This is a genomic window from Micromonospora sp. NPDC023633 (genome assembly GCF_040640035.1).
Lineage (GTDB): Bacteria > Actinomycetota > Actinomycetes > Mycobacteriales > Micromonosporaceae > Micromonospora.
Window position 1 is genome coordinate 1 of sequence record NZ_JBFABB010000039.1, and the last position, 56,132, is coordinate 56,132.

The following is a 56,132-nucleotide window of genomic DNA, read 5'->3' on the forward strand; positions in this document are numbered from 1 at the left end:
GCCAGCGCACGCCACCCTCCGCTTCGGCGAGCCAGATGACCCGACCGCCGTCGAACAGCACATTGATCTCTGAACGCCCGCCCTCATCAGGACAATGTTCTAGACCGAACGTCAATCATGTCCTGGGACGTATCCGTCAAGCATGTGGTGGGACTAGACACTCGCGCTGCTCTGCCGTCAAGCATGTGGTGGGACTAGACACTCGCGCTGCTCTGGTGTCCTGTCCCGGCTGAGGCTTTACACCCGCGTCCCACCTGATGCTTGACAGTGGCCGTGTTCGGCTTCTTGATCGCGTGATGTTTGCGGGCATCGCGAGGTCAGGGGGCCGGGATTGGCGCTGGTGCAGATGTCAGTGGTGGAGCAGCGATATCGGGCAGTTCTCGCGGTGAAGGCTGGGGACCGGGTTGGCGAGGTCGCAGGGCGGATGGGGGTGTCGCGGCAGAGCGTTCACGCGTGGCTGCGTCGCTATGACGAGGCGGGCCTGTCCGGGTTGCAGGACCAGTCGCACCGGCCGGACTCGTGTCCGCATCAGACGTCGCCGGAGGTGGAGGCTGCGGTGTGTGAGCTGCGGCGGGAACACCCGCGGTGGGGTGCGCGGCGGATCGCGTTCGAGCTGGGCCGCAACGGCTGTCCGGGTCCGGTGCCGTCGCGGATGACGGTCTATCGGATCCTGGCCAGGCACGGGTTGCACGTGGTGGTCAAACGTCGCCGTGGCCGGGGCGACTATGTGCGGTGGGAACGGTCGCGGCCGATGGAGCTGTGGCAGATGGACATCGTCGGCGGGATCATCCTCGCTGACGGCACCGAGGCCAAGGTGGTCACCGGGGTGGACGACCATTCCCGGTTCGCGGTGATCGCGAAGGTGGTCCGTCGGGCGACCGGCCGTGCGGTGTGTCTGGCCCTGGCCGAGGGGCTGGCCCGGTTCGGGGTGCCTGAGGAGTTGTTGACGGACAACGGCAAGCAGTTCACCGACCGGTTCGGCAAGGGCGGGGAGGTGCTGTTCGACCGGATCTGCCGAGAGAACGGGGTCGTGCACCGGCTGACCCAGCCCGCTTCCCCGACCACGACGGGGAAGGTGGAACGCTTCCACCAGACGCTGCGGCGAGAGCTGCTGGACGACGCCGGGTTGTTCGCCGACCTGGCGGCGGCGCAGGCCGCGGTGAATGCGTTCCGGCACGAATACAACACCGACCGGCCGCACCAATCCCTGGATATGGCGTTCCCGGCCGACCGGTTCCGCCCCGCAACCGGCCCGGATCAACGGCTGATGCCGGTGAAGCTGCCCGGCTTCCTCGCCGACGCAGTCGGCGAGGCCGCACCGACCGCCCCGCCCGTCGACCTGACCGCGATGGCGGCTGTCGACGACCATGAACCGCCGCCGCCGGCCGTCGACTACCGCGGGCCGGTCGAGTTCGATCGGGTCGTGCCGCCCTCGGGCAACCTGCAGGTCGCCGGCAAACAGTTCTGGCTCGGCTCAGCCCGATCCGGCGTGACAGTCAGGTTCTGGGCCGACACCGACGTCATCCACCTGCTCATCGCCGGCGCCCGGATCAAGTCCGTGCGCTCACACCTATCGGTGACCGACCTGGCCATGTTGGCCCGCAACGGCGGCCGTCCAGCCGGGCCATCACCGCTGCCCGTCGACACGGCGGGCCGCCCGGGCGTGGTGGAGGTCGAACGGACCGTCAGCCGCAGCGGCAGCGTCTCCCTCGGCCAGCACATCCTCCTTGCCGCCGAAATCCTCGGCGGCCGCCGCGTCGGCATCCGCATCGACGCCACCACCCTGACGTTTTTCCATTTGGAAACCCGCCAACTCCTACGCACCCGCCCCAACCCGCTCACCCCCGACGAGGTGATCCGGCTGCGCGGTGCCCGCCCGGCCGGACCACCCCCACAACCCGCCACCGGACCCACCAGGGTGCAGCGGCGGGCCTCCAACAGCGGAGTCGTCATGGTCGTCGGCCAAAAGATCGCCCTCGGCCGCGTCCATGCCGGCAAGACCGTCACCATCGACGTCACCGACACCACCCTCACCGTCGAATGCGACGACGGGCCGCGCACATTCCGGCGGACCAACGACCAACCGATCCGCAGCATCAAAGCCCATCGACCCCGCAAGACCGACCTGGCCGCCGGCGTCGGGGCTCAGGCCGATCGGGCGACCCAATAGGTCTGCTTGTGACCTCGTGCCACCATCACGGCGGCGGTTGCGTCCGCCTCCGCCCGGGTGTCATGTCGGGAGACCTCGTACCGATTGCCGTTGTCGTCCTGCCGCCACACCGTCCAACCCCTCGGACCGTCCTCGGCCAGGTGCCCAGGCATCGGCCAGATCGTGGTGAACGCATCCTCCGGCCAGCCCGGCAGCAACTTTCGGCTGACCGACATGAACACCGGACCATACGAGGTGTCGATACGCCAGTTCTCCCACTGGTCCAAATCGTGCGACGCGAACCGTGCCAGCAACCGCGTCAACTCCCGGATCTCCAGGTCACTCAGCGGCCCGCCCGGATCCACACTCTCCATACGGCCAGGATCCCAGACCGCCCCCAGCCGATCACCACCGTTACGATGCCCTCGATATCCCTAGGCCACCTGTCCGGCATCAGCTGGGACGGAAACGTCAAGCATCAACTGGGACTAGACACTCGCGCTGCTCTGGTGTCGTATCACGGCTGATGCTTTGCACCGGCGTCCCACCAGATGCGCGAGATGATCAGCGCAGCGGTCTTCGCCGGATGTGGGGACGGGATCCTTTGCCGATTGCGGCACCCCTTTTGCCCCGTCACATGATCATTCGGGCGGTAGTCTCCTTCGATGGCGATCTCCTCTCATCTCCGGAAACTGCGTGCCAAGGTCGGGCAACAGCTACTGATGCTGCCCTCGGTCAGCGGCGTCGTCTGCAACGACGACGACGAAGTCCTCCTCGTCCGGCGCTCTGACAACGGCTGTTGGTCGCTGCCAGCAGGAGCAGTCGAGCCGGGCGAGCAGCCCGCAGACGCCGTTATCCGTGAAGTAGAGGAAGAGACCGGCGTACAGGTTGTTGTCCAGAGCATCGCGGGCGTAGCACTCTACCCACGCACCTACCCCAACGGGGACTCCTGCCAGTACCTGAACGCGTGGTTCCGCTGCCGCCCCAAGAGCGGCCAAAAACGCGTCAACGACGACGAGACATCAGCCGTCGGATGGTTCCCCGCTCGGGCACTGCCAGAGATGGAAGCAACCGCCAAGCTCCGGATTAAGACCACCCTGAACAACCTCGATGGCGCCGCCTGGTTCGCCCGCCCCGGGGAGCAACATGACGCGCTGATCATGCCAGGCGACTGCTGAACCCTTCGTCCCCCGCTAGCGCTACCTCTCGCGTGCAACCTCCGCCAGTCAATTGGCCCCCCAAGCTGGCTGGCAGCACCGATCCTTGGTGGGCATGTCGTAGCTTCGATGGCATGACAGCTGTGGTGGTGGCTCTCACTGTGTTCGTGGTGTTGCTGATCGCGGCGTTCGTCTTTGTGGGCTGGCGAGACCGCAAGCGGCTCTCCTCACATGAGGATTCGGCTGCGGCGCGCGATGCCGCATCCGCCCAGGCGCGATACGCGGCCGAGCGTCATGGGGCGCAGGGTGAGGTATGGCGAAGCGGGCAAACCCCTAATAGCACGTAAGCGGCAACTTCCTGGGACCGCAGCGGCTCGGACGCGCCACGTGGTCACCTGATCCGCCAACGGACGGTTGGCTCCGACGAGGGTTGGAGTTCGCGGCCCTCAACCGTGGTGCTGGCCGGGCATGGAGGCACGGGCAACAACGCAGAGCTCTACGATGGACCTCCGCTGGCCGGTGTTGACCGCTGTATCGGGCACGGGCTCACGTGGGGCTGAGGCTTGAACCCCCACGGCGTGAAGCGGTCCGCGATCGGGTGAAATCGGGTGTATCGGCCGTGTGACTTGCGCTTCGACTCTCGGCGTCTCTTCACGCTTCGCACGCCTTCCCGCCCTCAGTTGTGCCGGATCTGTGCCCGATGATCTCGGCCTTGACATGCGCCACTGAGCACCGCCTCGGACCTCACCGGTAAAGTGCGCCTCTACCAGTGACGGCCACAGGTTCTTTCGCTGTCGGATACAGCCTCGCCTGGAGATGGTGGATGTCAGCTCAGCCCTGGGCTTTCGGCCCGGTGGGAGACCTCGCGTGGCAACACTTCCCGGAGGCCCGGGAGCACATCACGGACCTGGTCTGCACCGAGCTGCAACGCGCGATCGACGCCGACCGGATGCCGCAACCGGTGGACCAGTTCGAATACGCGCTGCACGCCGTCGGTCCGCTGGTCGAGGACCTCGGCCTGGTCGACCTCGACCGTGACCTGGTCCGGCGCTTCTGCCTGTTCTGCCGTGACCTCCTGGACTACTCCGGCCCTGACGGGTACGAGGTCTCCCACGTGCTCGGCATGTACGTGCTCGACGGGTTGGACGGCCCGCCCGTCGTCCGGGTCATCCGGCAGGTCGACCCGGGTCTGATCGAGCTGGTGCGGGCCCGCTTCCCCGGGTTCTGGGCCGAGGAGTAAGGCTTGCCGGCGTGGTCACCCTCGGCCGCCGGGGCGTCAAGCGCCTAGAGGGCAAACGGCTGGCTGGGCTCCTCGGCCAGGTCGCGGAGGTCGGGCCGTTCAAGTTCCGCGCGACCTGGACCGACCGCGACGGCATGGAATGGTCAGCGGAGTTCACCACCAAGCGGGAAGCGGTCGACTGCGTACCCCAGCGGACTTCCACGATTCGGTGCGCAGGGTCTTCGGTGGACCTGCTGACGATCCGCTGACTACCAAAGACGATCCTCGATCAGCGGGGCAGCCTACCGGAGGAGAAGACAGCCCGTGACCTGGCCGGATGATGTGGTGGAGCCCAGGGGACTCGAACCCCTAACCCCTGCCTTGCGAAGATCAAGACTGCTGTCAGCGGGCGTCGGCTCCCGCGGCTGACCTGCTCGTCCCGTCGGCCCGCGTCCACTCATGACCGGCTCGGTCTGCCGGCTTGGCTGTACGGATGGCTGTACAGCCGGCACATGCCGTCATCCGTGGCAGCTAAGGTTCTCCCCATCAGGCAGAAAGTTGACCTCGATCCCGAGCTCGCCATAGGTCTGAGGGCCTGGCATAGCCCGCCCATACCCGAGAAGCAGACGGACCTGCTGCTCGTTGATCACGCGGTCCGCGCAGAACAGGTTCGTCTTTCCCGGCTCCGGCGAGATTCTCCAATGGCCCGCTGTCAACAACCCGCGGTAGTGGCGAAGGACCGGGTCCATCGACGTGCCCGGCGGCAAGCCGATCTCCGCCCTAACACGCCGCCATGGGTTGCTCTCATCGCCGCACGGAAGCTGCCCGACGCGGTCGAGGGTGGTGCCGGGCGGAGGCGATGTCAGCAAAGGGTCTCGCGTCAACTGCTCCGCGAGCTGGTGATCGCTCTCTGTGCACTCGGCTTCATCAGCCAGGCTAACGGCCGTGCTGAGACCCTTCACGGTCAGGCCGCACAGCGCCAGAGCACCGACCAGCACCACCCCGACTACGGCAGAGCGGGCTAACACCTGCTGCGGCATGGGCTGAGGGTAGGACAAGTTTCTGCGTTGGGTAGTCCTAGCGGCCGGCCGGCGCGGCCCGCTTGCGGGCCGCCTTGACCACGACCAGGTGGCGATGCTCGCGGAGGCGTGCGGGCGGTACGGGCTGCTGGTGCGGTTCCTCGTCTCCACCGGGCTGCGGTGGGGTGAGGCATCGGCGCTGCGGGTGTCGCGGCTGGATCTGCTGCGGCGCCGGGTGACGGTGGCGGTGGCCTTCGCGGAGGTTGGCGGGGAGCTGGTCGAGGGCACGCCGAAGAATCATCAGCGCCGGTCGGTGCCGATTCCGCGGTTCCTCGTCGACGAGCTGGCCGCGCACGTCGCCGCAAAGCGTCGGGACGCGCTGGTGTTCACCGCCCCGAACGGCGAGCCGTTGGGCAACACCAACTTCCGGACGCGGGTATGCGGGCCGGCGGCGGCGTCGGTCGGGCTGGCCGGGCTCACTCCGCACGACCTGCGGCACACGGCGGCAAGTCTCGCCGTGGCGGCCGGCGCGAACGTCAAGGCCCGACAGTCGCTCACGCCGGCAGCGGCCTCTCGCCATTCGGTTATCCGACGAATCGGTGCCGATCCCGGCCCACTCCACATTCTGAGGCCACGCGCACTTCCGGCTCATGTGTCACGATCTTCGCTGTGCGTCTTACGTTCGGCCTGCTCGTTGCATCCGTCGCGGCTGGTCTGCTCTCGGTTGCGGCGGCGCTCCTCGCCATACCAGCGGCGTCGCTGCAGTTCGGCCTGATCATGCTGCTCGCACTGCTCGGCTACGTCCTGGTAGACCGAGGTGCACGCCGCGTGAGGTGGGTCTTCGCCGCCGGTATCGGGCTACTTGCCGTGGTGGCGGTGAGACTGCTCTGGTACCAGGAGCAGGTCGATGAAGCAGGCTGGCTGACATACGGCCAAGGGGTAGCGAAGACGTCCGTGTTGGCGCGTTGGCGGGTGATGATCGACCGGGAAAGGCTCGCCGCGCTGGGTCTGATGCTTGGCGTTCTCTGTCTCGCGGCCGGTGTGTTGGCGCTACCGTCACGTGGCAGGAGGCGGGGTGTGGCGACGACAGTCCTCGCGCTGCTGCTACTCGCCTGGTTCGGGCTGAGCGCCGCGCGGGAGTTTGGCCGTTATCCGCTGCTCGACCTACTCGGGACGGTGTGGCCGGCGCTGCTCGCTGCCCTCGTGACCATGGGGGCACTCGCACTGTCAGGGTGGCGGGCCGACCGGCGTTGGCTGCTCCCAGCGGGGTTGTTCCTGCTATCACTCGAAGCGGCTCACGCTTACGCGGATCTCGCTGCGGCGTGGTCAGCCTGGTGGGTTACAGCCAACCCTCCCAACGGCACCCTCCTGACCGTAGGGGTGGCGGTGCGCACGCCAACGGAGGGCTTCCCTCAGGTGTCGTCGGCCATAGAGGCGGCAATCGCGCTCGCCGGCGTGGGACTGGTGGCCGTCGGCGCATTGCGCAGTTCCCGCGAGGCTGCCGCTTCCTAGGTCGAGGCCTGGCAAGGTAAATCTCTCGGGGAGTGGATCTCCTCGTCGGGCAGTCGTAGACCGTCCAGCCTCCCCGGACGGGGACAAGGTGGAGCGCCCACCGGACGAGTTTCAATGGCGTTTGTCAAGCGGGCTGTGCGGTGGGCAGGGTCTCCTCGGTCGGGCAGGCATGTTCCTGCCCGGGGTTCTCGGTCGGGTCGAGGCTCGCCGTAGGCGACCGCGTAGCGGCTTGGCCTTGACCTGGCCGGGGTTCTCGGGCAGCCCCTTGGGGTGTGCCCGAGCGAGGAGACCCGTTGCGGTCTCTGAGGGAGGGTCGGGGCAGCGCCCCGCTTCTTCCGAGAGGCAGGGTTGTGGCGTCGACCGTGGTGCCTGTCTGGGTCAGGGCTGAGTACCGCGCCGTGCTACGAAATCCAGAAAGTCTGGTGCCTCCAGCGTCGGGTCGTCGGCGTCGTGGTAGTGGAACCACACCTCGTCGCTGCACCGGCCGTCGAGGACGGAAGCACCAGTAGTCGCCTGTGCCGACGGGTGCCACTGCAACGAAGGACCCATCCGGGAACTCGGCCTGACTGACGGAGAGGACGTCGTCGAAGTGGTGCGCGGACGCTGCTGTGGCTATGGGCAGCAGGTCGAGGGATCCGAACTGCCCGCTGCCGTAGCGCATCATGAATGCCTTGTACTGCTTGGGCAGGGTCGCGCCCAGCGGTGCCAGTGGTCGCCTCCGTCCAGCTCGCAGCCTGCGGCGACCCCGAAACGGAATCGCTTATGACAACCGTTATCGTTACCGCGTTGCCCTGCCTCCCGACGAAAGTTTTTGGTTGTGACACGACTACGTCTCGCCCTGGCCTCCCTGCTCGCCGCCGGTGTCACCCTGACCGGCTGCGCCGGTCCCTCCGCACCGTCACAACCCGCTGCCGCCCCCGCGCCCTCCGCGCCGCCGGTGCAGGCGGTGACCCATGCGTTGAGCCTGACTGACGCACGCGGGCAGACGGTCAGCCTGAAGTCGAAGCCGGACCGGATCGTCTGCCTGACCGGGCTGTGCGACGACGCGCTGGTGGAACTGGGTCTGACGCCGGCGGCGACCACCACGCCGAAGCTCGTCGCCCGTCCCGACTACCTCGGGGAGGCCGGCAGGGCCGTGCCCACCCTGCCAGGCATGTTCGGCAACGAGGACGTGGCGGCGATCGCCGCCGCGAAGCCGGACCTCGTCATGGGTCTCGCTGGAGCGCACGACCAGCTTCGCCCGGCGATCGAGAAGTTCGCGCCGCTATGGCTGGTCGAGGTGAAGACGTACGAGGACTCGGTGCGCTACCTACGCGACGTGGCGACGCTCACCGACCGCGGCGCCCAGCAGGTGCTGGCCGAGCGGGCGTTCCGCGACCGGCTCGCCGCCGCCCGAGCCACCTCGACCGAGCGGGGGCTGAACAGGACGACCGCGCTGGCGATGTACGGCGGCACGTCGATCGGGGTCAACACCTCCGACGACCTGCTCGGCCACCTGCTGTCGCAGGTGTTCGACTACCCGTGGCCGAGCAAGGGCGGCGGCTTCGACACCGCGCAGGCGTACAACGTGGAGGAGATTCTCACGCGCGACCCGGACATCGTGTTCATCCAGTCGTTCACCTTCGGCCCGGACGCCAAGACGGTGTCGGCCCAGTACGCCGCCAACCCCGTGTGGAAGCGGATCACGGCAGTGCGGGAGGGCCGGGCGCACGAGGTGCCGGCGGAGCTGTGGGCCTCGGGCCGGGGCACCCGCGCGTTGGGGTTGATTCTCGACGAGGCGGTCGCCAAGGCGACCGCATGACGGCGCTCGACGTCGCCGTGCCCCGGCCGGTGCCGCGCTGGTCGGCGGCGTTGACGCTGGTGGCCGCCCTCGCCGTCGCGGTCGGGTTGACCCTGGGCGTGAGCCTGCCAGCAGAGGCGGACGTCGCGCGGGTGGTGCTGTGGGAGCTGCGGATGCCACGGCTGCTGCTCGCCCTCCTGGGCGGCGCGGCGGTCGGGGCGGCGGGGCTGCTGATGCAGGCGGCACTGCGCAATCCGCTGGCTGTGCCGGAACTGTTGGGGGTGTCCACCGGCGGTGCCCTGGCAGCGGCGGTGACGGTGGTCTGGGCGTTGCCGGTCCCGGTGGCGCTACAGCCGGTGGTGGCGCTGGTCGGGGCGGTGTGTGGGGGTGCGGTGTGTCTGGCCGCTGCCGGCACGGGTCGCGGCCCGGGCGCGGTGCTGCTGATCGGCGCGGCGGTCTCCACCGCGTTGCAGGCGGTGCTGCTGGCCGTGATGGCGGCTGCCGACCGGCTGCAGTACGACACGCTGTTCCGGTATCTGGTCGGCAGCCTCACGGGGATCACCTGGGACCACGCCCGGCTGACGCTGCCGTGGTTGCTGGCGTGCGTGCCGCTGGCCGTGCTGGCGTTGCCCGCGCTCGGGGTGCTGCGCCTCGGTGACGAGGCGGCGGCGGCCGTCGGGCTGCACGTGGGCCGGGCCCGGATCGCCGTGCTGGGGCTCGCCGCCGTCCTGGTCGCCGTGGTGGTGGGACCGTGCGGACCGATCGCCTGGATCGGTTTCGTCGCGCCCCACGCTGCCCGCCGGCTGCGCCCGGCCGCCGACGCGCGCCTCCTGCTGCCCTGGGCGGCGGCGATCGGCGCGCTGTTCACCACGGTTGCCGACCTCGCCGCTCGACACGTCTTCGCCCCGGCGGAGACTCCGCTCGGCGCGTGGACGGCGGCCGTCGGCATCGTCGCCGGGTTGCTCATGCTGGCGCGACGGAGCACGTCGTGAGGTGGTGGTGGGCGGTCGGGGCGCTGCTCGCGGCGGCCCTCGCGGAACTGGCCGTGGGCCATGGTGTGAACTGGCCGCAGCTGGACCCGTTGGAGCAGCGGATACTCGTCGAGCTGCGGCTGCCTCGCCTGGCCACCGCGCTGCTCGCCGGTGCCGGGCTGGGTGCGGCCGGGTTGCTGTTGCAGGCCGTGCTGCGCAACCCGCTGGCCGCGCCGGAGCTGACGGGGGTGAGTCCGGGCGCGGTGCTCGGCGTGCTCACCGGCATCCAGATCGGGCTGGTGCCCGCGGATTCGGCCGCCGGCGCGCTCTTTGCCGCGCTGGCCGGTGGCGCCCTCGGTGGCGCGCTGATGTGGCTGCTGGCGCGGCGCGGCTCGACGACGGAGGTGGCGGCGTACGGGTTGCTCGGGTCGGCGGCGCTGGCCGGGGTCACCACGCTGTTGCTGGCGTACCAGCCGGGTCGGTTCGGCAACGCGATGCGCTGGCTGGTCGGCTCGACCGACGGCCGGGTCTGGGCGCACGTGCAGACCGCGTGGCCGTGGCTGGTCGCGTCGCTGGTGCTGGCCTGGCTGTGCTCGGCCCCGCTGGGCGTGCTGGCCGCCGGTGACGGGCACGCCGTCGCGCTCGGTGTACCGCCCCGCCCGGCCCGCGCGGTCGGCCTCGCGCTGGCGGTGGCGTTGGCTGCCGGGGCCGTCGCGCTGGCCGGCGCGCTGGCCTTCGTCGGGCTGGTCGTGCCCCACGTGGCCCGGGCGATGTGCGGGGCGGACCTGCGCCGGGCGTTGCCGGCCGGCGCGCTGCTCGGGGCGAGCGCGGTCGCGGGTGCGGACGCGCTCGCGCAGGTGTTGACGGTGGTGGTGCAGTCCGGATCGGCCGCACAGCGGCTGGGCGTGCCGGCGGGCGCGGTGACCGCGCTGCTCGGGGCGGTGGCCCTGGTCGTGGTGGCACGCAGGTCGTCTCACGTGGAGGTGTCATGACGCAACCGGTGTTCGCGGCGGAGGAGGTCCGGTATCGGTACCGGGACCGGGTCCAGCCGGTGCTCGACGGGGTGTCCCTGGTCATCCGTCCCGGTGAGTGCGTGGCGCTCGTGGGCCGCAACGGCTGCGGCAAGTCGACCCTGCTGCGGCTGCTCGCCGGCATCGACTCGCCGGAGAGCGGGCGGGTCCTGCTGCACGGCCGCCCGGCACACGAGATGCGCCGGCGGGACGTGGCGCGGCAGGTGGCCGTGCTGCACCAACAGCTACCGCCGATGCCGGGGATGACCGTTCGGCAACTCGTCGCGCAGGGCCGCTACCCGCACCGGGGGACGTTGGGGATGCTGTGGCGCCCGGAGGACGCCGAAGCGGTCGCCGCACTCGACGCGGCGGACGTGGCGCGGCTCGCCGCGCGGGAGGTGGACACGCTCAGCGGCGGGGAACGCCAGCGGGTCCGCCTCGCGCTCGCGCTCGCGCAGCAGACCCCGGTGCTGCTGCTGGACGAGCCGACCACCTTCCTCGACGTACGGCACCAGCTGGAGGTGCTGTCGCTGGTCCGCCGCCTGCATGCCGAGCGGGGCCTGACCGTGGTGGCGGTGCTGCACGAACTGGACCACGCCGCCCGGTTCACCGACCGGGTCGTGGCGCTGGCCGAGGGCAGGGTCGCCGCCGACGGGCCGCCTGTCGAGGTGGTCACCCCGGACCTGCTCGCCACGGTGTTCGGCGTACGCGGGCGGGTGGTCACCGACGCGCACACCGGCACCGTCCGGGCGCTGGCGGATACCCCGGTGGAGGCGGCGTGATCGTCCATCGGGAGTTGGTGCGACTCGGCGGCGCCGTCGCCGCACCGGTGGCCGGGTGCGCGGCGCTGGGCGTGGCGGTCTCGGGCGCGTACGTCGGCCAGGCGCTGCTGCTCGCTGCGGCGCTGGCGGCGGTGGCGCGCCGTGACCTCGACGCCACTCCCCCGCTGCTGGCCGGAGTACTCGCCGTGATCGCGACCCGGGCCGTGCTGCTGTACTGGCGGGAGGTCGCGACGGCCACGGCGGGCGCCCGGATCCGTGCCCGGCTGCGCGACCGGTTGGTGGCGCGGCTGGCCGAGCTGGGCCCGGCCTGGCTGACCGGGGCGCGCACCGGGCGTACGCAGGCCACGCTGGTCGACGGCGTGGAAGGGCTCGACGCCTACTACAGCCGCTATGTCCCGCAGGTGCTCATCACGGTGACCGTCCCGACGGCGCTGGTGGGGTGGCTGGCCACCGTCGCGCCCGTCGCCGCGGCGTTGCTCGGCACCGCCGTGCTGCTGGTGCTGACCGTCCCGCGGGTGTGGGACGCCACCCTCCTGCGGCGGGGTCGGGGACGGTGGGCGGCCTTCACCGCGCTCGCCGCCGACTTCCTCGACACCCTCCAGGGTGCCGCGACCCTGCGGGCCTTCGGCGCGGTCGGCCGGATGCGCGACCGCATCGAGGCGCGCAACCGCGACCTGCACGCCACCACCATGACGCAGCTGCGGCTGTCGTTGATCGAAAGCGGGATCAGCGCCCTGCTCATCCAGGCCGGAATCGCCGCGGCGACCGTCGCGGCGGCCGTGGCCGCGAGCGGCGGCCGAGCCGACGCGGCCACCGTGTTCCTGGTGCTGCTGGTCTCGGTGGAGTGCTTCCGGCCGGTGCGTGACCTGGGCGCGCACTGGCACGCCGGCTACCTCGGCATCACCGCCGTCGACGGCCTCACCGACCTGCTCACCGCGCCGGCCCCGGTGACACACACCGGCCGCGTCGCCCCCCGTTTCGCCGAGGGTCCGGCGGTCGCCGTCGAGGCAGTCACCTACCGCTACCCCGACCGGGAGTCGCCGGCGGTGAGGGACGTGACGCTGCGGCTGGCCCCCGGCGAGACCGTCGCGGTGGTCGGCCGGTCCGGCGCGGGCAAGTCGACCCTGGCCAGCCTGCTGCTGCGGCACCTCGACCCGAACACCGGTCGGATCACCGTGGACGGCGTCGACCTGCGCGACCTCACGCGGGACGCGCTGCGCCGGACGGTGACCGTGGTCGCGCAGGAGACGTACCTCTTCCATGGCACGGTGGCGGAGAACCTGCGCCTGGCCCGCCCGGACGCCACCGACGCCGAGCTGCGGGCCGCCGCCCGCGCCGCCGGCGCACACGACTTCATCACGGCCCTGCCAGACGGATACGCGACAGCGGTCGGCGAGCGCGGCGCCACCCTGTCGGGCGGGCAGCGGCAGCGACTGGCCATCGCCCGCGCGCTGCTCGCCGACACCCCGGTGCTCGTCCTCGACGAGGCCACCTCCCACCTGGACAGACGACAGGAAGCCGAAATCGTGACGGCGCTGGCCGACGCCACGCGCGGGCGCACCTGCCTGGTCATCGCCCATCGTCTCGCCAGCGTCCGGCACGCCGATCGGATCGCGCTGATGCAGGACGGCCGGATCACCGCCACCGGCAGCCACGACGACCTGTTGCGCACCACCCGCGCCTACGAAGAACTCATCACCGCGCAGGAGGTGCCCTGATGGTCACGACGGACCTCGCATCCGACCCGGCCGCCCCGTCGACCGGCCGTGCCGCGGAGCCCGAGCCCGGCGGCCGGAAGCCTGGTGCGCTGCGGCGGCTGCTGCCTGCGATCGCGGGGCACTCCGGGGCCTTCTGGGCGACCCTGGCGGCGAACCTCGTCGGGCAGCTCGCCATCGCCGGCGCAGCGGTCCTCGGCGCGTGGCTGCTTGGACGGGCGGTGATCGGAGATCCCACACCGGTCGACGTGGTCACCGCGGTGCTCGGCGGGCTGGTGGCGGTCATCGCCGCGGCCACCTGGTGGGAGATGCTCGTCTCGCACGACCTGGCCTACCGGGTCCTGGCCGACCTGCGACTGCGGGTCTACGACGCGATCACCCGGATCGCGCCCGGCGGACTGGCCGGCAGGCACTCCGGTGACCTCACCACCGTCGCACTGTCCGACGTGGAGACCCTGGAGTGGCTCTTCGCGCACACGATCGCGCAGCTGCTGACCGCCACCGTCGTCCTGACCGCCGGCACGCTGCTCGCCGCGTCGATCGACCCGTGGTTGCCCGCCGTGGTGCTGCCGCTGGCCGGCCTGATCACGGTGGTGCCGTGGCTGCTGCGCCGTCACGCCGACCGGCACGGCACACGCGTCCGGGCGGCGACGGCCAGCATGACGGCCGACATCGTCGACACCGTGCAGGGCCTGCGGGAGCTGACCGTCTTCGGGGCGATGGACCGGCAGCGCGCCCACCTGGCCGCGCGGACCCGGCAGCTCGGCCGGGCGCAGCGGGCCAACGCCGCCCGGGCGGGCCTGGAGACAGCGCTCGTCGACGCGCTGCTGGCCGTGGCCGGCGTCGGCGGGCTGCTGGTCGTGGCCGACGGTGTCGGTGCGGGCCGTCTGGACCCCGCACTCGCACCGGTCGCGGTGGTCCTCGCTGGAACCGTGCTCGGCCCGGCGGCCCAGGTCGCGCTGCTGCTCAAGCAGGCCGGCGTCCTCCGCGCCGCGGCTGGCCGCGTCGACACCCTGCTGCGCGCCCCGGCACCGGTCACCGCCCCGACCGACCCACTGCCGGCGCCTGCCGGTGGCGAGGTGGCCTTCGACGACGTGCACTTCGGCTACCTGCCTGGCCGTCCGGTGCTGTCGGGCGTCTCGTTCACGATCCGTTCCGGCGAGACCGTCGCCCTGGTCGGCGCCTCCGGCGTCGGCAAGTCCACCTGCGTCCACCTGCTGTTGCGCTACGCCGACCCCACCGCTGGCCGGATCACCGTCGGGGGCGTCGACCTGCGGCACCTCACCGACGCCGACCTCCGGCGCACGGTCACCGTCGTGCCCCAGGACGTGCATCTCTTCCCCGGGTCGATCGCCGACAACATCCGCCTGGGCCGGCCCGACGCCACCGACACCGACCTGCGGCGAGCCGCCAACACCGCACAGGTCAGCGCGTTCGCCGACGAACTGCCGCGCGGACTGGAGACCCCCGTCGGGGAGCGGGGCGGCGCCCTCTCCGGTGGCCAGCGGGCCCGGGTCGCCGTCGCCCGCGCACTGCTCACCGAGGCGCCGATCCTCGTCCTCGACGAGGCCGTGGCGAACCTCGACGCTCGCACCGAGCGTGACCTCACTGAGGCCCTCGACGCCGCCCGCGCCGGGCGGACGACCCTGGTGATCGCCCACCGCCTGTCCACCATCATGCGCGCCGACCGCGTCGTGATGCTCGACGCGGGCCGCGTCGTCGCCGATGGCGCCTTCGAAGACCTGCGCGACCGGCAACCCCTGACCGGCCTGCTGGCCGACCAACTCTCGGTCCACCGGCACACACCACGACACCCTTGATTCCATAGGTTCAGGGTTCAAGTCCCGGCGTTGCCGAAACACTCTCTTTAGTGTGACGTGTCTGAAGAGGTTTGACAGTGCCGAGGGTGTCGTACCGGGCTGCCAAGATGCGGGCGTGGACGACGCGTTGACGGTGCTGAGGCGAGAGTTCGAGTCCGTGGATGGGAGCTTCCTGCTCCGACTGCGCTGTGAACTCGTTTGGGACCGGGCGGCGTTCAGCCGGTTGGAGCAGGCGATGCGGATGGCCTGTGAGCAGCGTGAGGGTCATGACGACTTGCCGCGCTGGATGGCTGAGGGGTTCTACGAGGTCTCACACTTCGTGGCGGAGTGGACCGCGCACCCGAACTTTCCGCGGCCGGAGCCGGCTCAGTACTACCAGGACTGCCTGGAGCGGTTGCGGGATCTGACGGACTGGTTCTTTCGAGGGTGGCATGCCTACCAGGAGCCGCACCTGTGGCGTGATCTCTAGCGTCCTACGGAAGGGTTGCGTTGTGCCTTGGCGAGAACCTGGTCAGCGGTTTTGGTCCAGCGGAATGGCTGACAGCGCTCGTTGTAGCCGTCGATGAACACGCGGATCGCGGCAATCAGGTCGGCGACGCTGGTGAAGCTGCCGCGGCGGATGGCCTGCCGGCTGATGATCCCGAAGAAGATCTCCACCATGTTCATCCAGGACGCGCTGGTCGGGGTGAAGTGCATCGTGATCCGCGGATGTTTGGCGAGCCACGCTTTGACGTTCGGGTGGTTGTGGGTGGCGTAGTTGTCGGCTACCACGTGCAGCTTCACTCTTGGGTGGGCCTTGGCGACCTGCTTGAGGAAGGGCAGGAACTCGATATTGGAGTGCCGCTCGTAGCAGACGTCCGCGGTGATCTTTCCGGTGGCGACCTCAAGCGCGGCGAACAGCGTGGTGGTGCCGTGTCGTCGGTAGTCGTGGGTACGGCGTTCCGCGGCGTCGAAGCGCATCGGCAGCAGCGGCGCGGTCCGGTCCAGCGCTTGGATCTGCGACTTCTCGTCCACGCACACCACGACCGCGTTGGCCGGCGGGTCCAGATACAGGCCGACCACATCGCGAATCTTGGCTTCCAGCTGCGGGTCCGTGGAGAACTTGAACGTCTCAACGCGATGCGGCTGCAGGCCCCAGGCTCGCCAGATCCGGGCCACCTCGGCGAAGCTGACGGGCATCCCAACCCTGGTCAAATGGTCCGCGAGCAGCCGAGCCGACCAGTGCGTAACCGCAAGGTCCGACGGCGGCGGGTTCAGCGTCGACACGACCACCGCCGCCTCGTCTATCCGCCCCGGCCGACCCGAGCGCGGCAGGTCGGCCAGTGCGGCGATCCCACCGGCCTCGTACCGAGCCCGCCAGACGATCACCGTCTGCCGCGTCATTCCGACCCGCCGACCGATCTCCGTATTCGGCAGGCCCTCGGCGGCCAGCAACACCATCCGAGCCCGCTGCACATGACCGACCGGCGCAGTAGACGAACGCGTCAACTCCCGCAGACGAGCGCCGTCACCGAGGCGAAGTACCAACGGGGCAGCGACAGACACGCCTCATTGTCGCCCCCAATACCGTCAAATCACTTCAGACACGCGACATTAGGATCAAGGCGCCGCGCAAGCGCGGCGCACCGCAGCCAGCCGCGGCTGGCTGCGGCACGGGCCGATGTCGCGGCTCGACTACTCGTAGACGCAGGCAGCCCGAAGGATGTCTGCCACCAGCGACCAGGTGGGCTGTTCAGGCAGCTCCTGGCCTTGATTGCGTGCCCAGCCGTCCATGCTGCCGATCCAGCGGGACGCGGCTTCGAGGTACCGGGGCAGGTCGACGTTCTCCCAGGAATCCGGAGGCGTAGCCGACGCCTCGGAGAGCGCCCGAATGTAGGCCGCCAGATCCTCGCGGCTCTTCACCGCGCCAGTGTCGTTGAGATCCATCAGCGGATGATCGCTTACCTGTCAGAGGGTTCGCAGCGGCCCTCCAAGGCCCTCCCACAACGCTGTGACGATCGCGAGGGTGGAGGGCCGCCGTCGAGGTCGGGGCGATCGCTGCCGCGCCGCTGCGCGGCTTGCTACCGGAGTGCGTAGTCCGGGCGGGTGGTGGGCCCGGCGGTACGCGATGCCGCCCGGCCCCGACGAGGGCCGGGTGCGGGAAGCCGTACGACACCAGACAGCCGGCCTACGCGTCTACAAGCGGTCGCCGTCAACCGTTAGCCTGCGCAGGCGGCACGGGTCAACAGGGAGACGGACCATGGGCGTCTGGGATGTCAAGAGTGATGACGAGCGCGATCACTGGAGCTTCGTCCCGATGGACAGCGTGGGACCGCTCCAATTCGGAATGAGTTCCGACGAGGTGGTCGCGGCACTCGGCGATGGTGAGTCAGCCGGCAGGGGCTGCGGTTCGTGTCGTGGAGAGTCGTATGAAACGTTCACCGATGCGGGCGTCAGTGCCTACTACATGGACGGGTTGCTGTACTGCATTGCCGTTGACGCACTCAGAGGACCACAGGTCACGCTCGATGGCGTGGCACTGGTCGGTCGCGTGCCCTCCGAAGTGGAACAGTGGGCATGGGGTCAAGCGGATAGGTGCCGACGAGAGTTGCGTTACACGCACGCTGCGGACCCGGAGTTGGCGGACCTCGGCTTGATCATCCGAGCTCAGCGGGCTGGCGACATCGTTCTCAGCCGACCCGTCTTCCTCAAGGAGCGGGCAGAGGTCACGTGGGACCACGTTCCCTCAGAAGAGTGGCGCACCTTCTAATGGTGTAGCGGTAAAGGTCGCGGATGCCTGCCGATGCAGAGTACGTGCAATGGTCTGCCCGTCTGACCCGGCAAGCCCATCTGTCTTGCCTGGTCAGAACAGGTCGGAACCTCCGGTCTGCACTGCCTTTGAACCAACAACGCGCCGACGCCCTACCCGTCTGGCTGCACACCTACAACTACCATCGCAGCCACACCTCACTCGGCGGCAAACCACCCATCAGCCGCGTCAACAACGCTCCAGGGCATTACAGCTAGGGCCTGTCCGACGGATCTTGGGGTCGCCGATCTGCCGTCCGTGAACAGCGGTACTCGATCAAGGGGCCGTAGTCTTTGTGTCATGTTCAAGTGGTGGGACGTGCTGCCAGACGAGGAGCGGCAGCAGTGGACGCTGGATCCGTTCGTGAGCGTGGGGCCGCTCCGTTTCGGTATGAGTCCCGGCGAGGTCTCGCAGGCGCTGCGCGGCGTCACGGTGGAGTCCCAGCGACACACGCTTCACCGTTCCGGGACCGAGGCCGTCTGCACGGTCGTTGAGGGCGACTACCAGGAATTCGGCCTGAAGCTCTACTACCGGGAGGAACGGCTGGCTGGCGTTGTGGTCGACGCGCTGCATGGGCCGCAGATCTTCGCCGGCGGCGTGGCATTGGTCGGCCGAGTTCCCTCGGTGTTGGAGCAGTGGATGCTCGATCGAGCCGAGGCCCGCGAGCCCTATTCGGAGCTCTCCTACATGTCCGCAGGCGTACCCGGGTCACACACATTGGGTGTCGTGATCGATGTGCAGCGAGCGGGCGACCACCTGCTCACGCGGCCGGTGTTCATACCTTCCGAAGCGATGGATGACCTTCCTCACTTCCTTCCTAGCGAGGCGTGGTCGGTGTGCTGACTACCCCTCCTCGGTCAAGGCGGCCCTCGCCTTTGACGCCGAGTGTCACGGCTTGACCCAGAGGCGGATCGAGGCCACGGTTGCGGTGCCGTAGAAGACGTATGCGCGCTTGTCATAGCGCGTGGCCACGGCTCGGGAGTTCTTGAGCCGGTTGATCGTGCGCTCGACCTCATTACGGCGCTTGTACATCTGTTCGTCGAAACCGACGGGCCGGCCTCCCTTGCTGCCGCGGCGCTGGCGGTTGGCCCGCTGGTCCCTCGGCTCGGGGATGGTGTGCTTGATCTGGCGTCTGCGCAAGTAGCGGCGATTACCCCGGGAGCTGTACGCCTTATCGCCGCCGAGGTGGTCAGGGCGCGTGCGCGGATGACCGCCGCTGGGGCGCCTGACCCGGATGCGTTCAAGGAGCGGGATCAGTTGTGGGCTGTCGCCCCACTGGCCGGGGGTGATCAGCAGGGCCAGCGGTCGGCGGCCGCCCTCACCGGCAAGGTGGATCTTGCAGGTTAGATCGCCGCGGGAACGGCCGAGTCCTTCGTCAGGGCGGTGCTGGCGTGGCGTTGATCGTCTCTTTGCGATCCGTGGCACTGTACGCGGCGGCCCAGCAGCGTGCTGGTGGGCCCGGCACGAGGTCGAATCCACGCTCACCATGGTCCAATCGATCCGCCCCTGCGTGTCGGCGTCGGCCTGGACGGCGTGGAGAATCCGTTCCCAGGTGCCGTCCGCTGACCAGCGGCGATGGCGCTCGTAGACGGTCTTCCAGCTTCCGAAGCGCTCCGGCAGGTCCCGCCACGGAACACCTGTGCGGATTCGGAACAAGATCCCGTTGATCACTGTCCGGTGGTCGCTCCAACGCCCGCCCCGGCGGCCGGGCTTCGGCAGATGCGGTGCCAGTCGCGCCCACTCATCGTTCGTCAGATCGCCCCGCCCCACGACCGGAAGAATGATCCAAAGGCGAGCCGGTCCATGATCCGCCGGACACAACCTAGCCGAGCGCTGGGCCATCCTGACCGGGGGTAGATCCCATGGTTGGGGCTCGTTGCTTGACGATGCGTCCGGGCCGCTGATCTACCTGACGATGCCCTACGAGTCGGCCGGAGAACTGTCGGCCGAGGCCGCCCGCTTGGCTGCTGAGCATGGACTTATCTGCTACGACCCGCAGTCGGAGCACCTGCGGCCGGTGCACGACGACTAATCTAGTCGGCAGGAAGTACCACGACGTGCAGTTGTCGGGGCCCGTGGACGCCCTCGACCCGGTTGAGTTCGATGTCACTGGTGGCGGAGGGCCCGCTGATCCAGGTCAGCGGCCGGTGCGGAGCAACCCGGGCGAGTGCGTCCGGCACGCCTGCAACGACCTGGTCGGCCCGTAACACGCAGACATGCACGTCGGGCAGCAAACTGATGATCCGGCGGCCCTGATCCGGGGCGGCGTCGAGGACCACGGTGCCGGTTTCGGCGACGGCCACGGCGGCCGCCGTGACGACCCCGTCGACGGCGGCGATCTGTTCCGCGGTGAGGTTCTCGTCGATCACTGCGGCAACGCTGTCGGGCAGCCAGTGGCGGGGCAGTCCGGGCGGGATCACGATGCGCCGGCCGTTGAGGATCCGGTCGATCACCTGCGCGACCTCGCCGCCGGCACACTGGTGGACGACGGCCCGGTAGTCGGTCAGTCGGTGGACCAGCAGGTCGAGATCGGCGACGGAGCCAGCGGGCTGGTACTCGCGTGGCACATCGACCGGTGTTGCCGGGGTGTCGCCGAGGGCAGCGCGGATCCGGGCGAGCACATGCTGGCGTGAGTTCACCGCTCGGCCCACCACTGGCGGAAGGTCTGCGACGGCGGCTGCGGCAGGTCGCGGCTGCTGGTCCAGCCGTTCAGTGGTGGGGGTAGGGCGCGGCCGGCGACCCGGGTCAAGCCCGCAGCCCGCTGCGCGGCCGCGTACAGCGGCGGGTGGTCCATCGTGTATGCGGCCGCGGCCATCGCCACCGCTTCGGCGCGTGGGTGGGGGGCTTGGCTGCGCAGGTGTACCAGCAGTTCCGGAATGTTGATCATGACGGGGCAGGCGTCGTAGCAGGCGCCGCAGAGCGATGAGGCGTACGGCAGGGAGGCGTTGTCGGCGACCCCGGTCAGCTGGGGCGACAGCACCGCCCCGATCGGCCCCGGGTAGACCGACCCGTAGGCGTGCCCGCCGGTGCGCTCGTAGACCGGGCAGACGTTGAGGCAGGCGGAGCAGCGGATGCAGTGCAGCGCCTGCCGGCCGATCTCATCGGCGAGCACCGCGCTGCGGCCGTTGTCCAGCAGCACCAGGTGCACCTGCTGCGGCCCGTCGCCGGGAGTGACCCCGGTCCACATCGAGGTGTACGGGTTCATCCGTTCCCCCGTTGACGCCCTCGGCAGCAGTTGCAAGAACACTCCGAGGTCCGCCCAGCTGGGGATGACCTTCTCGATGCCCATCACGGTGATCAGGGTCTCCGGGAGGGTGAGACACATCCGTCCGTTGCCCTCGGACTCGACCACCGCGAGGGTGCCGGTCTCGGCGACGGCGAAGTTCGCCCCGGACACGGCTACCCGGGTGCTCAGGAAGATCCGGCGCAGGTAGTTGCGGGCAGCGGCGGCCAGGGCCGCCGGCTCGCTGGTCAGCCCGGGGTCGACGTCGGGCATCTCCCGCCGGAAGATGTCCCGGATCTCTGCCCGGTTGCGGTGGATCGCCGGCACCAGGATGTGGCTGGGCCGGTCCTGGCCGAGCTGCACGATCAGCTCGGCCAAGTCGGTCTCGACCGGTTCGATCCCGGCCGCCTCCAGCGCCTCGTTGAGGCCGATCTCCTGGGTCGCCATCGATTTGACCTTGATGACCCGGTCGCTGCCGGTCACGGCCACCAGCTCGGTCACGATCCGGTTCGCCTCGACCGCGTCGGCCGCCCAGTGCACGGTGCCACCGGCTGCGGTGACCGCCGCCTCCAACTGTTCGAGCAGCTCCGGTAGACGGGCCATGGTGTCGGCCTTGATCGCCGATCCGGCGGCGCGCAGCTCCGCCCAGTCCGGCACCTCGTCGATCACCGCTCCCGACTTGGCCCGGATGGTGGTGGTGGCGTGGCGCAGGTTGCGGCGCAGCTGCGCGTCACCCAACGCCCGCCGGGCCGCCACGGGGAACGGCTCGGTGCCACGCAGGTGCCCCACCCCGCGGGGCGCCGTCGTCGGCATGCCCAGGAACGTTCGGCTCACGACCGTACCTCCAACCGGTCCCGCTCCCCCGCCGTCTCCGAGCCCTCCGTGCTTGCCAGGATCTCCGCCAGATGCACCGTGCGCACCCCCGCCCTCAGCCGGGACAGGCCACCACCGATGTGCATGAGGCAGGATGCATCCCCCGCCGTACACACCTCGGCCCGCGTCGCCAACACATGACGCATCTTGTCCGCCAGCATCGCCGTGGAGGTGTCCGCGTTCTTCACCGCGAACGTGCCACCGAACCCGCAACACTCGTCCGCCTGCGGCAACTCCACCAGATCCAAACCCTGCACCGCACGCAACAACCGCAGCGGCCGATCCCCCACCCGCAGCATCCGCAATGAATGACAGGTCGGGTGATACGTCACTCGATGCGGGTAGTAGGCCCCCACGTCCGTCACCCCCAGCATGTCGACCAGCAACTCCGACAGCTCGAACGTGCGCCGGCCCACCTCCTCCGCCCGACCGGCCAACCGCTCGTCGCCAGCCCGGCGGGCCAGCATCGCGTGCTGGTGCCGCACCGAACCGACACAGGAGCCGGATGGGGCGACGACCACGTCGTACGGGGCGAACACCCGCACATGCCGGCGCACCAGCCGCAACGCCTCGTCCGGGTAACCGGTGTTCACGTGCATCTGCCCGCAGCACGTCTGATCGACCGGGAACACCACCTCATGTCCCAGACGCTCCAACAACCGCACCGTCGCCTTTGCCGCCTCGGGAAAGAGAGCGTCGGCGAGGCAGGTCACGAACAGGGCGATACGCATGTTCACCCACCCATCCTGGTCTCGGCGGCCCGCCAGGCCGCCTCGTCGCCGCGCGGCTCGTACCGCACGATGTGCTGGCTCTCGCGCAGCACGGCCCGCAGGGCGGCCAGGTCGCCGCCGATGGTACCGACGGTGCGGGCCTGTACCAGGACGTTGCCGAGCGCGGTGGCCTCGACCGGTCCGGCGAGCACCGGCAGTCCGCAGGCGTCGGCGGTGAGCTGGCACAGCAGTTCGTTGCGGGCGCCGCCGCCGACGATGTGCACGGCGTCGACGTGCCGGCCGGAAAGCTGCTGTGCCTGACGGACGGCCCGCCGGTGTGCCAGCGCGAGGCTGTCGAGGATGCAGCGGACGGTGGCGGTCGGGGTGGTGGGTACCGGCTCGCCGGCGTGCCGGCAGGCGTCAGCGATGCGCGTGGGCATGTCGCCGGGCGGCAGGAACACCGGGTCGTCCGGGTCCACGACAGAGCGGAAGGCCGGTTCGAGGGCCGCCCGCCGCAACAGGTCGGGCAGGGCGGGGCTACCCCAGGTACGCAGCGATTCCTGCAGCAGCCACAGACCCATCACGTTGCGGAGGTAGCGGATCGTGCCGTCGACGCCGGATTCGTTGGTGAAGTTGGCCTGCCGGCTCGCCTCGGTGAGCACCGGGGCGTCGAGTTCGACTCCCACCAGGGACCAGGTGCCGCAGGAGATGTAGGCGAAGCGGTCTCCCGCCGCCGGCACGCCCACCACCGCCGAGGCGGTGTCGTGTGAACCCACGGCCACCATCTGCGGCGAGCCAGGCAGCCCTAGGTCGGGCAGGACGGGGCCGATCCGGGTGCCCGGCTCGCGCAGCGGCGGGAACAGCTCGCTGCGGATGCCGGCGTCGGCCATCAGGCCGGTGGCCCAGGCCCGCTGGCGCAGGTCGTACAGCTGGGTCGTCGAGGCGTTGGTGATCTCGGCGCCGAGCTGACCGGTGAGCCAGTACGCGATTAGGTCCGGGATCAGCAGCAGCCGGCGGGCGATGTCCAGCTGCGGCGTGCTGGCCGCGGCGGCGAGCTGGTAGAGCGTGTTGAACGGCAGTTGTTGCAGGCCCGTGGTTGTGTAGAGACGCTGCTCGCCCAGCTGTTTGGCGATCCGCTCGGCCACCCCGTCGGTGCGGCTGTCCCGGTAGTGCACCGGGTTGCCGAGCAGCGCGCCGGAGGCGTCGAGCAGCCCGTAGTCGACGGCCCAGGAGTCGACGCCGATGCTGGTTACCGGCCCGGCGGCGCGCAGGCCGTCGAGGATTCCCCGATAGAGGGCGAGGATGTCCCAGTGCAGGGTGTTCCCGACCCGAACGGGTTCGTTGGGAACTCGGTGCACCTCGGCCAGTTCCAGGTGGCCTGGTCCGACGCGGGCGAGCATGATTCGGCCGCTGGACGCGCCCAGGTCCACGGCGGCGAGGCGGACGCTGCTCACAGCATTCCCCGCCGAGCTGCCCACACGACCGCCTGAATCGGGGCGGTCACGCCGAGCCGGTCGCAGATGGCCCGTATCCGCCGGCGCACGGTCCGTTCGGACATCGCCGATCGGCGCGCCACCGTTTCCAGCGGCGCCCCCGTGGCCAGCAACCGCAGGAGCCGAAGGTCTTCCTCGTCGAGCATTGGATTCTCCACGAGCGTCGTCGTCCTCATCCCGCACCTCGCCGGGTCAGCGGAGGAAGGCCGCAGCGACGCCGGCGTCCACCGGGATGTGCAGACCCGTCGTGTGGGACAGGTCGCCGCCGGTGAGCGTGAAGACGGCGTTGGCCACGTGCTCGGGCAGCACCTCGCGCTTGAGCAGCGTGCGCTGGGCGTAGAACTCCCCCAGCTTCTCCTCCGGCACTCCGTAGACGGCGGCGCGCTGGGCGCCCCAGCCGCCGGCGAAGATGCCGGAGCCGCGGACCACGCCGTCGGGGTTGATGCCGTTGACCCGGATGCCGTGGGCGCCGAGTTCGGCGGCGAGCAGGCGGACCTGGTGCGCCTGGTCGGCCTTGGCGGCGCCGTAGGCGACGTTGTTGGGGCCGGCAAACAGGGAGTTCTTGCTGGAGATGTAGACGATGTCGCCGCCCATTCCCTGATCGATGAGGACCCGAGCTGCCTCCCGCGAGACCAGGAACGAGCCCTTGGCCATCACGTCGTGCTGTACGTCCCAGTCCGCCTCGGTCGTGTCCAGCAACGACTTCGACAGCGACAGGCCGGCGTTGTTCACCACCAGATCCAGGCCGCCGTAGGCGAGCACCGCCGCGCGGACCGCGGCGGCCACCGCCTCGGCGTCGGTAACGTCTACCGGTACGGCCACCGCGACGTCCGGCCCGCCCAGCTCGGCGGCGACGGTGTCGGCGGCGGCGGTGTCCCGGTCGGTGACGACCACACAGGCGCCCTCGGCGGCAAGGCGGTGGGCGATGGCTCGGCCGATGCCCGAGCCGGCGCCGGTGACCAGGGCTATCCGGGTGGCGAGGGGTTTGGGCTTGGGCATCCGGGCGAGCTTGGCTTCTTCGAGAGCCCAGTACTCGATGCGGAACTTCTCGGCCTCGTCAATCGGCGCGTACCGCGACACCGACTCGGCGCCGCGCATGACGTTGATGGCGTTGACGTAGAACTCGCCTGCGACCCGGGCGGTCTGCTTGTTGGTCCCGAAGCTGAACATGCCCACGCCGGGCACGAGGACGACGGCCGGGTCGGCGCCGCGCATCGGCGGGCTGTCGCCGGTGGCGTGCCGCTCGTAGTAGGTGCGGTAGGCGTCGCGGTAGGCGGTGTGCAACTCCGTGAGCCGGACGATCGCGTCTTCGAGCGGGGCGGTCGGCGGCAGGTCAAGCACCATCGGGCGGATTTTGGTGCGCAGGAAGTGGTCCGGGCAGGAGGTGCCGAGCGCCGCGAGCGCGGGGTGCCGTTCGCGGGCGACGAAGTCGAGCACCACGTCGGTGTCGGTGAAATGGCCGACCTGCGGGCGGTCGGTCGACGCCAGGCCCCGGAGGACCGGCGCCAGCGCCGCCGCGCGGGCCCGCCGCTGGTCCGTCGGCAGCGGCTCGTATCCGTGGATCAGCGGACCGAACGGCTCGGCGCGGCCCTGGTCGTCGAGGTACGCCTGGGTGGTACGGATGATCTCCAGCGAGTTGCGCTCGCACTCCTCGCTACTCGTTCCCCATGCCGTGATGCCGTGCCCGCCGAGGATCACGCCGATCGCCTGCGGGTTGGCCCTCGCCACGGCGGCGATGTCGAGGCCGAGCTGGAAGCCGGGCCGTCGCCACGGCACCCACAGCACCCGGTCGCCGAAGATCTCCTTGGTCAGCTCCGGGCCGTCGGCGGCGGTGGCGATCGCGATGCCCGCGTCGGGGTGCAGGTGGTCGACGTGCGCGGCGTCGACCAGACAGTGCATCGCCGTGTCGATCGACGGCGCGGCCCCACCCCGCCCGTGCAGGCAGTAGTCGAACGCGGCGACCATCTCGTCCTCCCGTTCGACGCCCGGGTAGACATCGGCGAGGGCCCGGAGGCGGTCGAGCCGGAGCACGGCCAGGCCGGCCTCGGTTAGCGTGCCCAAGTCGCCGCCCGAGCCTTTGACCCAGACCAGCTCGACGGGGCCACCGGTCACCGGATCGGTGGCCTCGCCCTTGGCGGAGGTGTTGCCGCCGGCGTAGTTGGTGGTGGTCTTGTCGGCGCCGAGCCGGTTGCTGCGCGCGATGAGTGCCTGTACCTCGGGATGCATCGTCCTCACGTCTCCTGTATGCGTTCTCGGGTGGTGGTCAGGCGCCCCAGCCGGCCTGTTGCCCGCTGGCGCGTTCGGCGCGGATGCGCTCGAAGTAGCCGGATCGGCCGTAGGCGGCGATCGGGTCGGGGTCGAGGCCCATCTCGGCGCGTAGCTCGGCCAGGAGCGGCCGCACGTCGGTGTTGTAGGCGTCCATCAGGACCGCGTTGGCGCCGAGCACGTCACCGGCCTGCTGCGCGGCGGCGAGCGCGGCGGCGTCGACGAGCAGGGCTTTTGCGGTGGCCTCCTGGACGTTGAGCACCGAGCGGATGATCGCGGGGATCTTCGGCTCGATGTTGTGGCACTGGTCGAGCATGAAGGCGATGCCGGCCTCCGGGCGCAGGGCGTCGCCGCGCACGATCTCGTACATGATGCGGAACAGCTGGAACGGGTCCGCGGAGCCGACCATGAGGTCGTCGTCGGCGTAGAACCGGGAGTTGAAGTCGAAGGCGCCGAGCTTTCCGGCGCGCAGCAGGAACGCGACGATGAACTCGATGTTCGTGCCCGGCGCGTGGTGTCCGGTGTCGATGACGACCTGCGCCTTCGGCCCGAGCTCCAGGCAGTGCGCGTAGGCGGTGCCCCAGTCCGGCACGTCCGTGGTGTAGAAGGCAGGCTCGAACAGCTTGTACTCCAGCAGCATCCGCTGATTCGGACCGAGTCGGCCGTGCACCTCCCGTAGTGCGGCGGCGAGGCGGTCCTGCCGGGTGCGAATGTCGTCCTGGCCGGGGTAGTTGGTGCCGTCGGAGAACCACAGTTTCAGGTCGCGCGAACCGGTGGCGTCCATGATGTCGACGCATTCGAGGAGATGGTCGGTCGCCTTGCGGCGTACCCGCGGGTCGGGGTTGGTGACGCTGCCAAGCATGTAGTCGGGGTCCTGGAACACGTTGGAGTTGATCGCGCCGAGCGTGACGCCCAGGTCTGTCGCGTGCTTCGCCAGTGCGGTGTAGTCGTCGACCTGGTCCCACGGAATGTGCAGGGCCACCGTGGGTGCCACGCCGGTCAGCCGGTGTACCGTCGCGGCGTCGGCGATCTTCTCGTACGGGTTGCGGGGCACACCTTCCTGTGGGAAGACCCTGAAGCGGGTGCCGGAGTTCGCGTACGCCCAGGACGGGGTTTCGATGCGCTGCGCGCGCAGGGCCTGCTTGATTCCCTCGTTGGTCGGCGCGTCGGTCTGGGTCATGGTGTTTCTCCCGTCTGGGCGGCGAGCTGCGCCTGGAAGTGGAAGACCTCGTCCAGTGGCCGCGGGGCACGGTCGGCCGTGCCTGGTCGAGGTGGAGGAAGAAGGACGCCGTTTCCGCCTTCCGTTGGGCGTTGACGTCGCGGGCCTGCGTGGCGGCCTGTGCCGCTGCGAGGTCGGCGGTCACCAGGAACCCACAAGCGGGCCGTCTTCGCGGAGGAAGAGGGATTAATCGCACCATCCGCTCTCCGCCAAGGCGGCGAGCGTCTCCAGCCACACGCGCGCGCCGGGCCCGGTACTCGTGGAGGCGGGCGGAATCGACCTGCGAGGTGAAGCAGGCGCGTGGCAGGGTTCTCCCGTCGGTGCCTCCCTCGGGCGGTGCCGGCGCGACGGGCGCCGGCACCGTCGGGTGGGTGGTCAGAACTGGAATTGGTCGATGTTGTTCTTGTCGAACACGGTGGGCGGGCCGAGGACGACCACGCCGTCCTTGCCGACGCTGAACTCGCCGAGCTTGCCGGCCTTGAACTTGTCGCCCTCAGCACCGGTGATCTGGCCGGAGGCGAGCGCGGCGCCCGCGTACGCGGCGAGGTAACCGAGGTCGGCCGGGTTCCATAGGGCGAACGCGTCGACGCTGCCGTCCTTGATGTACTCACGCATCTGGTTCGGGGTACCCAGGCCGGTCAGTTTGACCTTGCCCTTGTACTGGGATCCGCTGAGGTAGCGGGCCGCAGCCGCGACGCCGACGGTGGTCGGGGAGATGACGCCCTTCAGGTTGGGGTACGACTGCAGCAGACCCTGCATCTCCTGGAAGGACTTCTGGTCGTCGTCGTTGCCGTACGCCACCGTGACCAGCTTGATCTTGCTGTACTCGGGCTTCTTCAGCTCTTCCTTCATCAGGGCGATCCATGCGTTCTGGTTGGTCGCGTTGGCGGTGGCGGAGAGGATGGCGATCTCGCCCTCGCCGCCGATCTGCTGTGAGATGAGCTTGACCTGGTTCTCCGCGATGCCCTGCGCGGTCACCTGGTTGACGAAGATCTGGCGGCACTCCGGCTTGGTGTCGGAGTCGAAGGTCACGATCTTCGCGCCGGCCGCCTTCGCCTGGCTCAGCGCGCCGCAGATCGCGTTGGGGTCGTTGGCCGAGGTCACGATGACGTCCATGCCCTGCTGGGACAGGGTGTTGATGTAGCTGACCTGGGACGAGGCGCTGGCCTCTGAGGGGCCGACCTCCTTGAAGTTCCCCTTGAGCTCGGTCACCGCCTCCTTGCCGCCGTTGTCGGAGGTGGTGAAGTAGGGGTTGTTCACCTGCTTCGGCAGGAAGGCGATCTTGAGTCCTTCCTTGATCTGGGCGTCCGGGTTGGCGGCGCCGCTGGCCTGCGCGCTGCCGGTGTCGTTGCCGGCGTTCTCACGGGTGGTGCCGCCACAGGCGGCGGAGAGCAGCAGAGCGGTGAGGGTGAGGGCGGTGGCCCCGACGCTGAGTCCTCTTCTGTACGCGGACATCGATATCCTTTCGGAGGTGGTGGGGGAAGCGGAGACGGTCACGACGCGGTCGCGTGGGCGCGTTGCCGTCGGCGGTGCAGCCGGGCGCGGACGTTCGCGACGGCGTTGGGGAGCACCACGGAGGCGATGAGCAGGGTTCCGGTGACAATCGTCAGCGCATTGGCATCGACGTCGGCGAGCTGCAGCGCGTTACGTAGGACGCCCAGGAGCAGGACGCCGGCCACCACGCCGAGCAGCCCGCCGCGGCCGCCGAAGATCGACACGCCGCCGAGCAGCACCGCGGTCACCACGGTCAGCTCCAGACCGGTGGCGTTGTCACCACGGGCGCTGGCGTAGCGCAGGGTCCAGAAGATCCCGACCAGCCCGCAGACGGCCCCGGAGACCACGAAGAGCCAGAACTTCGTCCGGGCCACCGATACGCCGGCGAACGTCGCCGCCTCGTCGTTGTTGCCCATGGCGTACAGCGCCCGACCGACCGGGGTGGTGTGCAGCATGACGCCGAACGCCAGTGCCAACAGCAGCACGGGGACGACCGCGGCGGGGATCGACGTGCCGGGAATGTTCTGCACCGCGGCGGCGGTCCAGCTGGCCGGGAAGTCGGCCACCGCCTGGTCGCCGAGGACGACGAAGGACAGTCCCCGGTACAGGGCGAGGGTGCCGATGGTGACGGCCAGCGACGGTAGGCCGAACCCGGTGATGAACACGCCGTTGACCGCGCCGAGCACGGCGCCGAGCAGTACCACCAGCACGCAGATCAGCTCGAGCGACAGCCCGCTGGACAGCCACATCTGACCCAGCAGTGTGCTGCACAGCCCCACCGTGCTGGCCACCGACAGATCAATCTCTCCGGTGATCACGATCAGCGTCATGGGCAGCGCGAGCAGCGCCAGTGGCACGAGGTCGAGCAGCAGGAACTGCACGTTGCGGCCGGTGGCGAAGTTCTGCACCGACAGGCTCGCCAGCAGCACGGCCACCGCCAGGACAGCCACGATCGCCGCGTCCCAGGAGCCGACGGCGGTACGTAGACCGGCCAGGCGGCTTGCCTCCCGCTCGGTTTCCTGCCCAGACGGCGGCGCGGCATGCAAGCTGTCATGCGCCATGTGCGCTTCTCCCTCGGAGCCGGGCCGCCATCCGGACGGCCAGGAGCCGGTCCAGGCCGATGGCGGCGAGGATGAGCGCACCGACCACGGCCTGCTGCCAGAAGGGGTCGATGCGCAGGACGGCTAGCGAGCTGCCGATCGTGGTGAGCAGGACGGCGCCGAGCGCCGCGCCGTACGCGCTGCCGCTGCCGCCGAAGATCGCCACCCCGCCGACCACCGCGGCGGCGACGACCTGCAGTTCCAGGCCGCTGCCGGCGGCGGCGTCGAGGGTGCCGAACCGGGCGGCGTAGAGCACGCCGGCGAGGCCGGCGAGTGCCCCGTTGGCCACGAAGACGGTGAAGACTCGCCGGCCGACCGGGATGCCGGACAGCCGGGCGGCGGCCGGCTCGGAGCCGATCGCGTAGAGTTCCCGGCCGCTGCGGTAGGAGCGCAGGTAGAAACCGACGGCGGCGACCACGACCAGCGCGATCAGGAAGAGCACGGGTACGCCGAACACAGTCTGGTTGCCTAGGCGCAAAAACGAGCGGGGCATGTCGGCGGCGTTGATCTGCCGGCCGGCGGCCCAGTGGTAGTCGACGCCTCGGAAGGCGTAGAGGGTGCCCAGGGTGATGACCAGCGCCGGGACCTTGGCCACCGCGATCAGCCCGCCGTTGACCACCCCGCACAGGGCACCCAGTGCCACGCCGAGCAGGAGCGCGACCGGCCAGGGAGTGCCGGGCGCGGCGAGGAAGACTTCCCCGGTGGCGAAGGCGACCAGCCCCAGGATCGACCCCACGGAGAGGTCGACGTTGCGGGTGACGATGACCATGGTTTGGCCGACCGCGAGGATCACCAGGATCGCGCAGCCCAGCAGGAGGTCCTTGAGGCTCTGCGCGGTGAGGAACCGGTCGTTGCGCGCGGTGGTGACCAGGATCAGCGCGCCCAGCGCGATCAGCAGGCTCAGCTCCCGTACGGCGAGCAGCCGCTCGGTGAGACCGCGGCGCTGCCGGCCGGGGCCGGTCGGCGGGTTGTCGGTGACCCGTTGGGGCGCGTCGGTGTCGGTGAGGCTCATGCGGTCGCTCCTTGACCGGTGGCGGCGAACATCACGGAGGTCTCGTCGGCCTCGGCCCGGGGCAGCTCGTGGACCAGGCGCCCCTCGTGCATGACCAGGACCCGGTCCGCCATGCCGAGCACCTCGGGCAGTTCGCTGCTGATCATCAGGATCGCGAGGCCCTCGCCTGCCAGTTCGGACAGCAGCCGGTGGACCTCGGCCTTGGTACCGACGTCGATACCGCGGGTCGGTTCGTCGATGATCAGGATTCGCGGCTCGGTGGCGAGCCACTTGGCGAGCACGACCTTCTGCTGGTTGCCGCCGGACAGGGTCGCCACCGGCGCGGCGAGTCGGGGCGTCTTGACCTGTAGCCGCCGGGTCCAGCGCCGGGCCTCGGCCCGCTCGGCGGCGTCGAGGAGCAGGCCGAGCCGGCTCAGCGCCCGTCGGCGGGCCAGGGTGACGTTGCGCTGCACCGACAGCTCCATGATGAGGCCCTGCTGTCGGCGGTCCTCTGGCACGAGCGCCATCCCGGCGGCGATCGCCTTGCGCGGGCTGCCCGAGGGCAGGGCCCGGCCGGCGACGCGTACCTCGCCGGCGTCGTAGCGGTCGACGCCGAAGACGGCGCGGGCGACCTCGCTGCGGCCGGCGCCGACCAGCCCGGCCAGGGCGACGATCTCGCCGCCTCGGACGGAGAACGACACGTCGGAGAAGATGCCGGCTCGGCTGAGCCCTCGCACCTCCAGCAGGGTGTCGCGCAGCGGTGCGTCCTGTTTCGGATAGAGCGAGGAGACGTCCCGTCCGACCATGCGCCGGACCACCTCGTCCACGGTGAGGTCGGCGGCGCTGTCGCTGGAGACCCAGGCCCCGTCGCGCAGCACGGTGATGCGCTGGCAGAGGTTGAACACCTCGTCGAAGCGGTGCGAGATGAACAGCACCGCGGCGCCGCGTTCGCAGAGCGACCGGGCGACGCCGAAGAGCCGTTCCACCTCGACCCCGGAGAGCGCGGCGGTCGGCTCGTCCATGATCAGGATGCGGGCGTCGAAGGAGAGCGCCTTGGCGATCTCGACGAGCTGCTGGTCGGCGATGGAGAGCCCGCGGGCGGGCCGGCTCGGGTCGATGCGGACACCCAGCCGCTGGAACAGCTGCTCGGCGTCGCGGTTCATCGCCCGGGTGTCGATGCGGCGCAGGCCGCGCAGTGGTTGCCGGCCCATGAAGATGTTCTCCGCGACCGAGAGGTCCGGGAAGAGGGTCGGCTCCTGGTAGATGACGGCGATACCGGCGGCCCGAGCGTCGGCGGGGCCGCGCAGCTCCAGCGGGCGGTTGTCGAGGGTCATCCGGCCGGAGTCCGGGGCGTGCGCCCCGGCCAGGATCTTCACCAGGGTCGACTTGCCGGCCCCGTTTTCCCCGACGAGGGCGTGGGCCTCACCGGAGTGCAGCGCCAGGTGCACCCCACGCAGCGCGGCTACGGTCCCGAAGGACTTCGTTAGGCCGTCCAGTACCAGCAGCGGAGCGCCGTCCGTGCCCGGTGCGCCGGGGTTCATCCGACCTCCTGAATCGTTTCATCTGTCGTGCATGGACCGTAGGGGCAGGCATTCATGACCGTCAAGAGTTTCCCGGCGATTTCTCGCCTGTTGCCCGAGCGGACCGACAAGGCTGGTCCGGACCTCCTCCACCGGCGAGCACTCGGGCGTTGGCGATGCCTGCCGCGTGGATGAAACGTTTTAGGAGCTATAGACTCCCGGTCGTCACCCGGTCGGACCCGTCCCGACCCGCCGGGACGGGCAGCGGGAGACACCGCGACCGGGGTGCCCGCACCCGACCGCGGGCCACGACCAACCACCGCAGCGATCGTCGAGGGAGCCATGGCAGCGGCGAACATCAAAGAGGTGGCCCGGCACGCCGGCGTTTCCCTCGGCACGGTGAGCAACGTGCTCAACCGGCCCGACACGGTCGCCCCCGCTACCCGCCAGCGGGTGCTCGAGGCCATCACCGAGCTCGGCTACGTCCGCAACGACTCCGCTCGTCAACTGCGCGCCGGGCAGAGCCGCACCATCGCCATCGTCGTACTGGACGTGGCCAACCCTTTCTTCACCGACGTGGTGCGCGGCGCCGAGCAGGTGGTCGAGGAGGCCGGGGCCATGCTCGTCGTCTGCAACAGCGGCGAGGACAGCGCCCGGGAACGCCGGCACCTGGAGCTGCTGGAGGAGCAGCGGGTTCGTGGAGTGCTCATCACCCCGGTCCGTCACGGCTCCCAACCCAGCCTGGACAGGTTGATCGACCGTGGTATTCCGGTGGTGCTCGTCGACCGGGGCTCGGGCCGGGCCAGCAGCTGCTCGGTGGCCGTCGACGACGTGCTCGGCGGCCGGCTGGCCATGGAGCACCTGCTGGTCCAGGGCCACCGTCGCATCGCGTACCTCGGGGGCCCGTTCTCCATCGCCCAGGTCGCCGAACGGCACGCCGGGGCCGCCGCCGCGCTGGACGAACGCGGCGACGGCGCCGAACTGCGGGTGGCGACGACCACCAGTCTGACCGTCGCCGCCGGGCGACGCGCCGCCGAGGATCTGCTGGCCCTGCCCGCCCGGCAACGTCCCACCGCCGTCTTCTGCGCCAACGACCTGATCGCGCTCGGCGTGCTGCAGGAGGTGACCGCGCGCGGCATGCGGGTGCCCGCCGACGTGGCCATCGTCGGCTACGACGACATCGAGTTCGCTGGCGCGGCGGCGGTGCCGCTGTCGTCGGTGCGTCAACCCCGCGAGCAGCTCGGCCGCACTGCGGCGCAACTGCTGCTGGAGGAGGCCGAGTCCGGCGAGACGCACAGGCACCGGCACGTGGTGTTCCAGCCGGAGCTCATCGTGCGCCGCTCCAGCGACCAGGCCCACCCGTAGCTTCCAGCGAAGAACCAACGCTAGAGAGGTTGATCTAGGTGTCGGCGGGGCGAAGCGGGGTGGCAACAGCACCGGATACGGCGCAGGGCCGGCGCCCACCCCCCGGCGCCGGCCCTGCTGCGCGTTGTCGACGGGATGCGGCAGAGGTGGCACCTGGTCCGTCGACGGCGCGGCCCCTCGCCGTGAGCATCGGTTGACGTCGTCGATGGTGACGGGTTCGCGGCGAGCGACGTGAACGAGTTGCTGTTCTTGCCGCCGCGCGTACGTCCGTATGCCTGCCCAGGACCTGGCACGACAGTCTCGGCGGATGGTGCGATGGCGGGGCCGAATCGACGTCACCTCGGTCGGGTGTTCAACAAGGCGCCGGAGCTCTACGACCGGGTTCGGCCGGGATACCCGACGAGTTGTTCGCGGACCTCGTCACCATCACCGGCATGGGCGAAAGGTCGTCGGTGCTCGAGGTGGGCTGCGGTACCGGTCAGGTGACGCGCTCGCTGGCAGCGCTCGGATGCTCGGTGACCGCCGTCGATCCGAGTAGGGAATGGCCGCGGTTTGACGGCGAGCGCACGACGTGCTTTGTTCCGGAGGTTCGATGGCGCTGCTCGGCCACGTCGTCGTCCGCCGGCCGGGAGAGCCGGAGGTGTACGCCGAGACCGCCGATCTGCACGAGCGGTTCTCCCCTGGGAACCCCGACTGGGGCCATCCGCCGCTTGAGGACGACGTGCGCACCACCGACGAGGGCTGGAGACGGCCGCAGCTCTGCCGCCGCCGTCGTCGCTCACCGAGTCCTGCCGGGTCAGCGTCGCTCCGGGTGGGTGCGTCCGAGAGCACCCGCCCTGCCCCACCGTCCGGGGATGTCGAGCAGTTCGATCCGGCCCATGCTCGAAGGCACGGCCGGTCTGGCCACCAGATGCTCGCCGCGTGGCTCCATGCCGAGCATGGTCCGCAGCAGCAACAGCGGGGTGCCGGTCGACCAGGCCTGCGGGCTGCACGCCGTGGGATACAGCACGGGGTACCTGGTCAGCGTCCGCTCGTACCCGCCAAACGCCTCGGGCAGCCGCCCGTCGAAGTGTTCCGCGGCGTCGATGATCCCCTCGGCGATGCGTCCGGCTTCCTGGTGGTATCCGTAGCGGCGCAGCCCCCAGGCGATGAACGAGTTGTCGAACGGCCAGACGGTGCCGACGTGGTAGCCGATCGGGTTGTAGCGTCCCTCGCCGGTGCCGAGCGTCCGCACCCCCCACCCGGAGAACAGTTGGGGGCCGAGCAGGTGTTCGGCGATCTTCGGTGCCCGGGACTCCTCGACGATGCCGCTCCACAACAGGTGGCCGATGTTCGAGGACAGCGCGTCGACCTGACGGCCGTCGCCGTCGAGGGCAAGCGCGTAGTACTCCCCGTCGGAGATCCAGAAGTCGCGGTTGAAGCGTTCCTTGAGCTCGGCCGCCTCCCGTTCCAGACGGTCGGCGTACGCGGGGTCGTGCCAGAACTCACGGGCCAACCGCGCACCACGAACCTTGGCGTCGTACGCGTAGCCCTGCAGCTCACAGGTCGCCCGGGGCAGACCGGGCAGCCGCCCGTCCCGGAACGAGATCGAGTCCCAGGAATCCTTCCAGCACTGGTTCTCCAGCCCGGTCCGCTCGTTGCGGCGCTGGTACCAGACGTAACCGTCGCCCATGATGTCGCCGTACTCGTCGATCCAGTGCAGGGCGGCTCTCGCGGCACGTTCGAGAAACCGGACCAGGGCGACATCGCCGGTCCACCGCTCGTACTCGTCGAGCAGGATGACGAAGAGAGGCGTCGAGTCGGCGCTACCGAAGTACGGCGAGTGCGGCTGCTCCTCGAATCCGGTCGTCTCCCCGTACCGCATCTCGTGGAGAATCTTCCCGGGCTCCTCCTCACGGAAGTCGTCCAGGACGGCCCCCTGCCGCAGGGCGAGCATGCGTAGCGTCGTGGCGGCGAGGTCGGGCACGAACGGCAGTGCCTGGATGCTGGTGAGGATGCTGTCCCGGCCGAAGATCGCCATGAACCACGGCAGGCCGGCGGCGGGGATGGCATGTTCGCCGGCACCCAGCGGCGCGAAACGCAGCGCGGAGAGGTCAGCCAGGCTGCGCCGGTAGGTCATCGCCAGCGTGGGGGAGTCGCAGGTGAGGCGGGGTGCCTCCGCGAGCCAGCCGGCCAGGTCCTGCCGTATCTGCGCTCGGGCTCGACCGGGCCTGCCCTCCAGGCTCTCCCGAAGGTCGCGCCCGCCCAGACCCAGCGCCTGCACGTGCAGGTCGGTGATCCACTGACCGTGCGGTTCGAGTCGAACGTGGTATGTCAGCCCCTGCTCGTCGATCCGGGCCGGCACAGTGGACGAGACCAGGGTCTCCCGGCAGAACGCCTCCCGCTGATAGCCGAGACGTAGGCACCCGCCATCGATCCGGGTGTAGTACGTCCCCCGCTTGTTCCGCACGTCCTTGATCTCGAAGAGGTCGGCGAAGTCGCTGTCGACGTCGATCCGAATCCGCAGCTCGACGGGCTTTGACTCATGGTTGATCACCGTCAGCCGCTCGGTGAAGCCCCCGCCGATGGAGCGGTCGCGAATGGCCGAGACACCGACGTCGACGAGCGGAGTGGGGAGGACGGGGACGACCACCATGCGGCTCTCGAAGAACGCGACCTCCTCGACGGTGAGCGCGTTGACCCGCTCGTCGTTGATGGACAGGATCCATTTCGACAGGAATCGGGTGTCGAACGAGAAGAAACCGGTTGGGAAGGTGGGGGACGCGTCGATGTCGCCCGTCTCCTCGCTGACCACGAACGTGTTGCCGTCCAGCAGCCGGACGAGGCCGTCGCTCATGCCGCACGTCTCCGCTCGCGGCCGAAATCCCGAGGGTGATGGGCTCCGGGTGCCGCCGGTATGAGGCGAGAAGCGATGCGAAACAGCCGGACATCACCCTCCGTTCTGATTTCGTTGCGCAACCACGCCGGGTACAACTGTGACTGGCCACCTATGATCCGGTCGAAGGTGGCACGGCTGCTGTGGATGACAAAGTCGGCCTCGCCCCCATCCCGAGAAACGCGGACGTCGCCCCGTTCGATCACCATGAACCAGCGGTCGACGCCCTTCTCGTGCGTGAGGTCGAACCGTATGGTCGCGACGACCTCCTCGAGGGCGGTTTCGTGGCCGCGACGGGCGAGCGCTTGGAAGAAGCTCGTGGTGGGATTCGACACGTCCACCTCCCTCCCGCCGATGCGTGCCGAGCCAGGATGAGCCGCGTACCACCCTGCCCGGGAGCGAGGCGCTGCCGCATCACCCGGATCGGGTGAATTTCCCCGCGCCGCTCGCGGTCGCAGTCCAGGTTCATCCGTTCCGGGTGAGGTCGACCCACCCTGGTGCGAATGACGCTGCTCATGGTCCGGGGAATTTCTACGGGGGTGGTGTCATGTCGGAGGCGACCAGGAGGTTCTTCGAGACGCTCGAACGACACGGCCACGAACGCCTGCTGAAGAAGACGAACGGCACCATACGCTTCGACATCGAGCGCGACCACGAAGTCGACCACTGGTTCGTGGAGATCCGCGGCGGCATTGTCAAGGTGTCACAGCAGAACCGCGCAGCCGACACCGCCATCCGCTCCGACGACTCCTTCTTTGAGCGGATGGCGCGCGGCGAGGCCAAACCGCTCCCGGCGTGGCTGAGAAACGACATCACGTTCGAAGGGCAGTTCCGGCTCATCCTCCTGCTGGAGCGGCTCTTCGCGCCGCCGCCCGGCGCGCGTCACCCGCGGGCTGTCGTCGGCGACCGGGGGAGGCGGGGATGAAGACCGATCTCGTCAGAATCCTGGACGGCAACATCTTCGTGTTGAGCGACGGCAGTGGCGACATAGTGGCGAAGCCCGGCGTCCCGGCCGGCTATTTCTCGTTCGACACCCGGTTCCTTTCGCTGTGGCGGCTGACCATCAACGGCGAACGGGTGAGCACGCTGGCGATGGACGACCCGTCATACTTCGAGGTGCGGTTCTTCCTCGTGCCGGGGGCTCCGACGCACTACGTGGACGCCAAGGTCTCGGTGATCCGGGAACGGACGGTGGCCGGCAGCTTCGAGGAGCGGTTGACGGTACTCAACCATTCCGAGGAGTGGGCCGAGTTCACCGTCCGGGTGGACGCCGACGCTGACTTCAGCTCGCTGCACATGGTCGAACGTGAACACCCGCCGTGCGGCCGGCTCTACCAACGCGTCGAGAACGGACGCCTGCACCTCGGCTATGAGCGGGAGAAGTATCACCGCGAGACCCAGATCTCCACGACCGAGCCGGCGCAGGTCGACGAACAGGGGCTGACCTACCACATCCGGATCGAACCCCATGGGCAGTGGATCACCACGCTGCACGTCCGGGGGCTGGTGCTGCGCCCCGACGGTCAGGACATTCGAGAACGCCTCTCTCCCCGTTGCCGGCAACGCGACACGGCAGGGCTCCAGGACGACCTGCGGCAGTGGCTCGACAGGGCTCCGCAGCTGAGTTGCGACTGGAAGCCACTGGAGCGGACGTACCGGCGCGCCCTGGTCGACCTTGCCGCTCTGCGGTTCTCGCCGCTGACGCTACCGACCGAGCCGCTGCCCGCCGCGGGCCTGCCGTGGGACGCCACCCTCACCGGCCGCGACCCCATCCTCACTAGTTTGCAGGTCTTGCCGTTCACGCCGGATCTGGCCGTCAACACCCTGCGGATGCTCGGTCTCGACCAGGGCAGCGTGCTCGACGACTTCCGGGACGAGGAGCCGGGCAAGATCCTGCGCGAGTTCCGCTACGGCGAGATGGTCGCGTTCGAGGAACGCCCGCAGGGGCCGTACTTCGGTGCCGCCGACAGCACCCCGCTCTTCGTCATCCTGCTCGACGAGTACGAGCGGTGGACGGGGGACGCCGCGGTGGTGCGCGAATTCGAGGACGAGGCGCGCGCGGCGCTGCACTGGATCGACGAGTACGGCGACATCATGGGCGACGGTTACGTCTGGTACCAGCGCCGCAACGAGCGGACCGGGCTGGAGAACCAGTGCTGGAAGGAAACCACGAACTCGATTTCGTTCCGGGACGGGCGGTTGCCCGGTCTGCCCCGGGCGACCTGTGAGCTGCAGGGTTACGCCTACGACGCCAAGGTTCGTGGTGCGCGGTTGGCCCGTGAGTTCTGGCACGACCCCGCGTACGCCGACCGTCTGGAAAGAGAAGCGGCCGAGCTCAAGGAACGCTTCAACCGCGACTTCTGGATCTCCGACGGGGAGTACTACGCGCTTGCCCTCGACGGCGACGGCCGTCAGGTCGACGCGCTGTCCTCGAACATCGGCCACCTGTTGTGGAGCGGCATCGTCGAGGAGTCCCGGGCACCGAAGATCGCCGAACACCTGCTCGGCCCCCGCCTGTTCTCCGGGTGGGGCGTACGCACTCTCGCGCAGGCGGAGGGACGCTACAACCCACTCGGCTACCACGTCGGCACCGTCTGGCCGTTCGACAACTCGTTCATCGCCTGGGGGCTGCGCCGCTACGGATTCCACCAGGAAGCCGGACGCATCGCCGAGGGGATCATCGACGCGTCCCGGTATTTCCAGGGGCGCCTTCCGGAGGCATTCGGCGGCTACGACCGCGAGTTGACCCGGCACCCCGTCCAGTATCCCGCGGCGAACAGCCCACAGGCCCTGGCCACCGGGGCTTCCCTGCTGCTGGTGCGCACGCTGCTCGGCCTTGAGCCGTACGGCGATGATCTGGTGGTCGCGCCGGCACTGCCCGAACGGTTCGGTCGGATCGAACTGCTCGACATTCCCGGACGGTGGGGCCGCGTCGACGCCATCGGCAGCGTGAGATCCCCGGAGGCGAACGCGGTCGGCAGCTGAGCCAGGCGACGTCGCGCACCGGGTCCAGCGGCGGCACGGCGACGTCCTCCCGCCGGTCGACGTATCGCTAACAAGGCACCGCGACCCGTTGTTTTTCGGGTCAGACCGCCGGGAGAACGTCGGCGATCATGATGCCTGGAGTTGTTTTTTCGCTGGAAGCTACGGGCGGGCCGACCAGCAGCGACGAAACCGGCGCTGAACTCGGCCGCGGAAGGGCAGGCGCGACGGCGCCGGCCCGCACTGTCCCGCGCGGCCGGCGACGTCGACGGCGTCAGACGGTCGCCGCGGAGCTGCTGACGAACCGCCAGGTGCCCGATCCGACGGTGTGCACGAGGTAGCCGGGCTCCATCCGCCGGGCGGTCACCAGCCCGGCGGGCGACGCCTCGACGTCCTCGGCCCGCGCTGCGGGCACGTGCACCTCGGCGGTGGCGCCCACCGGCACCTGCACGGTCAGCTCGAACTCGCCGTCCTGAAGCCGCCAGGCCGACGACGCCCGGCCGCGCACCGTGCCCACCGCCGCCGACGCGGCGGACACCTCGGCGCGAGCGTCCGGCCGCACCACGATGCTCCCCCAGCCGTCGGCGACCGGGCGCAGGCCGGCCACGTGCTCGTAGAGCCACTGCACGACGGTGCCGTGGAAGTAGTGCTGGCGCGAGCGCGTCGACGTCGGCCACATCTCCCACATGGTGTCGGCGTCGTTCTCCACCCAGTAGCCCCAGCTCGGATAGGTTCGCTGCCTCGCCACCCTGGCCGCCACGTCGGCGTGGCCGTGCGCGGTCAGCACCGGCAGCAGGACGCTGGTGCCGAGGCAGCCGGTGTTGAGGTGCCAGCCCCGCTCGCGGATGTCGGCCACCAGGTTGTCCACCACCGCACCGACGAGGTCGTCGGGCACCAGGCCGAACGCCAACGGCACCGCGTTGGACGTCTGCCGGTAGCCGGGGTCACGATCGGTGCGGTACAGCCCGCGCGAGCGGTCCAGGAACGTCTCGTTGAGCCGGTCCCGCAACCCCGCGGCAGCGGTACGGAACCGGGCGGCCTGCGTGCCCTGGCCGGTCAGCTCGCCGACCTCGGCGGTGGCCACCAACGCCCGGTGCAGATACGCGGTGGCGGTGAGCCGGGTGTCCTCGGGCGGGTTGCCGCCGGTCCCCGGCGACAGGTAATCCCCGAGCGCGGTCACGGCCAGCCCGTCACGCAGCCGACCCAGCTCCCACTCCAGATAGTCGACCACTGGCTGCCAGTGCTGCCGCAGCAGCCGGTCGTCGCCGTACCAACGGTGCATCTCGCGCAGCAGGAACGGGTAGACGGTCGTCCACTCCGGCGCCGGCGCGAGGTCCTGGTAGCCCCAGCCTCCGCTGGGCACGATCACCGGCACCTGGCCTGACGAGACCTGGCTGTCGCGCAGGTCGCCGAGCCACTTGGTGAAGAACCGGGACAGGTCGAGCAGGCCGGCCATGGTGGGCGCGGCCACCTGCGCGTCGCCGGTCCAACCGTTCTTCTCGTACATCGGGGTGTCGGTGGGGATGCCGTGCAGGTTGTTCCGCACCGTCCGGCGCATCATCTGCTCGAACTGCTCGAACAGCGGTTCGCTGCACCGGAATTCGCCCACGTCGCGGACATCGGAGTGCACCACCCGCATGGTCACGGTCTCCGTGCTGGCCACGCCGGGCAGCCCGTCGAGCTGGACGTACCGGAAGCCCTTGTACGAGAAGCGTGGCTCCCACACCTGTTCGCCGTCGCCCCGGGCGATGAACTCGTCCTGCTGGAACCGGCCGCCCTGCACGTGCCCGGTGGACGCCTCGACGGTGCCGTCAGCGCGCAGCTTCTCGCCGTACAGGAGGCGAATGGTGGTGCCGGCCGGGGCGTTGACGCGCAGCTGGACCCAGCCGGCGGTGGTCCGAGCGAAGTCGGCCACCCAGACGCCACCGCGCGGCGAGGTGAGCCGGGCCGGGGCGACGGACTCGACCACCCGGATGGGCTCGTGCTCCTGGGCGCGCAGCGTGCCGGCCGGGGCGGCCAGGACGCTCGCCCGGGCCCAGCCTGAGTCGTCGAACCCGGGCGTCGACCAGCCCGCCGGCTCCCGCCGAGCGTCGTAGGTCTCCCCCGCGTACAGCGAGTTGGACAGGGTGGGGCCGGAGGTGATCCGCCAGGCGTCGTCGCTGACGATCTCGGTACGCGACCCGTCCGGGTGCTCCACGACGAGGCGGGCGAGCAGCCGGGGCTCGCCGTGCCAGGGCACCTGGTGCCAGCGCCACACGTTGCGGGTGGTCATGCCGTAGAAGCCGCGCCCCAGCTCGGCCCCGAGGACGTTCTGCCCCTCGGCGAGCAGATCGGTGACGTCGTGCGTCACGTACAGGACGGTGTCGTCGTAGTCGGTGAACCCCGGGTCCAGCACCGCAGTGCCGACCCGCTTACCGTTGAGGTGCAGCACCTGGTAGGCGAGCCCGCTGGCGTACAGCCGGGCGCCGGCCACCGGTTTGGTCAGCCGGAACGCGCGGCGCAGCAGCGGAGCAGGCCACTCCTGCACCGGTGGTTCGATGCCGCTGCCCCACGGTCCCTGCCCGTACGGGGCGAGCACCACCACCGGCGACCACGCGGAGTCGTCGTGCCCCGGCTGCTCCCAACCCGACTGGGCGGTGCCGGTGGTCCGCCAGCCGGCGTCGGTGACCAGTACCAGCTCCCGGCTGTCCCCGGTGCGCACGACGAGCTTCGCGATGAGGCCGCCGGGATTGACCGATGCGCCACCGCGGTTGGTGGCGATCGCGGCCAGCACCAAGTCGCCGTCGACGGCCTGCCGGGCCACGTCGGTGACGTCCGCGACCCGGGCGGTACGCCAGCCGTCGGCCTGCTGGGGTGCCGACAGGGTGAGCTGCCCGGCGAGGTAGGCGGTGAAGTCGTCGTCGGCGCTCATGATCAGCCGGGCGGAGGTCACGTCGAGCCCGGCAGGCAGGGTCAGCCGACCGCGGAACCAGCGCGGGCCGATCGGCGCGTTGTTCACCGTCGCCCCCGGACCCCACACCCACGACGCGCCGGCCAGGTCGAGGTCCTGCGGCTGGGGCACGGTGACGTTGCCACCCCACGGTCCCTGCCCGTACGGGGCCAGCACGGCCACATTCGCCCAGCCGGTGTCGTCGTGCCCGGCCTCCTGCCAGCCGGGGTGATCGGTGTCGGTGCTGCGCCAGCTGCCGTCGGTGACCAGCAGGAGCCGCTCGCCGGTGGTGGTCGTCACCACCAGCTTGGCCAGCAGGCCGGCCGGGTTGACCGAGGGGCCGGGCCGGTTGGTGGCCGCTGCGGCCAGGGTGAGGGTGCCACCGACGGCGGCACGGGCGAGTTCGGTGACGTCGGCCAGCTCGGCGCTCTTCCAGCCGTCGGTCTGCTGCGGGGCGTTCAGCACCTGCCGCCCCTCTAGGTAGGCGGTGTAGTCGTCGTCGGCGGTGACGACGAGGTGCGCGGCCGCGATCTCGACGCCTTCGGCAATCGCGAGCCGGCCCCGGAACCAGCGCGTGCCGGTTGGCGCGTTGCCGGCGGTGGCTCCCGGAGACCAGATCCAGGAGGCGCCAGCGAAGTCCAGCGGAGCCTGCCGAACCTCCGGCTGCGCGCCGACCCAGCGGGCCGCGCCGAAGCCCTCGTCGAGCAGGCCGGTCTCGAACCAGGTCGGCGTGCTCCACCCGGTCTTCCGGCCCGCGCCGTCCCACAGCCGCACCGACCAGTGGTAGCGGGTACGCGGGGCCAGGCGCGGGCCGGCATACGGCACGCCGACGGATCGCGCCGAAGCCACCCGGCCGGAGTCCCAGACGTCGGCCGCCTCCGGGGTGAGCCGGTCCGGGCTGCTGGCCACCAGCACCCGGTACGCGCTTTGCGTGGCGCCGTGTCCGCGGGCGGTACCGGTCCAGGAGAAGCGGGGCTCGGCGACGTCGGTGCCGAGGAGCTGGTCGGCGTACTCGGTGCGCAGGCGGCCGACCGCGAGCGGACCGGCGCCGGTTTCGGGGGCCGGGGCGGCGGCCGCCGCGGCCGGGGCGGCGGAGGTCGCGCCTAGCGCGGCCGCTCCCGCGCCGGCGACGCCCCAGCCGAGCAGAGACCGGCGGCTGACTTCCGTCCCTTGTGGCGGGGCAGGCGGTGGTGTCTGCGTCATGGGCGGGCTCCTCGATGCGGTGGTGTGGGAGGTCAGGCCGGCAGAGGCGCGGACCAGACGTCGGCGATGGACGGGTCGTAGCCCTCCCCGGTGTCGCGGAAGCGCACCCGCACCACGCCGTCGCGGGTCGCGTCCGGCAGGTCGACGACGAACTGGTAGCTGACCGTGCCGGCGCCTGCCTCGGTGCGCCGCCAGGACCGGACGTGGGCCACCACCCCGTCGACGACGACCTCGTAGTCCTTCACCTGCGCCTGGTCGTACGTTTCGACGGCACGCAGCACGAACGGTTCGCCGGGCGCGACGGCCAGGTCGAACTCGAACCAGCCGCCGGGATGGCTGACGTTGGTGTAGCGGCGGGTCAGCCCGGCCTCGGTGTTGGTGCCCGAGTGGGTCGAGGCGGCGAGGTGGTGTGCCTGCTCGGAGGCCGGTTCACCAATGTCGACGTGGTCGTATGCGCCCGGCGGCGGGTTGGTGAACCGGACCGGGACCGCGAGCGTGCGACGTTCGGCTTCCGTGTCGCCGGTGGCGAGGGTGACCTGCGCCGGCCCTTCGGTCACCGTGACGGGCGCGGTGAGGACGGTCGACACGGTGGTCTCCGCGCCGGGGGCAAGGTCGTACCCGGCGGTCGCCGGGACCGCGGGCCAGCCGTCCGGCGCGGTGGGGGTGAGCCGTCCGGTGACGCGGACGGTGGCCCGGTTGCGCAGCACGGCGGTGACGGTCGTCGCGGCGCCGGGTGCCACGGCGGTCGGGGTCGCGGAGGCCGACACGACGACGACCGCCGGCGCGGTGGTGATCGTGCCCGCGACGGGCAGGGTCGAGGTGCCGCCCTGGTGGCGGTAGCTGGCGGACCCGTCGACGGGCTGGGCCGCTGGCGGCTGCCCGGCGGGGATCCGCAGGTCGTAGCGGTGGCTCACCGTGGTGCCGGGGGCGACGGTGGTGCCCTGGTCGCCGACGGGTGTCATCGTCCAGCCGTCGGGTGCGCGCAGGGTGGAGGTCACCCCGGTCAGCGGTGTGGTGCCGCCGTTGGTGACGACGACGGTGGCGGGTACGACGTCGCCGGGCAGCCGCTCGCCGACCGGCAGGTTGAGCTTGACCACTGCGCCGACCAGGGTCGAGGACGCCGCGGAGAGCCGCTGGTCGACCCGGGCGAGCAGGGTGGTGAACCGTTCGGCGCTGGCGGCGGTGACCCGGGACGCGGTGACCTGGGTACGCAGCCAGCGGTCCAGATTGGCGGCGGTGGCCAGGGCCCGGTGCACGTCGGTGGCGGCGTTGCCGCCGTCGCCGGCCAGGTGCGCCGTCCGCGCCGCGCTGGTCTCGTCGGCGAGTTTCCGGAGCTGGGCACGCAGGTGCTCGACCACCGGTCGGCCGAGGTCGTCCGCGAGCTCGCCGGTCAGCGCCGTCAGCGTCCGCACCGCGTCGGCGGCGTCGCCGAGGTCGCCCAGCACCCGGTCGACGGCGAAGGAGTAGAAGCCGGATCCGATCTCGTAGACGGCGACCGTGCCGTCCATCCGGACGAACCGCACGCCGTCGGCTTCGTCCGCCGGTCGGCCGCCCTCGGTGACCGCGTGCCGGCCGGGCGTCGGGATGCGCAGGGTCGCGGTGGTGTTTCCCGGGACGGTGAGGCGCAACCGCAGGTCGCCGTGGGCGTCGAGGTTCCAGTCGCTGCCGATGACCCCCTGCGCCGAGCGGTACGACGCCCGGGCTGAGGTGAGGCCGCCGCCCGGCTTCGGCGCGAAGGTGAGGTGGGTGTAGCCGGGGTTGCCGGAGTCGGGTTGGATGCCGGCGACGGTCCGGTACATCCAGTCCCCCACCGCCCCGTAGGCGTAGTGGTTGAACGAGTTCATCGACACGTCGCCGAAGCTGCCGTCCGGCATGATCGAGTTCCAGCGTTCCCAGACCGTGGTGGCGCCCTTGCCGATCTCGTAGCCCCAGGACGGGTAGGTGTCGTTGAGCAGCAGCCGGTAGGCGACGTCCAGGTGTCCGGTGTCGCTCAGCGCGGGCAGCAGGCCCGGGGTGCCGAGGAAGCCGGTGGACAGGTGCCAGTCGTGCCGGCGTACGTTGGCGACGAGCCGGTCGCCGGCCTTGGCGCGCAGTGGCTCGGGCAGCAGGTTCATGCCGATGGCCAGCACGTACCCGGTCTGGCTGTCGCCCTGGACGGTGCCGTCGGCCGCGACGTACGTGTCGACGAAGGCTCGGGCGATGTCCCTGGCCAGCGCCGCGTAGCGGGCCGCGTCGGCGTCCTTGCCGATGGCGGCGGCCATCTCGCCCAGCAGCCGGAGGCTGTGCGCGTAGTAGGCGGTGCCGATGACGCCGGCGGGCGTCGGGTCGTCGAGGTTGAGCCAGTCGAGGTACGGGCCGGCGTTGGTGCGCCGGTTGCCCGAGCTGGTGCTCTGCAGCCAGGACGCGTACCGCACCATCGACGCGTAGTGTTCCTCGATGACCCGGGTGTCCCCGTAGCGCTGCCAGAGTGTGTACGGGACGGTGATGCCGCCGTCGGCCCATCCGGTCGCGCCGTCGCCGCAGCAGGCGCGCGGCGCGACGTCCGGGTATGCCCCGTTTGCCGACTGCGCGTCTCGCAGGTCCTGCAGCCACTTGGTCAGGAACGTCAGGCTGTCCATGTTGAACGTCGCGGTCTCGGCGAAGACGTTGATGTCGCCGGTCCAGCCGAGCCGCTCGTCGCGGGCGGGGGTGTCGGTGGGGATGGACAGGAAGTTGCCGCGCTGGCCCCAGGTGATGTTGCTGTGCAACTGGTTGACCATCGCGTTGGAGGTCTCGAACTCGCTGGTGAGTTGCCCATCGGTGTGCATGACCAGGCCGGTGATGGTGGACTGGTCGGGGGTGCCCGGGAAGCCGGTCAGCTCGACGTAGCGGAAGCCGTGGAAGGTGAAGGTCGGCTCGTAGACCTCGTCTCCGCCGCCGCGGAGGGTGTAGTGATCGGTGGCCTTGGCCGAGCGGAGGTTCGCGGTGTAGGCGGTGCCGTCGGGGTTGAGCACCTCGGCGTGTCGGATGCGTACCGTGGTGCCGGCCGGCCCATCGGCCTTCAGCCGCACCTTGCCCACCATGTTCTGGCCGAGATCGAAGATCCAGGTGCCGGGGGTGGGCTGGGTCAGTGCCCGGGTCGGCATCTCCTGCACCACCCGCACGGGCGGGTCGACCTGGGCGACGATCGGACCGGCGCCTGCCGGGTCGTCGACGGTGGCGGGTGACCAGCCGGAGTCGTCGTAGCCGGGTGCGTCCCAGTTGGCCGGCAGCCGCCGCGCGTCGTAGGTCTCGCCGTGAATCAGGTCGCTCTGCAGGAAGGGACCGGGCGTGGCGCGCCACGAGCCGTCGGTGCGGATGGTCTCGGTGCGCCCGTCGGTGTAGTCGATGATCAGCTGCGCGCTCAGGTGCGGCCGGGACCCGTAGTGGTTGCTGCCGAAGGAGGCAATGGTGCCGGAGTACCAGCCGTCGCCGAGCATCGCCCCGACGGCGTTGTCGCCCGGGCGCAACTGGCGGGTCACGTCGTACGCCTGGTACTGCACCCGCTTGCGGTAGTCGGTCCAGCCGGGCGCCAACTCGTGGTCGCCGACCCGCTGGCCGTTGAGCGACAACTCGTAGACGCCGAGCGCGGTGGCGTAGATCCGGGCGCGTGCGACCTCCCCGTCAACGCGGAAGCCCCGGCGCAGCAACGGTTTGGCGTCCAGCGCGGTGAGCATGGCCTCGGTGTTGCCGGTGACCCGTAGGCCACCCGCCGTGGGGGTGCCGCCGCCGAACGGGTTCTCGCCGTCGGTCAGCGGGGCGGTGAAGAGGGAGTCGCCGCCGCGGGTCACGGAGAATTCGGAGAAGACTCCGGTCTCCGTTCCGCTGGTGCGCAGGCCGACCGAGCCGCCGGCCAGGGCGGCGTTGCGGGTGACGTCGACCTGGGTGCCGTCGACCCAGGTGGTGAGGGTGTCACCGGCGGCGGTGATGCGCAGGGTGTGTGGGGCCGTCAGCTTGTCGGCCGGCACGACCGCGCTGAGCGGCACCTCCTTGAGCAGACTCCAGGCGCCGTCGAGGCGTACGTGCGGGCGCAGTTTCGCGGTTCCGCCGGTGATGGAGAACTGCCACATGTAGGCGTTGGCCGTACCGTGGGCGCGCAGGAAGATCCCGGCCGACTCCCGTTCCACGCGCACGGTGGTCTGCACCGTGTAGTTGGTCCAGGTCTCGGTGGGCGGAGGCAGCCCGATCCAGTCGCCCTGCCAGTCGTCGGCGTTCCGCACGCCGGTCTCCCAGGCGGCGGGGGCGCTCCACCCGGAGGTACGGCCCGCGGTGTCCCACACCCGGACCTGCCAGGCGTAGCGGGTGCGCGGTTGCAGCGCCGGGCCGGCGTAGGGAACGAGGGTGCTCTGCCGCGTCCTGACGCGGCCGCTGTCCCAGATGTCGGCGTCGTCGAGGTTGGCCGGGCTGGTGGCGACCCGTACCTGGTAGGACTCCTGGATCACGCCCCGGTCGGCGGACTCTATCCGCCAGCCGAGGCGGGGCCGCGCCAGGTCCAGTCCGATCGGATCGGTCGCCCGTTCGGTGGTCAGCCCGACCGCCGCGAGCTGTGCGGCCTCCAGCTCGGCGGCGGCCGCCGGGCCCGCCGTCACCGCCGTCGGCGTCAGCCCGAGGATCAGCGCGAGAGCCGTGGCGAGCACGGGTCGGCGCCGCGCAGTGAGCTTCATGGTTCTCACCCTTCTGTGCGGCGGTCCGCACCGATGTCGTGGGCGGCGTCCGGCCGGTGGGTGGCCGGAACCAGGATCAGCGGGGTTGGGCGGCGGTGTCGGCGACCGGGTGGAAGCTGGACCGCCCAGAGTCCCCCTCGAACACGGCGGGGCCGTCCTCGATTCCGAGGAGGTGGTCTTGCTGGGGCCGGCCGCCCGGTAGGAGGTGGCGTCGGTGACCGGCAGGGCGACCATGGCGATGACGTTGACCAGCATGTCGAGGTCGACCTGCAGGCGAGCGCTGGTGTGCCCCCAGTCGAGGCGGACCGGGCCGCGCTGGGTGGGCACGGTGCCGGCCGCGTGGTCGAGCCCGGCGGCGGGCGGTGCTACGTCGATCACGGCGGCTCAGGTCGTCGACCGTCAGCGCGGCCGGCGCTTCCGGGGCGTGTCCTGGCTGGGGCAGCGCCGGTGGGGCGCCGGCGAGGACTGTGGCGGCGACGGTCGCAGGCGCCACGATCACCGAAGATCGACCTTCGGCAGGCGGCTGGGATCCGGGAGTGTGAGGTGCCACGCCTGCCTCCGCGCCGTGATGAATCGTTTCAGTCAGGCTACGTGCTGATGTTCCTTGTGTGAAGACGTCCTTCGTGGCCGGACCCGGCCACAAAGCCGATCGACCGATCGGCGTCCGGAGCCGCGGATCGCACGACATCGCGAGGTTGAGTCGCGGCGGCTGTGGCCCGGCCCGTCGTCGGGGCCGCGTCCGCCGAACAACAGGGGCAGGAAGTCATACCGGGGCCGGGCGACCGAGGGTCCCCCGGCTGGGCACGTTCAAAAAGACCTGCCGATATCTGTAGGAGTCATTACTTACAGCCGGATAAGCCCGGCAAGGCATCTTCCGGCGGTGGTGACTGACAGTGATTCACGGGTTACGCGAATTTGATCTTCGTGTTTGACTGTGGCCGGTGCCCTCGCCGCTGGTAGGGGGATCCTGGTCACCGTCCTGCTGGCCGGTCTGCGTCATCCTCCAGGCCTGCCGCCGCTGGTCATCACCCGTACGGCCCTGCGCATGCTGCTCGGCACCGTCGATCTGCCAGGGGCTGACCTGCCTGGCCTTCACGTGGCAGCCACCGTCGACGACGCGCTCGCCGTATTGGACACCTCCGTTCGCCACCCGGCGCCACCTGCGCCAGAGCACCAGCGGCAGCGCCATGACGACCAACCACTCGGTGTCCTCACACCACCAGTACTGATCATCGAACCTTCGCTTGCCGTCGGCTTCTCGGACGAGCTCACGGCGGCCTTCACCGCTGGGAGGGTCGTTGTTCTCGGCGTCTGGTCGGGGGGTGTCACCTGGCGGGTCGACGCGGCGGGCCACACTCACGATCCCCACCGGCCCTCGACGGCAGGGCCCCGGCTGTGCGTACTCGACCTGTTCGCGGCCACCGACCTGCTCGGCGTAATCGGTCACGCATACCCGCCCCCATCCACCAGGCACGCACGGTCAGTGGAGGTGTCTATCGCGCCTGCGCGGCCTCGGATACCGCGCCAGCCGCGCGACTCGGAGAGCACCGTGTGGACGGCGGGGCGGCGGATCGGCCTTCACGTCCTCGGTCAACCCACGCTTCTAGTCGACGGCGAGCCGGTGGTCATCCGACGCAGCGCCGCTGTGCAGGCACTTGTGCTTCTCGCTGTTCACCGTCACGGGGCGACCAGCCGGCAACTGGTCGACGCCATCTGGCCGGGCCTGCCTGCCCACACCCTCACCGGACGCTCTACACCACCCTTAGCGACCTGCGCCGCACGGTGCGCGCCGCGTCTGGGTTGAGCGTCATCGACCACGTCGGGGACCGCTACCGCCTCCACCCGGGGCATGTCGACGTCGACCTGTGGCGACTTGAGGACACAGTTCAGCGCGCTGGCACCGCCGTCACCAACCAATCCAGCGCCTGGCAGGAGGTCATCGACACCTACACCGGCGATCTCGCTTGCGGGCACACGTGGCCGTGGATCGATCCGCCCCCTCGTCGAGATCACCGGCCGTCTCCGCACCGCAAGCGGAGCCCACCTCACGGACGCCCCGGTGCCGGACGCCGCTGGGTGCCCACGACCCGACGATTCCCGCCGTGGCGTCCCCAGCAACGCCGCAGCCGTGCCATGGTTCGCGCATCTTCCTGCCGGGCGCTCCTCCCCCGCCACCGTTGCGGAGCTCGCTGCGGAACCTAAGCCGGTGCTGTCGCCTGCGGCCTCGCCGGCACGCACTTCCGCCGTGCCGTCGGCCTCCACGGTGGTGCAGAACGCGCAGGCCTGCGGCAGCATACGGGCGGATAGCGGCGCGCGAGCAGTACCGACGCTCGCTGACCCGGGCACCGTTGCCGAACCTGGTGACTGTTCCGAGGGCGGCCAAGGCGGCGCGCGCCGCCGTAGCGGTACCAAGCCGACCATCGGCGGCCGGCACCCTGCCGCACCGCCCGCAACCGGTCCTGCCGGCCACTCATCCACATCCCAACCTGACGGCGACTCCGCGGAGGGCAAGCAGCCGCAGGTTGGTGTCGGCGATAACGAGGAAGCGGTGCCATCGAACACCGCCGACGCGGTGGCGTACTGGCATCGCCGTCACCCAGATCTACATCCGGCGCAGATCGCCACGCGGATTGGCAGGTCCGAACGCACGGTCCGCCGCCACTGGCCGCCGCCTGCTGGTGCTGCCTCCCGTAGCGAGGGTAAACCCGACGAGTCCCCCATCGCTAACAGACGCGCGGTCGGCGGCAAATGAGTGTGTGCTCGGGGCATCGCACAGGTAGCTTGCCTCCTCGTGGAGAACCGTCTGGCGCACGCACCGTTGCTTTCTGCCAGGTGGCCGGTCTTTACCGCCGAACTCGCTGCGGTGCTCGCGGCCGAAGGTGAGAAACGGCTGGCGGAGCAGGTCGGGCGGCTGCGAGTCGTGCAGACGTGCGGTTGTGGGGACGACTTCTGCCAGAGCTTCCACACCGCGCCGAAGCCGGCTGGGGCCTACGGCGATGGCCACCGCAACGTTTGCCTTGACGCGCCATGGCCGGGCTACCTCATCCTCGACGTGGTCCACGACGAGATCAGGTACGTCGAAGTGCTGTACCGATCACCGCTGTGCTGACCGCTCCCGCCTCCGCAGTCGCGCGGCCGGCAGATCCGTACACGTGACCTTGGCCGTGCCGGTACCGCATGTGCAGGTTGAATGCAAAAGTGACCGCTCATGAGTTAACCCGCACGCTGTCGGCCAATGAACGACGTTGCGGTGTGGCATGTCGCCAACGTCAGGGCCCCGACGACGGTCGACGGAACGATCACCGGGGCCGTCTGGCTCACCCTGCACGGCATCGACTTTCCGGAGGCCGGGTGGACCGACCTCCCACTGTCCGTGCTGAGCTCAGCCGTGACCGCGTACGAAACCATCTGCGGCGGAGAACCAGAGGCGTTCTCGTACGTCTTCGACGGACCGTACTTCCTGTACTACCGTCGGACCGGCGCCCGGGAGCCGACCGTGTACATCGAGGCCAATTGTGATCGCGACGAGGACGTGGTGGTCTCCATCTCGACCGGCGAAGCACCTCTGGAGGAGCTCCGCGGCACTCTGCTGAAAGCCATAGAGGCCCTCTACGCCGAGATCAAGGCTGAGCCGTACGCCGACGGTTCCGTGCGTGTCGCCGCCGAACTCATCGCGACACTGTCCAGAGCAGGTCCGGTTGGCTCAGCAGAAACTTAGGAACCAAGGTCTGGTCGGCGCTGACGGACACGCGCTTACCGGCATGACCTAGCCGTCCCTCTGGCCGGCTATCGATAACGCTATGAAACGCCCGATCGGCGGCATGACAGGACAGAGTCGGACGTCGAGGCCGTGCACGCGAACATGGAGGCGGCGTTGTTACGCCGGGCGCCAGCTGGCGCGGTAGCCAGGGCCGTTGGTGTGGTATCGCGGTCGCGGCGGCGGGTCCCAGCGCCACTCGACCTTCATCCGACGGGCGTCCGCCGGCAACATGCGGTGTGGCTGGAGCAGCCTGGTCAGTTCGTCGTAGCGGATGTTCACACCGCCGTGGCCAGGGTGGCTGTCTGGCGTGGCGGTGCCAGCCTCGTAGCGCCCGTTCCACTCGACGAAGATGGCCCACTGTTCACGTTCCCAGGCCAGCGCGGTTTGGCCGGCTGGCCAGACGAAGTGCTCGTCGTCGAGATTGCCGGGGCGTGCGTAGTCGTTAAGCGCCCGGAAGTAGTGCGGCACTCCGCCGATGTCAGCCAGGCCGCCTCGCGGCCCGTCGTACCAATCCAGCTCGACGTAGACGGGTTCGAACCCTCCGTCCTTCGAGGCATCGTCGCGGGAGTCGACCACTGAATAAGTCTAGCCAGTCTCGGCCCGATGAATCTGCAGCGCGCAGGCGGCCACTACGCTCCTCGAGAGCGCGCGTCCGCTCGTTGTCGGCGGCATGACAGTGCGTTCCGTTGTGGTCTGCGCGGCCGATGGGGCTTGCGTCTCGAGCCGGTGGTGCCGAGGTTGGGCGAGTTCCTACGTCGGTGTGGTGGGTCTTGGGGCGACGGTGGGGATCGATGGAAGTCGGCGCAGTGCCCGGATGGCTAGTACGGCGAGCGGTACGCCTACCGCTAGGACGGCGACAACCTCCACGGAAGCGATCGTGGCGAGTGTTGTGCGCTGTGCCTGGTCGCTGTAGTCGGGCAGGGTTGCGGTTCGCTGGGCGAGCGTGGTTACGGCGAGCAGGGTTAGCGCCAGTGACCATGGCAGTGTGCGAGACGGACGACGGGATACTCGAACGGTCAGGTGGATCACCATGGCGGAAGTGACCGCCGCGCAGGACAAGCCCGGCCAGTCCAGGAGCCTCAGCGCCGGTGTGGTCGCCTGAATGGTGAACAGCGGCACGGGGACGAGGAGGATGCCGATCGGCAGCGCGAGGAGCCAAGGGCGGCGCGGCACCGGTGGGGCGCCGTGGTGGAAGGCCGCCATGGCGAGTAGCAGGAAGACGTCGATGAGCAGCATCGCCCAGGGCGACACGGACAGCGGTACGTCACCGGTGGCTTGTTCCACGGCGGTGGTGATGGCCGGAGGCACAATGGCGAGCAGGGCGACCGCTTGGGCCACGCGCCGGTGTCCGAGGACAAGCGCGATGTAGGCCGGTAACCAGGCGTAGCCGGCGAGATTCCACGCGGTGTGCCAGATGTTCGACGGCGGGCTGAGTGGCCATTCCAGTGCAGGAGCCGGCAACCAGGCGATCTTCCCGGATAGCCACAGTGTGACGGCGATGCTGGCGGTGACCATGACGGCGTGGGCCAGCATCGCCATCAGGGTCGCCAGTCGCACGGCTTGCCCCCAGGCGAACGAGCGGGGTGGCGCGTCAGCCCCGCCGAGACGCAAACGAACGGCGAGGGACACGATGCTGGCGACCTCGGACAGGCTCGGCCGGCCGTAGTCCGTGACATACGCGGTGGTCTCGGAGTCGCCGGTGTCCATGCTGTCCAGGAAGGCGGCGACCATGTCGTCTTCCCATTCCTGCCGGTAGTCGGCGGGCAGCAGCCGAAGAACGAACCGGTAGCGCTCCTCCAGCCGGCTCACGACGGCGTCCCCGTGATCGGGTTCCGCCGCTCGCGCAACCGGGTCGAGGCGAGGCGTGCGTTGGCGGCCAGCCGTTGAGCCTCTGCGTCGAGGGCATGGCGACCCCGCTCGGTCAACCGGTAGTACCGGCGTAACCGTCCTTGCCATGCCTCCTCGCGGTCCAGTTCGACCAGGCCATCACCGACGAGTCGGTCCAAGACCCCGTACAAGGAGCCGATCTTCAGCTGCACGCGGCCCCGCGACAGTTCCGCCACCTCCGCGACGATTCCGTAGCCGTGGCGCGGAGCGTCGAGCAGCGCGGTGAGGATGAAGAAGGCTGGTTCCGTCATCGCCCGAGAACTCATCCACCTAATATAGTGGAAGGCAAGATATGCTGTGTGCTCGGAAGCCGAGCTGGCGCCGGCGGGTTCACCGGGCCCCGGCACGCGCGGAGCACACGACAAGAAGGAGTGATCATGGGCGACGGTGACGCGGCGGACGCCGGAGACCTGGGCGGGCCGGATTTCGCTCCTGCGATACCGGCGGTGGAGAGCAGCGTCGTCGGCGCCCCGCCCACAAACGGGGCGGCCATCGTCCTGGGTCCCGGATACAGCGGTCAGGTCCTACTGCCCCGGACTCCGCAACGGGTTCGGCCGCTGCCACCAGTCGCAAGCAGTGACCTTGGCGGCGGAGCTGGAGAGGATTCACGGGCAGCGCCGACGATCATCCGTAACGGGGCCGGAAGCTAGCGAACGACCGCGTCGGCACGTCCGGACGTCGCAGACCGGTGCCGACGTCACCTTCGGTCACGAGCGCTTCGCGGGAGATGCGGACGTCGCGCCGCACTGTTGGAGGCGGGCAGCGGCTCGGCAGGATCGCGAGACCCGTTGGAAGACTTCAGTTCAGGGTTCAATCTGGGCGGTGCATGGCGTGCCATTCGCGCGCGAGCATCGCGTACTGGTAGCCGTCGACCCAGCCCAGCTCGGCATGCCACGAGTCCTCGATTCCGTGTTGCTCACGCCGCATCCCTGCCTTCTGGAGCACCCGCGCAGAGGCAGGATTGTCGGCGTTACAGCTTGCGGTGACACGCCGAAGTCCCAGGCGGTCGAACGCCGCCGCGAGAAGGCCGCGGGCGAGATCACTCGCCACGCCCTTCCCCGTGGAGCCGGGCTCGACGATGTATCCGATGACCCCTTCTGTACGCTTCGGCATCCCAGGCTGGCCCATGCCGTCTTCGACATTGAGGAAGCCCATCGCGACCACAGTCCCGTCGACCTCGGCAACGCAGGAGAAATCGGTATCACTGGTTGGCACAGCCAGCCATTCCTGGCGGAACGTCCCCGGGTCGACACTCGTGCGGAGCATGAACCGGTTGACTGCGGGATCGTTGCGGAAGGACAGCAGCCGCTCGATATCGCTCTCGCGTGCTTCCCGTAGATGGAGAAGACCGACGCGCATCGGCCAAGGGCTAGACACCATCCCGGCATCCTGTCAGTCGGTCGTGGGGAACGATAAGTGGGTTACCGCTCATCGGCAGTTTCGGGTGCTGGCCGGCTCGGGGTGCTGCCCGCCACTGAGCGCGACGACTCCAGGCTGGCTGCCGCGCACGGACGGCGGCAATAGCGGATGGGCGTTGTGCCCGTCTCACCCGGGTGACAGACGGTGGCCGAGACCATGGAAGCTCGCTTCATGGATTCGTTGCTCGCTGACCTCAACCACCCGGCGATCGAGGCGTTCC

At 70.0% G+C, this 56,132-nt stretch carries 49 protein-coding genes and 2 pseudogenes; 25 read left to right on the forward strand and 26 right to left on the reverse strand.

The window, feature by feature from the left end; genetic code table 11:
• Nucleotides 1–346: 346 nt before the first annotated feature.
• Nucleotides 347–2,170 carry an IS481 family transposase gene (locus AB0G13_RS14500; protein ID WP_357873916.1) on the forward strand — a complete coding sequence of 608 codons (1,824 nt, stop codon included), beginning with the start codon at nt 347–349 and terminating at the stop codon, nt 2,168–2,170.
• Here the strand turns inward: AB0G13_RS14500 and AB0G13_RS14505 are convergent.
• Nucleotides 2,146–2,514 (reverse strand): hypothetical protein, encoded by a 369-nt coding sequence (locus AB0G13_RS14505; protein WP_357873797.1) that lies wholly within the window; start codon nt 2,512–2,514, stop codon nt 2,146–2,148. The genes AB0G13_RS14500 and AB0G13_RS14505 overlap by 25 nt on opposite strands.
• A 300-nt stretch (nt 2,515–2,814) precedes the next feature.
• Here AB0G13_RS14505 and AB0G13_RS14510 point away from each other — a divergent pair, with 300 nt between their 5' ends.
• The 4 genes from AB0G13_RS14510 (at nt 2,815) to AB0G13_RS14525 (ending at nt 4,794) form a co-directional block, all read left to right on the forward strand.
• Nucleotides 2,815–3,327, forward strand: coding sequence for an NUDIX domain-containing protein (locus AB0G13_RS14510; protein WP_357873800.1), 513 nt, complete (start codon nt 2,815–2,817; stop codon nt 3,325–3,327).
• 113 nt (nt 3,328–3,440) lie between these two features.
• Nucleotides 3,441–3,653, forward strand: coding sequence for a hypothetical protein (locus AB0G13_RS14515; protein ID WP_357873803.1), 213 nt, complete (start codon nt 3,441–3,443; stop codon nt 3,651–3,653).
• A 506-nt stretch (nt 3,654–4,159) separates the two neighbouring features.
• Entirely contained in the window at nt 4,160–4,546 is a 387-nt protein-coding gene (locus tag AB0G13_RS14520) for a hypothetical protein (RefSeq protein ID WP_357873807.1), read from the forward strand.
• 11 nt (nt 4,547–4,557) lie between these two features.
• On the forward strand, nt 4,558–4,794 hold the full coding sequence (locus AB0G13_RS14525) for a hypothetical protein (RefSeq protein WP_357873809.1): 237 nt from the start codon (nt 4,558–4,560) through the stop codon (nt 4,792–4,794).
• Between the two features lie 249 nt (nt 4,795–5,043).
• Here AB0G13_RS14525 and AB0G13_RS14530 read toward each other — a convergent pair whose 3' ends face one another.
• Nucleotides 5,044–5,565 carry a hypothetical protein gene (locus AB0G13_RS14530; RefSeq protein ID WP_357873811.1) on the reverse strand — a complete coding sequence of 174 codons (522 nt, stop codon included), beginning with the start codon at nt 5,563–5,565 and terminating at the stop codon, nt 5,044–5,046.
• A gap of 22 nt (nt 5,566–5,587) precedes the next feature.
• Between AB0G13_RS14530 and AB0G13_RS14535 the strand changes: the two genes are divergently transcribed.
• Together AB0G13_RS14535 and AB0G13_RS14540 are read left to right on the forward strand one after the other, a co-directional pair.
• Entirely contained in the window at nt 5,588–6,319 is a 732-nt protein-coding gene (locus tag AB0G13_RS14535; protein ID WP_357873919.1) for a tyrosine-type recombinase/integrase, read from the forward strand.
• Entirely contained in the window at nt 6,214–7,056 is an 843-nt protein-coding gene (locus AB0G13_RS14540; protein ID WP_357873814.1) for an aminopeptidase, read from the forward strand. Before AB0G13_RS14535 ends, AB0G13_RS14540 begins: the two co-directional genes overlap by 106 nt.
• Before the next feature lie 124 nt (nt 7,057–7,180).
• Here AB0G13_RS14540 and AB0G13_RS14545 read toward each other — a convergent pair whose 3' ends face one another.
• The gene (locus tag AB0G13_RS14545) at nt 7,181–7,813 is read right to left on the reverse strand and encodes an SMI1/KNR4 family protein (protein WP_357873921.1); all 633 of its coding nucleotides are present in this window, start codon (nt 7,811–7,813) and stop codon (nt 7,181–7,183) included.
• A 60-nt stretch (nt 7,814–7,873) separates the two neighbouring features.
• Between AB0G13_RS14545 and AB0G13_RS14550 the strand changes: the two genes are divergently transcribed.
• The 7 genes from AB0G13_RS14550 (at nt 7,874) to AB0G13_RS14580 (ending at nt 15,603) form a co-directional block, all read left to right on the forward strand.
• Entirely contained in the window at nt 7,874–8,857 is a 984-nt protein-coding gene (locus AB0G13_RS14550) for an ABC transporter substrate-binding protein (RefSeq protein ID WP_357873816.1), read from the forward strand.
• Nucleotides 8,854–9,828: an iron ABC transporter permease gene (locus AB0G13_RS14555; protein ID WP_357873819.1), complete on the forward strand. Its 975-nt coding sequence runs from the start codon at nt 8,854–8,856 to the stop codon at nt 9,826–9,828. Before AB0G13_RS14550 ends, AB0G13_RS14555 begins: the two co-directional genes overlap by 4 nt.
• The gene (locus tag AB0G13_RS14560; protein WP_357873822.1) at nt 9,825–10,799 is read left to right on the forward strand and encodes an iron chelate uptake ABC transporter family permease subunit; all 975 of its coding nucleotides are present in this window, start codon (nt 9,825–9,827) and stop codon (nt 10,797–10,799) included. Before AB0G13_RS14555 ends, AB0G13_RS14560 begins: the two co-directional genes overlap by 4 nt.
• Nucleotides 10,796–11,599 carry an ABC transporter ATP-binding protein gene (locus AB0G13_RS14565; protein ID WP_357873824.1) on the forward strand — a complete coding sequence of 268 codons (804 nt, stop codon included), beginning with the start codon at nt 10,796–10,798 and terminating at the stop codon, nt 11,597–11,599. The genes AB0G13_RS14560 and AB0G13_RS14565 overlap by 4 nt, the downstream gene beginning before the upstream one ends.
• The gene (locus AB0G13_RS14570; protein ID WP_357873828.1) at nt 11,596–13,317 is read left to right on the forward strand and encodes an ATP-binding cassette domain-containing protein; all 1,722 of its coding nucleotides are present in this window, start codon (nt 11,596–11,598) and stop codon (nt 13,315–13,317) included. Before AB0G13_RS14565 ends, AB0G13_RS14570 begins: the two co-directional genes overlap by 4 nt.
• Complete coding sequence (gene cydC, locus AB0G13_RS14575; RefSeq protein ID WP_357873831.1) at nt 13,317–15,134, forward strand: thiol reductant ABC exporter subunit CydC; 1,818 nt, start codon at nt 13,317–13,319, stop codon at nt 15,132–15,134. The genes AB0G13_RS14570 and cydC overlap by 1 nt, the downstream gene beginning before the upstream one ends.
• A 115-nt stretch (nt 15,135–15,249) precedes the next feature.
• Nucleotides 15,250–15,603 carry a hypothetical protein gene (locus AB0G13_RS14580; RefSeq protein WP_357873833.1) on the forward strand — a complete coding sequence of 118 codons (354 nt, stop codon included), beginning with the start codon at nt 15,250–15,252 and terminating at the stop codon, nt 15,601–15,603.
• Here the strand turns inward: AB0G13_RS14580 and AB0G13_RS14585 are convergent.
• Both AB0G13_RS14585 and AB0G13_RS14590 read right to left on the reverse strand, forming a co-directional pair.
• The gene (locus AB0G13_RS14585; protein WP_357873924.1) at nt 15,600–16,661 is read right to left on the reverse strand and encodes an IS630 family transposase; all 1,062 of its coding nucleotides are present in this window, start codon (nt 16,659–16,661) and stop codon (nt 15,600–15,602) included. The genes AB0G13_RS14580 and AB0G13_RS14585 overlap by 4 nt on opposite strands.
• Before the next feature lie 147 nt (nt 16,662–16,808).
• Entirely contained in the window at nt 16,809–17,060 is a 252-nt protein-coding gene (locus tag AB0G13_RS14590) for a hypothetical protein (RefSeq protein ID WP_357873836.1), read from the reverse strand.
• Between the two features lie 313 nt (nt 17,061–17,373).
• Between AB0G13_RS14590 and AB0G13_RS14595 the strand changes: the two genes are divergently transcribed.
• From AB0G13_RS14595 to AB0G13_RS14605, 3 genes and pseudogenes are all read left to right on the forward strand, one after another.
• Nucleotides 17,374–17,883, forward strand: coding sequence for a hypothetical protein (locus AB0G13_RS14595; protein WP_357873839.1), 510 nt, complete (start codon nt 17,374–17,376; stop codon nt 17,881–17,883).
• A gap of 137 nt (nt 17,884–18,020) precedes the next feature.
• Nucleotides 18,021–18,140, forward strand: a pseudogene (locus AB0G13_RS14600) (IS481 family transposase); the annotation flags it as partial.
• Nucleotides 18,141–18,222: 82 nt separating this feature from the next.
• Entirely contained in the window at nt 18,223–18,765 is a 543-nt protein-coding gene (locus AB0G13_RS14605) for a hypothetical protein (RefSeq protein ID WP_357873842.1), read from the forward strand.
• A gap of 45 nt (nt 18,766–18,810) precedes the next feature.
• Here the strand turns inward: AB0G13_RS14605 and AB0G13_RS14610 are convergent, their stop codons facing one another.
• The gene (locus AB0G13_RS14610) at nt 18,811–19,692 is read right to left on the reverse strand and encodes an IS5 family transposase (RefSeq protein ID WP_357873844.1); all 882 of its coding nucleotides are present in this window, start codon (nt 19,690–19,692) and stop codon (nt 18,811–18,813) included.
• Between the two features lie 106 nt (nt 19,693–19,798).
• Between AB0G13_RS14610 and AB0G13_RS14615 the strand changes: the two genes are divergently transcribed.
• Nucleotides 19,799–19,954, forward strand: coding sequence for a hypothetical protein (locus AB0G13_RS14615; RefSeq protein WP_357873847.1), 156 nt, complete (start codon nt 19,799–19,801; stop codon nt 19,952–19,954).
• A 1-nt stretch (nt 19,955) separates the two neighbouring features.
• Here the strand turns inward: AB0G13_RS14615 and AB0G13_RS14620 are convergent, their stop codons facing one another.
• Nucleotides 19,956–20,375, reverse strand: coding sequence for an LUD domain-containing protein (locus tag AB0G13_RS14620; RefSeq protein ID WP_357873850.1), 420 nt, complete (start codon nt 20,373–20,375; stop codon nt 19,956–19,958).
• Nucleotides 20,376–20,432: 57 nt separating this feature from the next.
• Here AB0G13_RS14620 and AB0G13_RS14625 point away from each other — a divergent pair, with 57 nt between their 5' ends.
• Nucleotides 20,433–20,555 (forward strand): hypothetical protein, encoded by a 123-nt coding sequence (locus tag AB0G13_RS14625; RefSeq protein WP_357873853.1) that lies wholly within the window; start codon nt 20,433–20,435, stop codon nt 20,553–20,555.
• A 2-nt stretch (nt 20,556–20,557) separates the two neighbouring features.
• Here the strand turns inward: AB0G13_RS14625 and AB0G13_RS14630 are convergent, their stop codons facing one another.
• From AB0G13_RS14630 to AB0G13_RS14675, 10 genes are all read right to left on the reverse strand, one after another.
• The gene (locus AB0G13_RS14630) at nt 20,558–21,958 is read right to left on the reverse strand and encodes a lactate utilization protein B (RefSeq protein WP_357873927.1); all 1,401 of its coding nucleotides are present in this window, start codon (nt 21,956–21,958) and stop codon (nt 20,558–20,560) included.
• A gap of 17 nt (nt 21,959–21,975) precedes the next feature.
• A complete protein-coding gene (locus AB0G13_RS14635) occupies nt 21,976–22,749 on the reverse strand; it encodes a (Fe-S)-binding protein (protein ID WP_357873856.1) in 774 nt (257 codons plus the stop codon).
• A 2-nt stretch (nt 22,750–22,751) separates the two neighbouring features.
• Complete coding sequence (locus AB0G13_RS14640; RefSeq protein WP_357873859.1) at nt 22,752–24,182, reverse strand: rhamnulokinase family protein; 1,431 nt, start codon at nt 24,180–24,182, stop codon at nt 22,752–22,754.
• A complete protein-coding gene (locus tag AB0G13_RS14645) occupies nt 24,179–24,367 on the reverse strand; it encodes a LuxR C-terminal-related transcriptional regulator (RefSeq protein WP_357873862.1) in 189 nt (62 codons plus the stop codon). The genes AB0G13_RS14640 and AB0G13_RS14645 overlap by 4 nt, the downstream gene beginning before the upstream one ends.
• 46 nt (nt 24,368–24,413) lie before the next feature.
• Nucleotides 24,414–26,447 carry a bifunctional aldolase/short-chain dehydrogenase gene (locus AB0G13_RS14650; RefSeq protein ID WP_357873865.1) on the reverse strand — a complete coding sequence of 678 codons (2,034 nt, stop codon included), beginning with the start codon at nt 26,445–26,447 and terminating at the stop codon, nt 24,414–24,416.
• 37 nt (nt 26,448–26,484) lie between these two features.
• Nucleotides 26,485–27,666 carry an L-rhamnose isomerase gene (gene rhaI / locus AB0G13_RS14655; protein WP_357873867.1) on the reverse strand — a complete coding sequence of 394 codons (1,182 nt, stop codon included), beginning with the start codon at nt 27,664–27,666 and terminating at the stop codon, nt 26,485–26,487.
• A gap of 414 nt (nt 27,667–28,080) precedes the next feature.
• Nucleotides 28,081–29,160, reverse strand: a complete 1,080-nt coding sequence (rhaS, locus tag AB0G13_RS14660; RefSeq protein ID WP_357873869.1) for a rhamnose ABC transporter substrate-binding protein — start codon at nt 29,158–29,160, stop codon at nt 28,081–28,083.
• 38 nt (nt 29,161–29,198) lie between these two features.
• The gene (locus AB0G13_RS14665; RefSeq protein ID WP_357873872.1) at nt 29,199–30,260 is read right to left on the reverse strand and encodes an ABC transporter permease; all 1,062 of its coding nucleotides are present in this window, start codon (nt 30,258–30,260) and stop codon (nt 29,199–29,201) included.
• The gene (locus AB0G13_RS14670; protein WP_357873875.1) at nt 30,250–31,311 is read right to left on the reverse strand and encodes an ABC transporter permease; all 1,062 of its coding nucleotides are present in this window, start codon (nt 31,309–31,311) and stop codon (nt 30,250–30,252) included. The genes AB0G13_RS14665 and AB0G13_RS14670 overlap by 11 nt, the downstream gene beginning before the upstream one ends.
• Nucleotides 31,308–32,831, reverse strand: a complete 1,524-nt coding sequence (locus AB0G13_RS14675) for a sugar ABC transporter ATP-binding protein (protein WP_357873878.1) — start codon at nt 32,829–32,831, stop codon at nt 31,308–31,310. Before AB0G13_RS14675 ends, AB0G13_RS14670 begins: the two co-directional genes overlap by 4 nt.
• Nucleotides 32,832–33,152: 321 nt before the next feature.
• Between AB0G13_RS14675 and AB0G13_RS14680 the strand changes: the two genes are divergently transcribed.
• Nucleotides 33,153–34,175, forward strand: a complete 1,023-nt coding sequence (locus tag AB0G13_RS14680) for a LacI family DNA-binding transcriptional regulator (RefSeq protein ID WP_357873881.1) — start codon at nt 33,153–33,155, stop codon at nt 34,173–34,175.
• A 434-nt stretch (nt 34,176–34,609) separates the two neighbouring features.
• A pseudogene (locus AB0G13_RS14685) lies at nt 34,610–34,714 on the forward strand (class I SAM-dependent methyltransferase); the annotation flags it as partial.
• Between the two features lie 257 nt (nt 34,715–34,971).
• On the opposite strand, the gene AB0G13_RS14690 reads toward AB0G13_RS14685, so the two are convergent.
• Together AB0G13_RS14690 and AB0G13_RS14695 are read right to left on the reverse strand one after the other, a co-directional pair.
• A complete protein-coding gene (locus AB0G13_RS14690) occupies nt 34,972–37,011 on the reverse strand; it encodes a glycogen debranching N-terminal domain-containing protein (RefSeq protein WP_357873883.1) in 2,040 nt (679 codons plus the stop codon).
• Entirely contained in the window at nt 37,008–37,385 is a 378-nt protein-coding gene (locus tag AB0G13_RS14695; protein WP_357873886.1) for an SCP2 sterol-binding domain-containing protein, read from the reverse strand. The genes AB0G13_RS14690 and AB0G13_RS14695 overlap by 4 nt, the downstream gene beginning before the upstream one ends.
• Nucleotides 37,386–37,597: 212 nt before the next feature.
• On the opposite strand from AB0G13_RS14695, the gene AB0G13_RS14700 reads away from it, so the two are divergent.
• Both AB0G13_RS14700 and AB0G13_RS14705 read left to right on the forward strand, forming a co-directional pair.
• Nucleotides 37,598–37,975 carry an SCP2 sterol-binding domain-containing protein gene (locus AB0G13_RS14700; RefSeq protein ID WP_357873889.1) on the forward strand — a complete coding sequence of 126 codons (378 nt, stop codon included), beginning with the start codon at nt 37,598–37,600 and terminating at the stop codon, nt 37,973–37,975.
• Nucleotides 37,972–40,035, forward strand: coding sequence for a glycogen debranching N-terminal domain-containing protein (locus tag AB0G13_RS14705; RefSeq protein WP_357873892.1), 2,064 nt, complete (start codon nt 37,972–37,974; stop codon nt 40,033–40,035). The genes AB0G13_RS14700 and AB0G13_RS14705 overlap by 4 nt, the downstream gene beginning before the upstream one ends.
• A gap of 271 nt (nt 40,036–40,306) precedes the next feature.
• On the opposite strand, the gene AB0G13_RS14710 is transcribed toward AB0G13_RS14705, so the two are convergent.
• From AB0G13_RS14710 to AB0G13_RS14720, 3 genes are all read right to left on the reverse strand, one after another.
• Nucleotides 40,307–44,164 carry a family 78 glycoside hydrolase catalytic domain gene (locus AB0G13_RS14710; protein ID WP_357873895.1) on the reverse strand — a complete coding sequence of 1,286 codons (3,858 nt, stop codon included), beginning with the start codon at nt 44,162–44,164 and terminating at the stop codon, nt 40,307–40,309.
• 32 nt (nt 44,165–44,196) lie between these two features.
• The gene (locus AB0G13_RS14715) at nt 44,197–48,846 is read right to left on the reverse strand and encodes a family 78 glycoside hydrolase catalytic domain (RefSeq protein WP_357873897.1); all 4,650 of its coding nucleotides are present in this window, start codon (nt 48,844–48,846) and stop codon (nt 44,197–44,199) included.
• A gap of 898 nt (nt 48,847–49,744) precedes the next feature.
• The gene (locus tag AB0G13_RS14720; RefSeq protein ID WP_357873900.1) at nt 49,745–50,293 is read right to left on the reverse strand and encodes a hypothetical protein; all 549 of its coding nucleotides are present in this window, start codon (nt 50,291–50,293) and stop codon (nt 49,745–49,747) included.
• A gap of 1,344 nt (nt 50,294–51,637) precedes the next feature.
• Here AB0G13_RS14720 and AB0G13_RS14725 point away from each other — a divergent pair.
• Nucleotides 51,638–51,955, forward strand: coding sequence for a hypothetical protein (locus AB0G13_RS14725; protein ID WP_357873902.1), 318 nt, complete (start codon nt 51,638–51,640; stop codon nt 51,953–51,955).
• A 126-nt stretch (nt 51,956–52,081) separates the two neighbouring features.
• Nucleotides 52,082–52,564 (forward strand): hypothetical protein, encoded by a 483-nt coding sequence (locus AB0G13_RS14730; protein WP_357873905.1) that lies wholly within the window; start codon nt 52,082–52,084, stop codon nt 52,562–52,564.
• A gap of 159 nt (nt 52,565–52,723) precedes the next feature.
• On the opposite strand, the gene AB0G13_RS14735 is transcribed toward AB0G13_RS14730, so the two are convergent.
• The 4 genes from AB0G13_RS14735 to AB0G13_RS14750 all read right to left on the reverse strand — a co-directional run bounded on the left by AB0G13_RS14735 (nt 52,724) and on the right by AB0G13_RS14750 (nt 55,873).
• Nucleotides 52,724–53,182 (reverse strand): hypothetical protein, encoded by a 459-nt coding sequence (locus AB0G13_RS14735; protein WP_357873908.1) that lies wholly within the window; start codon nt 53,180–53,182, stop codon nt 52,724–52,726.
• Between the two features lie 174 nt (nt 53,183–53,356).
• Nucleotides 53,357–54,415, reverse strand: a complete 1,059-nt coding sequence (locus AB0G13_RS14740) for a hypothetical protein (RefSeq protein WP_357873910.1) — start codon at nt 54,413–54,415, stop codon at nt 53,357–53,359.
• Nucleotides 54,412–54,744: a PadR family transcriptional regulator gene (locus AB0G13_RS14745; protein ID WP_280840951.1), complete on the reverse strand. Its 333-nt coding sequence runs from the start codon at nt 54,742–54,744 to the stop codon at nt 54,412–54,414. Before AB0G13_RS14745 ends, AB0G13_RS14740 begins: the two co-directional genes overlap by 4 nt.
• A gap of 559 nt (nt 54,745–55,303) precedes the next feature.
• Nucleotides 55,304–55,873, reverse strand: a complete 570-nt coding sequence (locus AB0G13_RS14750) for a GNAT family protein (protein WP_357873913.1) — start codon at nt 55,871–55,873, stop codon at nt 55,304–55,306.
• Between the last annotated feature and the right edge of the window lie 259 nt (nt 55,874–56,132).

Excerpts from the sequence above, each read along its gene's own strand:
- AB0G13_RS14515 (WP_357873803.1), top strand. The coding sequence starts at position 3,441 with ATGACAGCTGTGGTGGTGGCTCTCACTGTGTTCGTGGTGTTGCTGATC.
- AB0G13_RS14555 (WP_357873819.1), top strand. The coding sequence starts at position 8,854 with ATGACGGCGCTCGACGTCGCCGTGCCCCGGCCGGTGCCGCGCTGGTCG.
- rhaS (WP_357873869.1), bottom strand. The coding sequence starts at position 29,160 with ATGTCCGCGTACAGAAGAGGACTCAGCGTCGGGGCCACCGCCCTCACC.
- AB0G13_RS14565 (WP_357873824.1), top strand. The coding sequence starts at position 10,796 with ATGACGCAACCGGTGTTCGCGGCGGAGGAGGTCCGGTATCGGTACCGG.
- AB0G13_RS14690 (WP_357873883.1), bottom strand. The coding sequence starts at position 37,011 with ATGAGCGACGGCCTCGTCCGGCTGCTGGACGGCAACACGTTCGTGGTC.
- AB0G13_RS14700 (WP_357873889.1), top strand. The coding sequence starts at position 37,598 with ATGTCGGAGGCGACCAGGAGGTTCTTCGAGACGCTCGAACGACACGGC.
- AB0G13_RS14530 (WP_357873811.1), bottom strand. The coding sequence starts at position 5,565 with ATGCCGCAGCAGGTGTTAGCCCGCTCTGCCGTAGTCGGGGTGGTGCTG.
- AB0G13_RS14705 (WP_357873892.1), top strand. The coding sequence starts at position 37,972 with ATGAAGACCGATCTCGTCAGAATCCTGGACGGCAACATCTTCGTGTTG.
- AB0G13_RS14500 (WP_357873916.1), top strand. The coding sequence starts at position 347 with ATGTCAGTGGTGGAGCAGCGATATCGGGCAGTTCTCGCGGTGAAGGCT.
- AB0G13_RS14510 (WP_357873800.1), top strand. The coding sequence starts at position 2,815 with ATGGCGATCTCCTCTCATCTCCGGAAACTGCGTGCCAAGGTCGGGCAA.
- AB0G13_RS14595 (WP_357873839.1), top strand. The coding sequence starts at position 17,374 with ATGGGCGTCTGGGATGTCAAGAGTGATGACGAGCGCGATCACTGGAGC.
- AB0G13_RS14665 (WP_357873872.1), bottom strand. The coding sequence starts at position 30,260 with ATGGCGCATGACAGCTTGCATGCCGCGCCGCCGTCTGGGCAGGAAACC.
- AB0G13_RS14670 (WP_357873875.1), bottom strand. The coding sequence starts at position 31,311 with ATGAGCCTCACCGACACCGACGCGCCCCAACGGGTCACCGACAACCCG.
- AB0G13_RS14730 (WP_357873905.1), top strand. The coding sequence starts at position 52,082 with ATGAACGACGTTGCGGTGTGGCATGTCGCCAACGTCAGGGCCCCGACG.
- AB0G13_RS14635 (WP_357873856.1), bottom strand. The coding sequence starts at position 22,749 with ATGCGTATCGCCCTGTTCGTGACCTGCCTCGCCGACGCTCTCTTTCCC.
- AB0G13_RS14675 (WP_357873878.1), bottom strand. The coding sequence starts at position 32,831 with ATGAACCCCGGCGCACCGGGCACGGACGGCGCTCCGCTGCTGGTACTG.
- AB0G13_RS14680 (WP_357873881.1), top strand. The coding sequence starts at position 33,153 with ATGGCAGCGGCGAACATCAAAGAGGTGGCCCGGCACGCCGGCGTTTCC.
- AB0G13_RS14605 (WP_357873842.1), top strand. The coding sequence starts at position 18,223 with ATGTTCAAGTGGTGGGACGTGCTGCCAGACGAGGAGCGGCAGCAGTGG.
- AB0G13_RS14630 (WP_357873927.1), bottom strand. The coding sequence starts at position 21,958 with ATGCCGACGACGGCGCCCCGCGGGGTGGGGCACCTGCGTGGCACCGAG.
- AB0G13_RS14745 (WP_280840951.1), bottom strand. The coding sequence starts at position 54,744 with ATGACGGAACCAGCCTTCTTCATCCTCACCGCGCTGCTCGACGCTCCG.
- AB0G13_RS14650 (WP_357873865.1), bottom strand. The coding sequence starts at position 26,447 with ATGCATCCCGAGGTACAGGCACTCATCGCGCGCAGCAACCGGCTCGGC.
- AB0G13_RS14715 (WP_357873897.1), bottom strand. The coding sequence starts at position 48,846 with ATGAAGCTCACTGCGCGGCGCCGACCCGTGCTCGCCACGGCTCTCGCG.
- AB0G13_RS14750 (WP_357873913.1), bottom strand. The coding sequence starts at position 55,873 with ATGGTGTCTAGCCCTTGGCCGATGCGCGTCGGTCTTCTCCATCTACGG.
- AB0G13_RS14645 (WP_357873862.1), bottom strand. The coding sequence starts at position 24,367 with ATGCTCGACGAGGAAGACCTTCGGCTCCTGCGGTTGCTGGCCACGGGG.
- rhaI (WP_357873867.1), bottom strand. The coding sequence starts at position 27,666 with ATGACCCAGACCGACGCGCCGACCAACGAGGGAATCAAGCAGGCCCTG.
- cydC (WP_357873831.1), top strand. The coding sequence starts at position 13,317 with ATGGTCACGACGGACCTCGCATCCGACCCGGCCGCCCCGTCGACCGGC.
- AB0G13_RS14590 (WP_357873836.1), bottom strand. The coding sequence starts at position 17,060 with ATGGATCTCAACGACACTGGCGCGGTGAAGAGCCGCGAGGATCTGGCG.
- AB0G13_RS14710 (WP_357873895.1), bottom strand. The coding sequence starts at position 44,164 with ATGACGCAGACACCACCGCCTGCCCCGCCACAAGGGACGGAAGTCAGC.